Consider the following 57,671-nt stretch of genomic DNA (forward strand, 5'->3'; position numbering starts at 1 on the left):
GATACTTGTCTGCGAAACAAATACAGGCAATGGACACTCGAAGATTTAATAGATGCCTGTTCGGATGCCTTGTATGAATATGAAGGTATAGCCAAAGGTATCAGTAAACGTACTATTCAAATGGATATCCAAATGATGCGCAGCGAGAAATTGGGTTACAATGCTCCTATTGTTGTTTATGACAATAAATACTACAAATACGATGATGAAGACTATAGCATAACCAACACTCCACTTTCAGAACAGGACTTAAAAACAATGTCGGAAGCGGTAGAGGTGCTTCGCCAGTTCAAAGGCTTTTCTTATTTTTCAGGAATGGGAGATATTGTCAGTCGTCTTGAAGACCATGTAACATCTGCAAAACAGAAAACCATACCCGTTATTGATTTTGAGAAAAATGAAAGCTTGAAAGGATTGGCCTATCTTGATATTATCTATCATGCAATTGTGAATAAGCAGGTACTGAGTATGAAATACCGATCCTTCAAAGCCCGTTCTGCCAACACATTCATGTTTCACCCATACTTGTTAAAGGAATACCGTAACCGATGGTTTGTTTTCGGTCAAAGAAAAGGAAATCTTATCAACTTAGCATTGGATAGAATCCACCATATCGAAATAGCCGAAAAAGAAAGATTCATTACAAATGATTTATTCGATCCTCAGACATTCTTTGACGATTTAGTGGGAGTTACGAAGAACGTAGGCATGAAAGCTGAAACTGTCCGCTTTTGGGTAAATAAAGAAAATGCACCCTATGTTCAGACTAAACCTTTTCATAAAAGCCAACAGTTGATAGAGACACAGGAAGACGGTTCTATGGTGTTTGAGATAAAGGTTGTTATCAATCAGGAGTTACAGAGAGAGTTCTTCGGATATGTAGATACCATAAAAGTTTTATCTCCGCAATCATTGGTCGATTTTATGGCATGGAAATTCAGGACGGCACAAGAGAGATATTTCTGATTTAATAATTGCATAATCATATTTCTTTCAAAGATCGAAACAAAGGACTCTAAATTAAGGAATGTGGCATATATCTGAGTTGTTTTCAGGTCGGAACAGGGAAAATATATTCCGTCTTATTCCTGTACTTCTCAAATAATCCAATTCCCCGACACCATATCACACAAAAAGCGACAAACCAAAGAAATCTTCAATTTGTCGCTTTTTTATTTATTGTTTCCTAATGGCCGAAAATCAATCTGTCTTCTTGATAACGTTTCTTGCCACTTCTATCTTATATTTCTTACCCTTCATCTTCTCATCTCTGATATTACCCAAAAGAGTTTTTACGGCAGATGTTCGCACTGCCACAAAAGAGATAAAATCCTTAACGTCAATCAATCCCAAGTCTGATTTATCCAACTTTCCTTTTTGCAAGAAGAAGCCGACAATATCGCTTTTATTTAGTTTATTCTTCTTACCTCCACTAATATATACAGTCTGATAATCAGGACGGTTTGGTAATTTCTTCCCCGGCGCAACTTTCAGAATATCCAAAGTATCAGAAATATAATCCGGCATTTTTTCGTCTTTAAATTGTATGACATACGAGGTTCCTGAAGCATGCATACGAGCTGTACGCCCGTTACGATGAACAAATTCGCTCTCTTTAGCCGGAAGGTGATAATGTATCACATGTTTCATTTCGGGAATATCCAATCCTCTGGCTGCCAGATCGGTTGTAATCAAATAATTCAGACTCCCATTTCTAAATTGGATTAAGATTCTTTCCCTGTCATCCTGATCCATACCCCCATGATAATACCCTGTTTGTACCCCTTTCTTGTTCAATAAATCACTAATACGCTCCGTAACTTCTCTATGATTGCAGAAAATAAGTGCAGGCTCAGAATTAAATGAACATATTAAGTGGAATAAAGATTCTATCTTGTCTTTTTCGGGAGATAAAACGAGTTTAATTGAAAGGTTATCGCTTTTTTCTTCTTGTATATAATCAAGAACCACCGGCTTTTGCATTCCTACAAATTCAGGAATTTCCACATCGGAAGTAGCCGAGAGGAGAACCCTTTTTTGCAGGTTGGGCAGTTGGCTAATGATCGTATCCATTTCCTCCTGAAAACCTAATTGTAACGATTTATCAAATTCATCGAGAACCAGAATACGAATAGAATCTGTATCAAAAGATTTGCGTTCCAGATGGTCGGTCAACCTGCCCGGAGTGCCGATAAGTAAAGCGGGAGGATTGCTTAGGTTGTTCAACTCGGTATCAATAGAGTGCCCGCCATAACAAACATTTACCTTGAATTGTGTACCCATCTTTTTCCAAACCTGCTCTATCTGAAGAGCCAGCTCCCTTGATGGAACAATTACAAGGCATTGTACTTTCTTTACATCTTCTTTCAGCAATCGGAAGATAGGCAGTAAGAAAGCGAGTGTTTTGCCCGAACCTGTAGGAGATAATAGCAATGTATTTTGACTATCGATTATCGCCTTTTGAGCTGCAAACTGCATTTTATTCAGATTGTCAATTCCCAGATTGGATAATATGGCTATATGTTGATTTTCTGTATTCATCCCACAAAGGTAATATATTATCTTATAGCGCTCTATTTCGTTTCTTAATAGTAACGTTTATATATCATACAAAGTATATAAGGTTTAAAAATGGAGTGTAAATAGTTATGGAAGATATTTTATAAAAAAAACGTGCCAAAAGACACGTTTTAGCATAATACAATTGATAGATTAGCCATTGAGAATTATATCGTCAAAAATGCTATCTAAGCCAAAAGCTTTTTCAGATACGATTTGATATAATTCATTAAAAGATTCATATGATTCTCTTGTTTTTATTTCTTTTGTAGAATAGTATGTAAAATCGGAAAAACTATCCCAATCTGTTATCTCTCTTATTTCTTCAAGACTTTTTGTTGTTGTATAAATATAAATCCAATAAGCATCCTCTTCTTTATTATAACTGACTGACCATTTATATTTTGCATCATACAAAAAGAAATATTCGTTTTTATGTGGTAAAACATCTGTAATTTTATCCTTATTGGATATCATTGTATTAACTACTTGTACAATCTTCGACATAATATATATTTATTAATCTTGATTAATGATATTTTTATAATTTAAAATATCAATATTTCTAATACTTTCTCTCAATTCACTAACTAAACTTCGTTTTTTAGGCTCTGTAAGAACTTTTGGTATTTCAATAAAGGTACAAATTTTTTCATATGGCAGTAATAAAGATGCTTTTATCTTCTTATTAGCGATAATTTGACCTTCAATTTCACTCAAAATATTAATAATTTCTATTTTTTGGATTTCATCGTTAACTGTAAACTCATTTAATCGCTCTATTTTCAACTTCAAATCAGTAAGAGTCAATTGAGCTGAAAAGTTAGTTAATAAATTAAAAGCAGTGGAGATTTTGTCTCTATTACGAAAATAGACAACAATTGCAATTGTTGCGGCAATACCTGTCAAGATGGTAACAAGTAGATTAATCCAAAAGCTACATTCTCTTATAAACTCCATGTATATGAAATGTTAATATACAAATATAACACTTTTTCTATTTTAGCTCTATTATCCACTCTTTCAATTCATAAATTAAATTTAAATCTTTAAGAAATTGGTTCAATATAATCCTCACCCCCTCCTACAAAAACACCCACCATATCCATAAAAAAATACCCCTTAAAAGATCAAAGGGTACTCCAACATTGTATTTTTGTTAATACTTAAATATCCTGATATCTTATCATTTTACGCTAAAAATTCAACCTCTAACAATTTATCTCTTAATAAATCTTTTTTTTAACAACCAAATGGTGAGGCTCATTGTTTAGATATGAGTTATAAACATAATTAAAATCAGACTAGCTATGAAGTATTCTTTTTCCTTGCTGGTATTAGCTGCGAGCATCATTTTTACTAGTTGTGTTAGTAAAAAGCAGTTTACGAATTTAGAAACGGACTATAATCGCCTGCAAACAGAACAGAAAGATTTACAAAGAAATTATCAGGAAAGCCAACTGCAATTAGCCGAAAGCCGTACCCGGGTAGCAAGCCTTGAAGAACGATTGGCAGAAGCCCGAAAAAACAATGAAGATTTGCGTGCTGCCTATGCAGAAATGCAAGGTTTATTGAACAAGAGCCTTTTGCAAAACACGCAAGGCAATGTAAACATCACGAAGCTGGTAGATGAGATCAATTCGTCTAACCGCTTTATCCAGCATCTGGTACAGGCCAAAAACCGATCCGACTCTTTGAATATCGTAATGATAAATAACCTCACACGTTCGCTTACACGCGACGAAATGCAGGATTTGGATATCAAGGTATTGAAAGGTGTTGTATATATTTCTTTGGATGACAGAATGCTGTACCGTTCGGGTGGTTACGAGATAAGCACCAAGGCGGGTGAAATTCTAAGCAAGATTGCCAAAATCATTATGGATTATAAAGATTATAGCGTGTTGGTGGAAGGAAACACCGATACAGATCCTATTTCGCGTCCTAATATCCGAAACAACTGGGACTTGAGTGCTTTGCGTGCGTCTTCTGTGGTTCAGGCACTTCAAAACAATTATGGTGTTGATCCTAAACGTTTGACAGCAGCAGGACGTGGAGAATATAATCCGATAGCAACAAACAGCACTGCCGAGGGAAAAGCTCTCAACCGTAGAACTCAGATAATTATCACTCCGGAACTGAATCAGTTTATGGAACTTATCGATCAGGCACCAAAAGGCCCTTCGAATATAGATTGATAATTCCTACAACAAATAGCTTATATAGTAAAGGTTGCTTCTATCGATAGAGGCAACCTTTTTCAATAAAATATACTCGCTTATTAATATTTGTCAATAATTCTATAACTTTCGGTTCTGAAAATACTAATTCAATTTACGACAGTGATACTATGAAGAAAAGAATTGTATATCCATATACTCTGGAGAAAAAAGATAAAATGATTAAATTAGAGATATCCGGAGGAAAGTTTTATATATTCTTGCATATATTAGTTTTCTTTTTGGCTATAGTTTCTGTGATTGGTCTCACTTTCTCTTTTTTCATAAATGATAGTTATACTATAAAAGATTATTTTTTCGTATGCTGTCTTTTGGTATTCATGTTCCTAGTACTTCTTTTTACTTTCTACACCTTGAAATGGAAAAGAAAAGGTAAAGAGATATTTATTATGCATCCTGATAAACTTGAATATATAATAGAAAACAAACCTTTTCGTAATCAAAGGAAGATTTATTATTTTACAACCATGATGATTGCATATAATATTGAAATTGAGTTTGATAGTAATAATAATGACTACGAGATAAAGGTAGATACAGATTTACAAAATATAGAGGGAAACTTCTCTATCATCTTTTACATGGACGAAGGAGAAAACATTATCTATTCTGAAAGGGAAGTTCCTATTGAAGTAATGAGAAAAATAAGAGAAGAGTATCTAATAAACATCAATGAAGATAAGGAAAATACAGATACTCTTTCTCATACAGAAGTGTGAGAAACCTTTATTTGTTCTCCTCAGGCAAAGCAGATTGAATAGTTGAATACACTTTATCCATCAATTCTGCAATATCATCCGCTTTAAGATCCTTAGTTTCTATAGGGTCATGAAATGTCAATTTTATCTTTGCCGGACTCATTTTCCACGAGTGTATTGGCAAAACTTTATATGCCCCATCAATCGTAAGAGGGACAATCGGTAATTTCAAGCTCACTGCCGTCTGAAAAGCCCCTTTCTTAAATTCTGCCATCCGTCCGTCCGGTGAGCGATGCCCTTCGGGAAAAACTACGGTAGACATTCCGTCTTTCAGTGTATTTTTGGTATTTCTCATTGTATCTACAATCCCCTTTCTTGTAGTAGAATCTACAAAAACATGTCCGGCTTTTGCTGACGCAAAGCCTACTAAAGGCATTTTTTTGAGACCTTGTTTCATCAACCACTTAAAGTTGTGATCGAGATAACCATATATAAGAAATATATCGAACGCTCCCTGATGATTGGCTACAAACACATACGATTGGTTTTTATCCAATTTTGAATTCCTATTCACTTTGATCTTCAACAGAGCAGCCATACAAACAAAACGCCCCCATATCACTCCTGGATAGTAGCCCCAAAACTTATTGTTTCCTAGGGTCGATCCGATAATAATAGTAAGGGTACACCAAATGGTTGCTAATATTAATAGCGGAACAAATATGATCCATTGGTATAAGAGGTAGAGAATCTTTATCATTCGTTTAAATTTGAATAATTTTATTTGAAACTATATTTTGTGTAAAAAGGAGCTATCTGAACATAGCTCCTCTCCTACTTAATATCATTTGTTTAGATTTGCAATACTTTCCTTAATCGTCTTTATCTTGCTTTCAGCATCAGCTTGCTTTTTACGCTCGTTTTCTACGATTTCGGGCTTAGCGTTAGCAACAAACTTCTCGTTGCTTAATTTCGCTGCAACTGATTTTAGGAAGCCTTCAAGATATTTAAGCTCGTCATTCAGTCTTTTCAATTCGGCTTCTATATCTATATTATTTCCAAGTGGAACAGAAAACTCTGTAGTGCCAACAAGGAAAGAAACCGAAGTAGGATCTTTTTCGGCAACAGTATTTATCGAAGTAAGGTTACCCATCTTAGAAATCACAGTATCGAAATCTGTATTATATTGTCCTATTACTTCTAACGATAATTCCTCTTTATTCGGAATGTTCTTTTGCAAACGAATAGTACGCACACCTGCAATCACCTCTTTCACTTTCTCGAAAGTATCAATCAGATCATTGCTGAAAGAAACCTCTTTCGGCATTTCAGATACCATGATACTCTCTCCTGCTTTGCGTTCAGCAAGAGCCTGCCATAGTTCCTCTGTAATAAATGGCATAAATGGGTGAAGCAAACGAAGCAGAGAATCAAAGAAGCCCAACGTTGCTTCATAAGTCTTCTTATCGATAGGCTGTTGATAAGCGGGTTTTGCCATCTCAAGGTACCAAGAAGAGAACTCGTCCCAGAAAAGCTTATAGAGAGACATTAAAGCTTCTGAAAGGCGATATTTTCCAAACAAATCATCAAGCTCCGAAGCTGTCTTAGCCAGCACATTTTGGAACCATTCTATTGCTATTCTCGACGACTCAGGCTGTTCGATAGAGTCGCTTACCTCCCACCCTTTCACCAAGCGGAAAGCATTCCATATTTTATTATTGAAATTACGTCCCTGTTCGCAAAGGCTTTCGTCAAATGGCAAGTCGTTACCCGCAGGTGAAGTTAGCAACATACCCATACGAACACCATCGGCTCCGTACTTTTCCATCAGTTCGATAGGATCAGGTGAGTTACCCAAAGATTTAGACATTTTACGTCCTTGCTTATCACGAACAATACCTGTGAAATAAACATTTCGGAAACATGGCTGATCTTTGTATTCATATCCGGCCATGATCATACGCGCCACCCAGAAGAAAATAATCTCAGGCGCTGTGACAAGATCATTCGTTGGATAATAGTATTTGATATCCTTATTGTCCGGATTATTTATACCATCGAATACCGAAATAGGCCACAACCATGATGAGAACCATGTGTCGAGACAATCCTCATCCTGGCGGAGGTCTTCCATCTTGAGGTTTGGATTTTGCTTTTGAGCCTCTGCCAAAGCTTTCTCAGGGGTCTCTCCTACTACAAATCCACCTTCGGGCAGATAGTAAGCCGGAATCTGATGTCCCCACCACAACTGGCGGCTGATATTCCAGTCCTTTATATTTTCCATCCAGTGACGGTAAGTATTCTTAAACTTCGCAGGGTGGAATTTGATTGTGTCATTTTCCACAGCTTCCAATGCCGGTTTTGCCAGATCTTCCATCTTGAGGAACCATTGCATAGAAAGCTTCGGCTCAATAGGTACATTCGTACGTTCAGAGTAACCCACACTATTTGTATAAGCCTCTGTTTTTTCCATCAAGCCCAATTCTTCAAGATCTTTTTCGATTTTCTTACGTACATCGAAACGATCCATCCCTTCGTATTGAAGTCCATGAGAATTTAACGTTCCATTATCGTTGAAGATATCAATAACCTCAAGATTATATTTTTCGCCCAGCATATAGTCATTTACATCATGGGCAGGTGTTACTTTCAAGAATCCTGTACCGAATTCCATATCCACATATTCGTCTTCGATAATAGGAACTACACGATTGGCAATCGGCACGATCACTTTCTTGCCTTTCATGTGTGCAGTCTTCGGATCATTCGGATTGATACATACCGCAATATCTCCAAAAATGGTTTCGGGACGAGTGGTAGCTATTACAGTATAGCCATCTTCACCTTCTATTTTATATCTTAAATAATATAATTTACCATTTACTTCGTGATGTATAACTTCCTCATCCGAAACAGCGGTTTTAGCCGACGGATCCCAGTTTACCATACGTATTCCACGATAGATAAGACCCTTATTATATAAATCTACAAAAACTTTCAGTACACTTTCGGAGCGTTTCTCATCCATCGTGAAGCATGTACGATCCCAATCGCAAGACGCTCCTAGTTTTTTCAACTGTTCGAGGATAATACCCCCGTGCTTGTGAGTCCACTCCCAGGCATGTTCAAGGAATGCTTCACGACTCAGGTCGTTTTTGCTTATTCCTTCGGCAGCAAGTTTACCCACTACCTTTGCTTCTGTAGCGATAGATGCATGGTCTGTTCCCGGTACCCAGCAGGCATTCTTACCCATCATACGGGCACGGCGTACAAGTATATCCTGTATCGTATTATTCAGCATATGCCCCATATGAAGGACACCTGTGACGTTTGGTGGAGGGATGACGATTGTATAAGGTTCGCGACTATCAGGTTCTGAATGAAAGAACTTATTCTCTAACCAGTATTTATACCATTTATCCTCTACTTCGGCAGGATTATACTTACTTGCAATTTCCATATTATGTGGTTAATATATATTTTGAGATACAAAAATACAAAATAGTTGCTTATATATTTGTATTTTCCTTTTTATAAAAAGCCTCAGATACTCGAAGATGAATACCTGAGGCGAACTGTAAATGTAGAAAAGTTATAATTAATATGGTCTAATCTGTGATTTTACATATTCGTAAGTTGTTTTACTGCCCCATATGCCAACCAGTTCAGAATTGGGACGATATACAGACTCTTTAGCATAGCCTTCGGAGTTGTATCTATATATATTTTCTGCGAAAGGTGTTTCTTTGCCACCATGCACAACATATATTTCTCTTATATTATGAATACGTCCTTCGTTTCCGAAAAGAGCAATAAACAACCATTGAGGGATATTCATATGCTTATATACTCCATTAAAGCTATCATATAAATATTTTTCTTCACTGGCATACCTATCATCCAATAGTGAGATATAGTTGTACTGCGAAACATCGCCTTTACTATTATACTTATATTCCTCTGTATAATTAATCGTATTTTCTTCAGGAGGGTTAGAAAACCTCACTTTATTATATTTTACGGCTAAGCCCTTGGATAACTCGATAGTTTCTTTGAATTTTCCGTTCAGGGTAATTTCAATAAGATTATTTTTTTCGCTTTTTAGATCATATACTCGAGTTTCGGTATGTGTAGAATAGTCATTATCCTTAATCCAGCTTTTTATCACATCTGTTTGCGTAATACCTACTAGATCTGTTGAGCTAAGAGACTTCTCCGATGTAGAATATACAGAATATTCCAATTTTCGGGAGATGCTGTATACTAATACATTTTTATCTGCTTTTTCGTTATTCAATCTACGATAAGTTTCCTTTAGTATATTTACCGGACGGTCAGAATTATCATATTCAAAAGTTGTAATATGCGTATAATCATACTGAGGATCGGCATCATAAGACTGCTCCGTTTTTATTGTTTTTGGCAATAAACTATTATCACTTTCTATAGGCTCAGAAGTATCACATCCTGCAAAAAATATCAGGAAAAAAGAAGAAAGAAAAAATATCTTTTTCATAATATTGTAATTAAAGTTAATCATCTAATAAGATAGATGAATAACATGCATGATTTGTTGCGTCCTACAAAAATTATGAGCTTATTTCTCTCCTATCGAATCCCAGCCTTGCGCTTTTATTTCTATTTCTGCCCCATCACGGGTTTCAAGAATAAAGCCATTCCCCTCTTTGGTGATATGACCGATCACATGTACTCCCTTTATCTTCGATACTTTGTCGTGCATAAACAGAGGAACAGTAAACAACAATTCATAGTCCTCTCCCCCATTCATTGCCACAGTAGTTACATTCATATTGAACTGTTCGGCCATCATGGCTGTCTGATAATCGATAGGTAGTCTTTCTTCATAGATATGACATCCTACATTACTTTGTTTGCAGATATGTTTCAGCTCGGAAGATAATCCGTCTGAAATATCGATCATCGAAGTTGGCACAATTCCTTCTTCAGCAAGAAATTTCACAATATCTTTCCGTGCCTCGGGTTTCAATTGGCGTTCCAAAAGATACTCTTTTCCTGTAAAATCAGGTTGAAAATCGCTTTTCCCGTCGTATATGGCCTTTTCGCGTTCTAATAATTGAAGCCCCATAAATGCAGCACCCAAATCTCCTGAAACACAAACCAGATCTGTTTCTTTTGCTCCGTTACGATATACAATTTTTCCTTCTTCTCCTTCGCCAAGGCAAGTAATACTGATAGCCAAGCCGGTAAGCGAAGCCGAAGTATCGCCACCAACAAGATCTACGCCATATTCCTGACAGGCAAGGGCAAGACCATCATAAAATAATTCTAAATCTTCAACAGAAAATCGCTTTGAAATACCCAACGATACGGTCACCTGCTTTGGTTGCCCGTTCATTGCATAGATGTCTGAAAAATTGACTATCGCCGATTTATATCCCAAGTGTTTTAGAGGAACATACATCAGATCGAAGTGAATACCTTCAAGCAGCAGATCGGTTGTTACGAGTGTCTTCTTATTTCCATACGACAAAACAGCAGCGTCGTCCCCTACCCCTTTTTCTGAACTTGAATTTTTTAGTTCTATATTTTTTGTCAGATGATCTATTAGACCAAATTCTCCTAGACTGGCAATTTCTGTTCTTTTCATTTATCTAAAAATTAATTGAATACAAAAATAGTCATTCTATCCTACAATGGCAGTAAAACAAACCGCCCTTTTTTATATATCAATATTTAAGTCTACATTTGCAGACTTTTACTCCATTTTGATGAAAAAAACAACGCAAACAGGAACAGCTTTTGCTATACTTTCGATGTTGGCAGCATGCCATATGTTGAATGATATGCTGCAATCGATCATTTCGGCGGTATATCCCTTACTTAAAGATTCGTTATTGCTCAACTTTACTCAAATAGGGCTTATCACACTCGTCTTTCAGTTATCGTCCTCCATATTCCAGCCTGTAGTGGGGCTTATCACAGATAAACGACCTCAACCCTATTCTTTGCCGATAGGAATGGCATTTTCGATGATCGGAATCCTTTCGCTTTCTTTTGCAGGAAGTTTTATTCATGTGTTGATCGCCGTATTTCTTACAGGACTTGGATCATCTATCTTCCATCCTGAAGCATCCCGCTTGGCCTATATGGCTTCGGGAGGAAAGACAGGATTAGCACAATCTATCTTTCAGGTAGGAGGAAATTTCGGATCATCCGTAGGCCCATTATTAGCCTTATGGATAATTACACCATATGGTCAACAGAATATCAAGTGGCTGTCGCTTATAGCTCTTGTATGTATTGGTATTATGCTTGTTATAAGTAAATGGTATAAGAGCAATCTTTATAGACTTAAACCCGCCAAAAAAAATGATAGCTCTGTAGAAAAACAGTCTGTATATTCTTCGGGCAAAGTAGCCTTTGCCATCACGATTCTACTCATACTCATATTTTCAAAATATGTATATATGGCGAGCCTGAACAGTTATTATATGTTTTATTTGATCGATAAGTTTGGTGTTTCGGTAAAAGATGCACAGCTATTTTTGTTTGCATTCTTATTTGCTGTGGCACTCGGTACAATTATAGGAGGTCCTATAGGAGACCGTATCGGACGAAAATATGTAATTTGGGCATCGATATTGGGTACAGCTCCTTTCGCTCTCATTATGCCTCACGTAGGACTTGTATGGACATGCGTACTGAGCATCTTTATAGGATTTATACTTTCTTCCGCCTTTTCAGCGATTCTGGTATATGCACAAGAACTTGTTCCCGGAAAAGTAGGGTTAATTGGTGGTTTATTTTTCGGACTGGCATTTGGCATAGCCGGTATAGCATCTGCCATACTGGGAAAGATAGCCGACGAAACCAGCATACAGCATGTATATGATATTTGTGCTTATTTGCCACTAATCGGATTGGTAGCAGCATTTTTACCCAATACGAAGAAGGAAAAAGCTTAGTTCAAATATTCTACATCAATATCCCAATTCCATTGGTTGAAATAAATATTTCCTCCCCGCCATTCTAGTTCACCTCGCTGAAAATCGACAGTTTCGCTTCGAGGATATATTTTTTCAGGGAAAAGAGGCTGTGAATAATCATCATTTACAATCCAACGATATGCATCGATACCATTGGCATAGAAATATTTGATATCGTTACTCATTTCTAAGTCTCGTCTACCAAAAGACTGGTCGACAGGCACCCAGCCTATACCCTCAAAATAAACCTCTGCCCAGTCATGTAAATTGAGCTCATTGGGATGCATCATAAATCCGCTTTGCCATTTTGCCGGAATACCATTATAACGAGCAAGCGTAATGAAAAGTAAGGATACTTGCCCACAGTCTCCATGATGGTTTTCAATCACATACTCAGGTATATTGGGTATCGTAGAATATTCACGAGCACCTGCCCAAGGATAGTTCTCACTGATGAAGTCGAATATCTTCCTGACCTTCAGGTATGGATTCTTTTCATTCCCTATGATCCGATCAGACAATCGTTTTATCTGATCAGTAAAAATTATATGAGCCTCCCTCTCCGCAGTATATTCTTTATACAAATCTGAATTCGTATCATAATCCTTTATACTTTCAGGTTTTATATTGAACCACTCGGCAGCCGAAGCATAAGAAAATTCGAATGAAAAGGTTAACTGCTTATCTTTTTCTGCTATTTTTTGCATATACAATGTCCGCTGAGCATAATCAGATGGGGATATAATATAGTTATTATCATTTACAGAGAGTAACTTTACGTCTGTCTGCCGACGACTATCTTCGCGCGGATAAGGCAGCCAACACCGCACCATTTCTCCGGCTGGAACAACATTCTGCTTAAGGGTTACACTATATTTTACTTTCATTTTCACAGGAGGCATTTGAGTGTTTCCTGTATTTTTCAAACCATCTACAATAGATGGTAAATGTGTTTTCAGTACATTCTGTAATTCATCTTTTTGGTTTCCGTCTACTTCCAATTTGCGTTTTATCGCTTGTTTATTTATTCTGAATAGATTTGGAGCAGCTCTGCTCATATACTTTTTTTCTCCATTGATAATCATCGATTCGAGAGATTTCTCATTTTCCCACTTGGAGAGCATCTTATCATTTACATCAGGATAATATTTTTTAATGAACTCAACAACATCAGATTTGTTTTTCGAAAAATCTATCGCTATCCTATCGAGCACATCTTTCTTAAAATTCAGATTATAAATTTCCTCTGACGATAAACTGTTTTGAGCAATGTACAGGTCTATCATTTTTTTCGATTTGTCGAAGTTTCCCTTCGATATCTCAACATTTATCTGATTTATTGTTACTTGGTGCTGCGCATAAGATACAGTGGAAACACAAAAATATAGGATGATAATAGATAGAATGTATGCTTTCATAAGAAATGGATTTGAATAAAACCTATCTATAAAGATAAATAAAAAAGGATACAGAAAATCTGCATCCTTTATATTTCTAACATTTTCAATTTGTTAATTCAGTCTCTTTATCACCTCCTGCATAATATAGGCCATCTTGGGCTGTGCTATTTTAGCAGCTTCCTGCACATCTTCGTGCGTCACCTCTACAATCTTTCCAATGATACCTATATCAGTGATTATAGAAAATGCCATTACTTTCATTTTTGCGTGATTGGCAACAATTACTTCAGGTACTGTAGACATACCAACGGCATCGCCACCGATAATCTTAAACCAATTATATTCGGCAGGAGTTTCGAATGTAGGACCTTGTGTACCTATATAAACACCGTGCTGCAACTTAATATTATTTTCTTTAGCAATATTCATAGCCATCAGCCGGAGTTCTTTGTTATACGCTTCGCTCATATCCGGAAAGCGAGTACCAAGCTCTTTGTAATTCTTACCTCTTAATGGATGTTCGGGAAATAAATTTATATGATCATCGATAAGCATGATATCGCCTATATCGAAGCTTCCATTCATTCCTCCCGCTGCATTTGATACAAACAAGTACTGAATACCCAATGCCTGAAAAACACGAATAGGGAATGTTACCTCCTGCATAGTATAGCCTTCGTAGTAGTGAAATCTTCCTTGCATAGCCAATACGGGCTTTCCGCCAAGCTTTCCAAAAATAAGTTTTCCGCTATGTCCTTCTACTGTAGAAAGTGGAAAATTAGGAATTTTTTCGTATGGTATTTCTTTCTTATCGCTTATTTCGTGTACTAATTCTCCCAAACCTGTGCCCAAAATAATAGCTATATTGGGTACAGTACCCACAACATTTTTTATAAACGATGCTGTTTCGTATATTTTTTCTAGCATATATTCTATTTGTTATTCCTAAAACAGTTTAGTTAAGTTTAAATCTACTGTCTTCTACGTGCTTTAATATTTTATCTTCAAAATCGTCTCCTTTGTCCATAAATGCAACTTCGATAGGAAGATAATACAGATATTTTCTTATTTCTTCATCTATATCTTTCAAAACTAATCGGCTTGCATCTTTTTCTGTAACCAGAATTATTTTTTTCTCTGAACTTATATTTCTAAACTTATCGGAAATATACTTTATGTCCTTTGTCTTAAAATTATAATGATCAGGATATGTTATTGTTTCTATTTTACGAGTATACTCCGATAGTTTTTTTATTATCACTTTTGGCGAAGCTATACCTGTAGCCAATAAAACAGTCTTGTTTCGTAAGAATTCTAACGACCTGCTTTCTCCGCTATTGGGAAATACAGGTTTTAATTCTAAATAATCGAAAGTAGTAAAATAGAGACTTTGATATGGGAAAGGATTCACATCATGCAAAATAATGCGATAATCGATAGGCTGCAAGTCCCGAGGACATTTAGTTACGATTATCATATTTGCATCATCTATCTTTGAAAAAGGTTCTCGCAAACGTCCTGCAGGAAGCAAAGTATCTGCATATATAGGACGATTGAAATCTGACAGGATAATTGTAAAAGATGGTTTTACATAACGGTGCTGAAAGGCATCATCCAATAAGATTATTTGAGGTGGGTTCTTTAGCGATAAAAGCTTTTTTATACCTCTACGCCTGTCTCCATCCACAGCAACGATAACATCCGGAAATTTGTTTTTTATTTGGAACGATTCGTCACCAATGTCTTTACTGGTCGTGTTGTCGTCTGCAAGAACAAAACCTTTGGTTCTGCGCTTATATCCTCTGCTTAGTACCCCTACCCTATATTTATCCTTCAATAAACGAATAACGTACTCAGTATGCGGAGTTTTTCCCGTACCTCCTACAGTGATATTTCCTATGCAGATAACAGGGATATCAAACTCTTCCTGTTTGAGTATTCCCCAATCGAAAAACTTATTTCTAAAAAATACAATCAGCCCGTACAACCATGAAAATGGTAGCAGCCATTTGTTGATATGCACGGGCTGTTGTTTTATCATTATATAGTTAGAATATTTATCTTATGCTTATGTCATAAGGCATGCGAGCTTGAACAAAATCTTGTTCCTTTATCTCTTTTATAGTCTTGAATAATTCATAATCCTTACCAAGGTATTCTTTCATTGCCTTTGTTGCAAATTCTTCTTTCTGGTTGGATAATAAACTTTCTAAAAAGTCAACTTTTTTAGGATAATCCTGCAAAGAATAATCATCAAGTTTGGCAAGTTTTGCTGCTTCTTGTATCGCAGTATCTATATTTCCAAGAGCATCTACCAATCCTATCTTCAAGGCTTGATTACCTGTCCATACCCTACCCTGAGCAATATGATCTAACGAATCTTTCGGTATATTACGTCCTTCTGAACAACGAGTTAAAAACAGGTCATAGCCATGTTCAATATATTGCTGCAATATTACTTTTTCCTCAGGTCTCATCGGGCGGGTAGCATCTCCAAAATCAGCAAATTTATTTGTTTTCACATTATCAAACGATAATCCTACTTTTTTAGTCAATCCCTCGAAATTTGGGAACATACCAAAAATACCAATTGATCCTGTCAATGTATTTGGTTGAGCAATAATTTTAGAGGCATTACATGCAATATAATAGCCTCCCGATGCAGCATAGTCTCCCATAGATACTACCACCGGTTTCTTTGCTTTCAGGTCGGTAATGGCTTTCCATATTTGTTCCGAAGCATAAGCACTTCCTCCGGGCGAATTGACACGGAAAACTACAGCTTTTACTTTATCGTTATCTTTAAGTTTCTCGATTTCCTTCACATATCTCTTATCAGTTATACCATCTTTACCGGATCCATTGTTGATAGATCCTTCGGCATAAAGTATAGCAATAACATCTTTAGAATTACTCTCTTTTACAAAGGATACGGAAGTCATATCCTTGATAGATGCCATTCTCACATCTTTCGCTTTTTCTACTTTGAGCAAATCTTTCAGATATTCTTTTACTTCTGTCTCATACATCAACGTATCTACAAGCCCATCATTAACTGAAGCATTGGCTAATTTGAATGTTTGTAAAGAATCTGTCAGTTGGTTTATTTTATCTACCGATATTTTTCTGGAGTCTGATATTTCGGATGTAATAGTAGACCATATATCGTTTATATATGCTGTAACCTGCTCTCTATTTGCATCACTCATTTTATCAAGCATAAAAGGCTCAACGGCAGATTTGAATGTACCTACTTTAAATATCTGCATCTCGATACCTACTTTATCAAGCAACCCTTTGTAGAAAGTAGGTGAAGATGAAAGTCCATGCAAATCGAGATTACCCTGAGGATTCATTATTACTTTATCTGCTACTGACGATAAGTAATAGCATCCTTGTGAATAAACATCGGCATAAGCAATAATAAATTTTCCACTTTCTTTAAAGTCTGCTAACTGATCGCGTATTTCTTTCAACGAAGCATTAGAAGCAGCAAATGCACCGGCATTAATATAAATTCCCTTTATATTATCATTCTCCTTTGCTTTCTTTATAGATGAAAGAATATCATCCAATCCTATTTCTAAATCCGTATTTTGACCTATCAAGTCTAAAAACGAATTTGGTTCTACTCTTTCAGACAGAGTACCTTCAAGTTTCAATGTCAATACAGTATTATCTTTCAAATTATATTTATCAGATGAGCCGAAAGACATAGCGGCTATTATAAGAATAAATATAAAAATAAAAATACCTATAACGATGGAACAGCCTACTATAGAGGCTAATAAACTCTTAAGAAAACCTTTCATCTTTTACATTATTATATTAATGAATAACAAAATTATATATTTATCTGTGAATATGCTACTTAAATTAGTATTTCTTATCAATTGTTTCTTATTCTTCATTTACACATTTCGATTATCAAAAAAGATTGTTGATAAACTGTTGATAACTGTTAATAGATTTTTAAAACAAAATCAATTGTTTTATGAAACTAAACAACATATATGAAATAAGTCGCAGATAACAATTAAAAATCACAGGCTTTTATCATTCTGCTATGAAAGGTTTATCAACAATTATTAATAGATTAAAAAATGAAAAATTATCAACAATCATAGTTATTAACATTGTTTTAATAAAGTTCATAATACGCTTTATATAAATAATTTGTATAATTTTACTCTGTTTAATAACTCACTTTTATAAGTGAATGAACTTTTAATATCGATATTTACAAGTATTCTTCAAAAAAAGAATAAACACAATTAACAGTCTATTACAAACACAATGATTTTTTGTTAAGTTTAAATTAAAAATTAATAATATATATAATGTTTAATAAACTCCTTTTAGTTTTTAAATATATCCTTTTTATAATAGCATGTTGTTTTGTTACCACCTCCAATTGGTGCAATCGGGTAAATAATCAGATCACTTATAATTGAGATGAAAAAGAAATTTATTTATACCATTTTTGTTATATCTGTATTACTTAATTTGATATTGATACCATACATAGGATATAGGTTATACAAAGACAGATTGAATAACGATATCTTTAAGCTAAATGCTTATGCATGGGCTAACAGTCAACTGAAAATACCTGAAGTTAATGAAAATAGGGTCGTGTTTATAGGGAATTCTATCACTGAAAATTGGGTACATCTACGATATAAATTCTTTGTTGATAATAATTACGTATGCAGGGGAAAGGGTGGACAAACAAGTACATTGATGCTTTTACGTTTTAGGCAAGATGTTATAGAATTGCATCCTAAAGTTGTTGTTATAAGTGCAGGTATAAATGATATAGCCGAGAAAACAGGTGAGTACGATCCTGTGTTTACGATGGATAATATAAAATCGATGGCCGAATTAGCTGATATGAATGACATAAAAGTAATATTAGTTTCTCTTCTGCCATGCAAAGGTCATGGATGGGAACCGATTAAGGATGTACCAGTGAAAATAGATGAACTGAATGAACGTATAAAAATTTATGCTACAGAGAAAGGGTATTACTATTTAGATTTGAATACTCCTATGCGCGATAGTGAAAACGGTATGATAAATACTTATTCTCTTGATGGATTGCATCCTAACGAAGAAGGGTATAAAAAAATAATGGAACCTTTGGTACAAGAGGCTATTGATAATATTTTGAATAAAAATGATAAAAACGAATGATATGAAAAAATTAATTTTGATTCTGTCTTTAATATTAAGTACCGGTCTTGCTTATTCGCAATATGGAGGAAGTTATAAGGCTGGTTCCGGCTTTGATCCTTCTAAACTTACTTTCGGAGGTAATATGAATTTACAATTCGGGAATTATACAGCTGTGGGTATTTCTCCTCAGGTTGGTTATAATTTTTCTAAATATTTTACTGCCGGGGTAGGATTAGGATATAACTATTTCAGAGAGAAAAATTATGATGTTAAATGGAGCAGGCATTATGTAAGTTTTAATTTTTTTGGACGTTTTTATCCTGTTGATTTTCTTGTCATAAGCCTTCAGCCCGAAGCCAGCCGTGTATGGGAGACTATAGAAAATAGTGGAAATAAATATAAAACTAATAAATTTGTACCGTCTGTTCTTATAGGAGGAGGTTTGCGGTACATGAATATGATAGCCATGATACAATACGATGTAGTACAGGACGAGTATTCACCTTATGGTAATAACCTTTTCTATAGCATAGGATATTCATTCAATTTTTGAAATATAAATACTTATTTATCATGAAAAAAGTAATTTTAATTATGTCCTTTTTTTCCTTTTTTGGATTATTCTCTCAAGCACAGGAATTTAATAAACTTATAAATCTCGATAGGTATGCCGAAGCGAATGCTGCATTGCCTGCACCTGCCAAAGGTGAAAAGAGAGTTGTATTTATAGGGAATTCTATTACTGATGGATGGCCTAATGCACACCCTGATTTTTTTAAATCAAACAATTATGTAGGTCGTGGAATAAGTGGACAAACCAGCCCGCAATTGTTGTCCCGTTTTCGTCAGGATGTAATTAATCTTAAACCGGTTGCAGTATTGATAAATATAGGTACAAATGATGTTGCTCAAAATACAGGCCCATATAATGAAGAATTTACTTTAGGAAATATCATGTCGATGGCCGAACTGGCTGATGCTAACGGCATAAAAGTGATATTATCATCTGTAACACCTGCGGGCGAATATCCTTGGAGAAAAGAGATAAAAGATGTACCTCAAAAAATAATGTCTCTGAATGCGAAAATAAAAGCTTATGCCAAGGAAAAAGGATTTTCATATATAGATTATTTTTCGGTGATGTGTGACGAAAATAATGCTTTAAAAAGTAATCTAGGTACTGATGGAGTACATCCTAATGAAGAAGGTTATAAGATAATGGAAGCTACAGCTAAAAAGGTAATAGATAAAGTAATAAAATAAGATATTTTTATTCTTAATTATTTGGAGAGTGTCCTTCGTTTAGGATGCTCTTTTTTCTTTGTATAGAAGTATTTATCGATTATATATGCCTATATGTAGATATTGTTTTAATGATCAGTACAATTGTTATAAACTTGGTTTTTAAAAATAAATGAAAACCAAAAATGATTAACTTTTTTGATACTTTATATACATTTATACATATAAAACATAATCCTTTATCCAGATATTTCTTATATCCGTTTCTACGTGTTCCGACCCTTTATTTAGTTAATTTGTTTGTTCCAATCTATTTTAGGATAACAGCAAATAAGGATGAATATAAATTGAAAAAATCGGATAAAGCAAGTAATCGTATTATAGTTTCATTGACTTCTTTTCCTCCACGTATAAATAAAGTATGGCTTGTGATAGAATCTATTATGAGACAGGAATTAAAACCTGATAAAATTTTATTATGGTTATCTAAAGAGCAGTTTTCCTCGTTATCAGAATTGCCAAAAAACTTACTTCGGTTACAGGATAGAGGACTTGAAATAAGGTTTTGTGATGAAAACCTGAAGGCACATACAAAATATTATTATACTATGCAGGAGTTTCCTGATGATATTATTATAACTGTTGATGATGATATTTTATATAATTCATATATAACACAACATCTTATCGAATTATCTGAAAAATATCCTCAAACTATTTGCTGTTGTCGCGGATGGGAAGTAAAGATTAATGATAGAAATCTGGCAAAGTATAATGAATGGAAAATGATAAATGATGCGAAGTCACCTTCTATTGATATATTCCCTACAGGTGTAGGAGGAGTACTTTATCCTCCTCATTCTTTGCATAAGGATGTCTTTAATATTGATTTATTAAGAGAATTATGTTTTTATGCAGATGATGTTTGGTTGAATGTTATGGCACATCTGAAAGGAACCAAATATGCTAAAACTGAATATTCGTCACACTATCTACCTATTAAATTTAAAAATAGAACCCGACTTAGGGATATAAATGTAACTGAATCTGCCAATGATACCCAGATAAATAATCTCAGGAATTATTATAAGAAGATATTGGATAAAGATCCTTATCATATGTTATTTAGATAATTATTTACGGAGATCTTTACTTCGTAAAATCAAAAAACTGTATGTCATTGATTTTTCACTACCTTTGTACCCTGAAAAAATAATTTATATAAAATAATGGCATTACAATGTGGTATTGTAGGACTTCCTAATGTGGGTAAGTCTACTCTTTTCAACTGTTTATCGAACGCAAAAGCACAATCGGCAAATTTTCCTTTTTGTACAATAGAACCAAATGTAGGAGTAATAACCGTTCCGGACGAAAGATTAAATAAATTAGCGGAATTGGTTAAACCCAATCGTATTTTGCCTACAACAGTAGAAATAGTAGATATAGCCGGGCTCGTTAAAGGAGCTAGCAAAGGGGAGGGGCTTGGTAATAAATTCCTTGCCAATATACGTGAAACAGATGCAATTATTCATGTACTTCGTTGTTTCGATGATGATAATATCACTCATGTGGATGGAAGTATAAATCCTGTGAGAGATAAAGAAATTATAGATATAGAGCTCCAACTGAAAGATTTGGAAACAGTACAATCCCGTATTCAGAAAGTAGAAAAACAAGCGAAAACAGGAGGGGATAAAGAAGCGAAACGTGCTTATGATATCTTGGTTCAGTTTAAGGAAGCGCTTGAGCAAGGTAAGTCGGCTCGTACTGTGAAATTTGATAACAAGGAGGATGAAAAAATAGCGAAAGAGCTTTATCTTCTTACATACAAACCTGTGCTTTATGTATGCAATGTAGATGAAGCCAGTGCTGTTTCGGGAAACAACTATGTAGAGCAAATACGTGAATCTGTAAAGGATGAAGATGCTGAAATTCTTATTGTAGCTGCGAAAATAGAGTCTGAAATAGCTGAATTTGAATCTTACGAAGAGCGTCAAATGTTTCTTGAAGAAATTGGACTTAAAGAATCGGGAGTAGCAAGGCTGATTAAATCGGCTTACAAGCTTCTCGGATTGCAAACATATTTTACAGCCGGAGTTCAGGAAGTACGTGCTTGGACATTCACTTCAGGATGGAAAGCTCCTCAGTGTGCAGGCGTTATACATACCGACTTTGAAAAGGGATTTATTCGTGCGGAGGTTATAAAATACAATGATTTTATAACATTGGGTTCGGAAGCTGCCGTGAAGGAAGCCGGTAAAATGAACGTAGAAGGAAAAGAATACATCGTTCAGGATGGTGATATAATGCATTTCAGGTTTAATGTATAAATCTTAGGCATTTAGGATATTTTTATTATTGTTGCTAATATTCATGCTATTATACTACTATATGTGATATAGTGTCATGATTGATATTAGCAACAATTTTATTTTATAATCGCCTCCATATTTCTTTAATTTATAACTTTACAAATTCTCACTAATATTCTTATGATTATTAACTACGATTCTCCGGGTCAGTTGTGTAACAGAATATGGTCTCTTATTCCATCTATAGCTTATGGATTGAAGTACGAAGAGAAAGTATTGGTTATAAATTTCGATGAATATTTACCTATTTTTTCCAATCTGAACAGAAATAAACTTATACGTTTTAAGTCTAAAAAACTTCTGCAAAGAATATTCCTTTCACTTAAGGCAAGAGGATATATACAAAACGGAAGATCTAATGTATTCAGAAAATTATTCAATCTTAATTTAATAGAGGGCTGGTCTAATCGTCTCGGAAATAGAGAAATGGTAATAGAGCAGTCAGATAATATACGTGCTTTATTTGATTTCAGAAAAGATGTAGTGACTGCTGTAAACGACTTTCTATCTTCTCAAGAAAAAGTTGTTATAGTTGGTGTACATATACGTAGAGGAGATTATAAAGAGTGGCTCGATGGTATATACTATTTCTCTGATGAAGCTTATTATCGAGCAATGAAATATTTAGAAAAACACCTTTTAGAGAGAGGAGAGAAGGTTAAATTTTTGATTTGTTCTAATGAAAGAATAGACCTCCGTAATTTTTCAGAATTAGATTGTTTTATCATACCCCAATCATCCTCAGAAAAAGATTTATACGCTTTATCTAAAAGCGATTATATAATAGGCCCTCCGAGTTCATTCTCGCAATGGGCTTCATTTTATGGAAAAGTACCGGTGTGTTATATGATGTGTGAAAACCAAGAATTAAAACTTTCCGATTTTTCTAGAATCATATCTTTTAATACCTTTGAAAACGGAAATATTCTTGATATAGACTAAAGTTTAACCTAAATAATTTTACACTATGATTAGTTCTGCTGAGAAAAAAGATTACCCTGTATTAATAGATATTTGGGAGAGTGCGGTAAAGGCTACTCATGATTTTTTATCAGACGAAGATTTTGAATTTTATAAAACTCACATTCCTATCTATTTTCAACATGTTTCTCTATATGTTTATAGAAATCAGGAGGGTATCATAAAAGGATTTCTAGGTATAAGTGATGATAGCATAGAAATGCTTTTTGTAGAGAATGAAAGTAGGGGAGAGGGTATAGGTAAAATCTTGATGGACTATGCTGTAAACACACTGAATGCTCGAAAAGTGGATGTAAACGAACAAAATACACAAGCCTTGGATTTTTATTATCATTTAGGTTTTAAAGAAGTGGGCAGAGACGAGTATGATGGAGAGGGAAAAGGCTATCCCATATTACATTTAGAGAAAAGCTAATATTTTAAAATACGAATCATTAACATTTATTTTTATGAAAAAACTACTAATTGCCTTAACACTAATTTTGATATGTTCTCACACTGCAAATGCGCAGCTGGGAGGACTAAAAATTAATAAAAAGCATCTTGACGCAGCTACTAAAACAGCAAAGGCATTAACACTTACCGACGAACAAATAGCTACCTATTGTCAGGAATATATTGACTGGATGGATGCTCATAACCCGGTTTGTAAAACAACCGACTCTGATCCCGGAATGAAAGCCGTAGCAGATCGTCTCGAAAAAATAAAAGCAACAATGCCTTCAGATGTAAAACTTGATATTCAGGCTTATTATGTTGTAGATCAGAATGCTTTTGCTTGTGCAAACGGAAGTATCCGTGTATTTGCGGGCTTAATGGAATTGATGACAGATGACGGAATATTGGGAATAATAGGTCATATCGTTAATAAGGATTCTAAGGAAGCATTCAAAAAAGCTTTGCTTACTTCTGCTCTTAAAGATGCAGTAGGTTCTACGGGAGATGTAGCAGCCACACTGACCGACTCTCAGCTGGGTGAACTTGGCGAAGCACTAGCCGGTGCTCAATTTTCACAGAAGGCAGAGTATGCCGCTGACGATTATGGTTATGAATTTTTAAAAAAGAGTGGTAAAGATCCGATGGGAATGGTAACAGCTTTACGCATTATTCAAAAATTGTCTGACGATGCAGGTGTAGATAAAAGCAAGGCTAAACAATTGTTTTCTACTCATCCCGAAAGTGGCAAAAGAGCAGACAAACTTGAAGCCAAATATAAGAAGGAATATAAATAAGAAATTATAGGCTACGATATCTTAAAAACGGGGACATCATCATGTTTCCGTTTTTATTTTATGATGATATATAGCAGGATTCCCAATAAAATTATCTTACTTTGTTCAGTTTTTATTATTAGCTAATAGTATTAATAAAATAAAATGGCAAAAAGTAAAATAACAACCGTACTGTTTGGTTTAGATGGTGTTGTCGTAGACACAGAGCGCGCTTATGATGAGTTTTGGAGTAAGATAGCACAAGAGAATGAGTTGAAAATTAATAACTTTTCGGACGTAATAAAGGGAATGACATTGAGTTCTATCATTGAACTTTATTTTACGATTTCAACTCTCGAAGAAAAACAAGCTATAAGAGATGCATGTTCGAAGATGGAACAAGCCATCGATTATAAAAAAACGGTTATTCCTGGCGTTCTTGATTTTATCAAATACCTTAAAGATGAAGGTTATAAAATAGGGCTTGTTACCAGTTCTCCTTCTAGCAAAGTAAAGGTTGTATTAGACCAGTTATCTTTAGGCGATACTTTCGATACAATAATTACATCTGATAGTATAAAGAAAGGAAAGCCTGACCCGATGGGATATGTATTGGCTAAGACAAATCTTGGAGTACAATCGGGAGAGTGCATCGTATTCGAAGATGCATTTACCGGTATCAAAGCTGCTACTTATGCATTTATGCGTGTAATAGGTGTATCTACAACTTTATCTGTCGATTTCCTGAAAGACTATACATACGGTGTGATAGCTGATTTTACTGATACAGAAAAGCTAAAAAGTTTAATGGCTTAAATAGTCTATAAAAATATAATAAAGAAGAGAGAGCATCTGAATGATGCTCTCTTTTTGTTAGTTTTCAATAAATAGCAAGTTTGGAAAAGTAACTATATTCCACTATATATAATTTTGTAACAGAAAGTTATAAGTATGAAGCAGAAAATATCAACCAGGGAAGATTATGCGAAACGTATTAATATCATTATCGAATACATAAGCAATCATTTGAATGATGAAATGGATTTGAAAGAATTAGCAGAGATATCAAATTTTTCGGAATTTCATTTTCATCGTATTTTTAAAGCTATAATTGGAGAATCTGTAGGAGCATTTGTTGTAAGAATGCGCATCGAGACTGCAGCTCGTTTATTAAGATATTCCAATCTTTCGGTACAAGATATTGCATATAATATAGGATATAATACTCCTTCTTCTCTTACAAAAGTTTTTCGCCAGTACTATAATATTTCACCATCAGATTATAGAAATAACAAAAGTTATAAAATTATGAAACCATTGCAAGTATCTTCTGATATACAACTGAAAAATCCAAAAATAGTAGAGCTCGACTCCAAAAAAGCTATATACGTGCGTCTTCAGGGTGATTATCGTACTCTTGATTACGGAAGTGCATATAGTAAACTATGGTCTTTTGTAAAAGAAAATAAACTGTTTACCGCAGGTATCGAACATCTTACTATGTCTCATGACGACCCTCATGTAACGGATTCGGATAAGCTTATAACGGACGTTTGTCTGGTGATCCATAAGGAAGTGTCACCAAAAGGAGAAATAGGCGTAAAAAACGTTTTAGGGGGTAAATTTTTAGTGTTTACTTATATTGGACCTTATAATAATTTGTCCTCTGTGTTTGACACTATTTTTAGATGGGTTCCTGATAATGGATATGAACTACGGATCGATCAGGGGTTTGAGAAATATTTAAATAATCCGGATCGTACAACTCCGGATAAATTGAAAACAGAGATTTATATTCCTATTCAATAAGTAAAAGAGCAACTTTAAGGAAGTTGCTCTTTTATTAATATACTCTTTTTATAATATAATCTACTGTGGCTTCGAGTGCTTCACGCACATCTGAATCAGGAATAGTTTCTATAATTTTTTCGGCTTGTTCCTTAAATTCTTCTATTTTCCTGTATGCATAATCTATTCCTCCATGCTCTTTGGCATAGTTGATCAGATGCTGAATATTTTCGTCTGTATAGTTATAAGAATATACGATAGATAGTATTTCCTTTTTTTCTTCTTCCGAAGCATTTTTAATAGCATACAGAAGAGGTAAAGTTATTTTCCCTTCACGTATGTCATTTCCTGTCGGCTTGCCAATAGCATCAGTAAAATAATCGAAAATATCATCGCGTAATTGAAAACACAATCCAAATAATTCTCCCAAGCGGGTAAATTTTTCTATTTCTTCTTCCGAAGCACTTACAGATATTGCCCCTATACGCATACATACCGACATGAGAGAGGCGGTTTTTTTCTTTATTACCTGAAAATACTCATCTTCGTCAATAATCAATTCTTTTACCAGCGAAAGCTGATTCAGTTCTCCTTCGGCCAAGTCGCGCCCTAAGTCAGATATATTGGATATGATTTCTATATTTCCTGTCAACACGCTCTTAATAAGAGCAGTAGATAAAAAGTAATCACCTGCCAGAACTGCCATTTTATTATCATAAATAGCGTTCAACGAAGCTTTTCCCCTTCTTATTTTTGATTCGTCTACAACATCATCGTGTATAAGCGAAGCTGTATGCAAAAGTTCTACAGTGATAGCAGCGTTGTAAGTAATATTATTGATCTCGCCACAGGCTTTAGCAGCCAGAAGTAGTAAAATGGGACGGATTCTTTTACCATCCGATTTCATAATGTGATCTATAATTTCCTGAATCCTTACATTATTGCAAAAAACAGAATCTTTGTAATAAGTATTGAATATTTTTAATTCTTCCGCTACAGGTTTAGCTATTAAAAGCTTTTTATCCATATCTTGTTTTGTTGAGTTGCAAATTTAAGAATATTTCGGCTTTAAGCATTATATATGGGTAACTTTACATACATATAAGGAATTTTTTAAAGAATAATTGCATTTTAATGTTTTTGAATTCTTTTTTAATACTTAGTATCCTCAAATAGTCCTTGATATTTGGTTCTATTACTCTGTTTTTTTACTTTTTTGTAAAGAGGAATATTAATAAGTAAAGCTGTTTATTTTTTTCTTTCCCCTCGGTTACGGATAGAGGGTCTTACGGTGAAGATTGATTATCTATTTTAATTTGTCTCTTTTGTAGTTCATCAGTTTTTCCTTAACTTTCCACTGTTTTATAATATAAATATATTCCCCAATGAAATTATTCCTATTAGACGCATATGCGCTCATATACCGTTCTTACTATGCATTTATAAAGAATCCGAGGGTTAACTCTAAGGGTCAGAACACATCTGCTGTGTTTGGTTTTGTAAATACATTAGAGGAACTTCTTCGCAAAGAAAACCCCACACATATTGCCGTCGCATTCGATCCTCCGGGAGGAACGTTCCGTCATGATGCTTATGAGAAATACAAAGCGCAGCGTCAGGAGACTCCTGAAGATATAAGGGCGGCTGTTCCTATTATCAAGGAGATTATTGCAGCTTATAATATCAAAGAGTTGGAAGTTCCTTATTATGAGGCTGACGATGTAATTGGTACTATTGCGAAGAAAGCAGAAAAGGAGAATATAGATGTTTATATGATGACTCCCGACAAGGATTATGGTCAGCTTACATCCGATCATATATTCATGTACAAACCAAAGTTTGCAGGATCAGGATTTGATGTATTAGATGCTAAAGCCATCATGGAGAAATATGAGCTATCTTCTCCCGACCAGATGATCGATTTACTGGGTCTTATGGGTGATGCTTCCGATAATATACCCGGATGTCCCGGTGTAGGTCCTAAAACTGCTCAGAAACTGTTAGAAGAATACGGAACTATCGAAAACCTCCTTGAACATACATCGGAGATTAAAGGAGCATTAAAACAACGACTGGAAGAGAATAAAGAGCAAATTATATTCTCAAAATTTCTGGCTACTATCAAGACCGATGTTCCTGTCGATTTCAACAAAGATGAATTTGCTCGTAGAGAAATAAACGCTGAAAAAATAAGTGCTCTTTTTGAAGAGCTAGAATTCAGAACGCTTATCAGCAGGGTTCTCAAGACTGATGGTATCCCATCAAACCCTGTGAGAAATACTACAACGCATGAAGCTATACAGGGCGATTTATTTGCCGAATTATTGCCGCCTGTAGACTCTTCTTCAGATAATACAACCGTTAACTATTCCGCGTTACAGGAGCTGAAAGATATACCTCACTCTTATCATCTTGTGGAGGAAGAGAAAGAGATTTTGGAACTGATAAGTACTCTTTCTAATCAGGAATCTTGCTGTTTCGATACCGAGACTACAGGTCTCGACCCTATAGTGAGCGAACTGGTAGGGATGTCCTTTGCTTTCAAAGAGGGAGAAGCTTATTACGTTCCCGTTTCTGCCGACTTTGACGAAGCGAAGAAACTGATAGATAAATTCCGTCCGTTTTTTGAGAATGAAAAGATACTAAAAATAGGACAGAATATAAAATACGATATTATTGTTCTCAAAAAATATGATATTCATGTGCGAGGCAAATTGTTTGATACAATGATTGCTCATTACCTTATCAATCCTGAGTTGAGACACAATATGGATTATATGGCAGAAACATATCTGAAATACAGAACAATACATATTGATGAGCTGATAGGGGCTAAGGGTAAAAATCAGTTGAATATGCGTTCTTTGCGTCCTGATCAGATTAGTGATTATGCATGTGAGGATGCGGATGTTACATTGAAGCTGAAAAGCATACTTGAAAAGGCGATTGAGAAACAGGATTTAAGTAAATTATTTTACGAAATAGAGTTACCTCTTATCTATGTTCTTGCAGACATGGAATTTATCGGTGTAAGACTGGATACGGTTGCTTTAGGAGAGTATTCTAAGACTCTTACCATAGAATTGCAGAATATCGAATCGGAGATATATAAGCTTGGAGAAACAGAATTTAATATAAATTCGGCAAAGCAGGTAGGAGAGGTACTTTTTGACAAATTAAAGATTGTAGATAAGCCCAAAAAGACTAAAACAGGACAGTATGTAACCAGTGAAGAGACATTGGAAAGCATTAAAGACACGCATCCGATTGTAAATAAAATATTAGAATACAGAGGTCTTAAAAAACTTCTGAGTACTTATATTGATGCACTTCCGCTGCTTGTTGACCCCAAAGACGGGAAGATACACACATCATTTAATCAGACAGTAACAGCTACCGGAAGATTAAGTTCTACGAATCCCAATCTTCAGAATATTCCTATACGCGATGCACAGGGAAGAGAGATTCGGAAATCATTTATTGCCGATGATGGATGCTCGTTTTTCTCTGCCGACTACTCTCAGATCGAGCTCCGTATTATGGCACATCTTAGCCAAGACCCATCGATGGTAGAAGCCTTCAATAGCGGGGAAGACATACACGCTGCTACAGCCGCTAAGATTTATAAATTAAAGATAGATGAAGTAACAAGTGATATGCGTCGAAAGGCAAAAACAGCCAATTTTGGTATTATATACGGGATTTCTGTTTTTGGATTGGCCGAACGACTTACCATTCCAAGGGGAGAAGCCAAAGAGCTTATTGACGGTTATTTCGAGACTTATCCGAAGGTGAAAGAATATATGGATAAATGCATAACTGATGCACGCGAGAAGACCTATGTAGAAACTGTTTTTGGACGAAAAAGATACCTGCCAGATATCAACTCACGCAACGCAACTGTACGTGGTTATGCCGAGCGAAATGCCATAAATGCACCCATACAAGGGAGCGCGGCTGACATTATAAAAGTGGCGATGAATAATATTTTTAAACGCTTCGAAAAAGAGAATATCAAATCGAAGATGATTCTTCAGGTACATGACGAGTTGAATTTTAATGTTCTTGAAAATGAACTTGATAAAGTTCAGAAGATAGTAATTGAAGAAATGGAAAATGCATATAAACTGGCTGTTCCACTAAGAGCCGATTGCGGAAAAGGAAAGAACTGGCTGGAAGCGCATTAAAGTATTATATAGTTTTAATAATAAAGAGGTTCTTGGTTTTTACTCACAATGACAATTTAGATTTATAAAATAGTGAAATAAATCTTTCTGATTATCTTTACCCAAATTTACTTGGTTTATGAATAATCTTTTAGACAAAATAATGCAAAGCAAAAGGTACCAGTTTTTGGTATTTTTTGCTTTGTTGGTTTTTCTGTCTTTGTTGATGATGTATTTTTATCAGCCCTTATGTCCGGGGCAGGATTTCTTTTTTCACTACAGGAGGCTACAGGCATTGATGGATGGCATGAAAGATAGTCCGTGGCTTATTTATCTCGACTATAGTGCCATCGATGGTTATGGCTATCTTACAAAGGCTTTCTATCCCGACTTTATACTTATACTTTTTGCTTTGGTGGGTAATCTTACCGATGCTGCGTTTGCATATCAGTTTATGATATTCACCATGACTATTTTGTGTGGTGTATTCACTTACATAACAGTCAATACCATTTATAAAAGTTCGTACGCTGCTGCAATAGCAGCACTGTTATACTCGTTTGCTGCTTATCGTTTGCTTGATATATATCACAGGGCTGCAATAGGAGAGGCCTTGTCTTTTACTTTTGTGCCTATTGTCTTTTTGGGATTGTACCATATTATCAAGGGTGATTATAAGAAATGGTACGTTTTGGCTATAGGCTTTAGCCTGATGATATTTACGCACCTTATATCATCGGTTCTGATGTTTGTAACTATACTTATCTTTTTAGGGATTTACTATAAATCATTGCTAAGAGAGCCTAAACGTATAAAATATCTTGTTTTGGCTGGCGTTGCAACTTTGATTGTAACCGCTTACTATATTTTCCCGATGATGGAGCAAATGCTTTCCAATACGTTTTATTATGAGAGCAGGGGATTGATGTCTAAAGCTCAGGATTCTGCGCTCGGACTGCATTGGATTATCTGGGGAATGTTTGTAGGAATAATTATTCCGGAGCAAGCTCTTATTCCCGGTGTAGGCCTCTTGCTTACATTTGGTATCATTTTGCGGTTGTTTGTATATGAAAAATCGAAAGAATTAAGTAGTCTTGATATCGCCGTTATTGTAGGTTTTATCTATATTATCGCTTGTCTGCCGATATTTCCCTGGTCGGTATTTCCGTTCAGCTTGTTGAACTTTATTCAGCTGCCATGGCGTTTGCTTGAATTTTCGTGTTTCTTTTTTGCAGTGGCAGGAGGATATTACTTGTCGCGAATTTTAAAGACGAATAAGCGATTTTTGGCTGGGGGGATAATGATTGTTGCCGGAATAGCTTTGGTGCTTGTAAACGATGCGCAATCATACAAAAACTACCGTTGTGGGCGACCTGTTACTCAAAGTGCAGATATTTCGAATGATTATCATTTAGGAGGACTGGAATATATTCCCGATAGAGTACCTTCTGTAGAATATCTTCATCAGAGAGGGGACAGTGTGAAGTCAAATTATGGAGGGATGCAGATATCTGACTTTAAACGGTCAGGAAGAGTAACGGCTTTTAACCTGAATGCAACCAATGGTGAAGCTCTGGAATTGCCATTGATTTACTATAAAGGTTATACCGCCCGTCTTGATGGGAAAGCTATTCCTGTTTCGGAAAGTGATAATGGATTAGTTCAATTATCCGGTAATCAATCGGGTAGGATAGAGGTATATTATGGGGGAACTATTATACAGAGAATAAGCCTGTGTATAACAGTTTTGAGCATATTGAGCTTGTGTATTTTTATATTTTTACAGAAAAGAAGAGAAAATGAAGCTAGATAGTCTTATAGCAGATAAGAAATATCACTTTTGGATTTTCTTCTCTGTTTTATTATTTCTTTCTGTTTTGTGTTCTTTTGCATACGGAACTCAGTTTTTGGGTGGCGATGACTATTACTTTCACAATGCTCGCTTCGAAGCCTTAATGCAAGGGTTGAAAGATGGAACATTTCCTTCATATATAGACTATCAGGGGCTTTATGGCTATGGCTACCTTGTAAAAACATTTTATTCCGATTTTATTCTTATTCCATACGCTCTATTAGCTAATTTGACGAGTAAAGATTTTGCCTATTGGTTCCTTTATTTTTCTATGACAATGATGTGTGGAACTTTTATGTACATTTTTGTTCGTAAAGTTTATAAGAGTGCGTATGTGGCATCTGTGAGCTCGATACTGTATACTTTTTGTTTATACCGTTTACTCGATTTATATTATAGAGGAGCATGGGGCGAAGCCTTTTCATTTACTTTTCTGCCGATTGTTTTTCTAGGACTTTTTTACATCATTAAGGGTGATTATCGGAAGTGGTATGTTATTGCCATTGGATTTTCTTTGATGATTTTTACGCATGTCCTTTCCACTTTGCTGTTGTTTATTACAGCAAGTATCATACTGCTTGTTTATTATAGAGACATGATAAAAGAGCCCAAACGTATATACTATTTGATTTTGGCAGGCGTGGTTACAATCGTTTTGACGAGCTATTATTTGTTTCCGTTTTTTGAACAGCTCTTATCCGATACGTTTTACTTTCAGAAGTTTAAATACTCGCCTTACACTACTGCTCAGAGCAGGCTCGATTGGTTGACGATCTTGAAAGGTTCACTTGAAGGTTTTACACTCGGTCAGAAATCTACAGGGATAGGGTTGTTGCTCCTTGTTCCGTTATGCTTGCGCTTTTTTGTGAGAGGAAATAAGGAACAAAAGAAATATATAAGAAGTATCGATATAGGGGTTCTTATCGGTTTGTTTTATATTGTTCTCACATCCACTTTAGCACCTTGGACACGCTTCCCTTTGTCTTATCTGAGTCTGATACAGTTCCCGTGGAGGCTATACGAGTTTGTTGTTTTCTTCTTTTCTGTGGCAGGAGCTTATTACATATACTTGCTGTGTAAAAAAAAGAATATTCAGCTTGTGGCGTTTTCATTATTGGTCGTTTTAACTTCGGTTGTTATTGTAATTGATGCTTCAACGTATAAAGAAATAAAGGTAGAGGCTCGTTTATCCGATAAAGATTATTTGAACGAAACCACTCATTATACAATGGCGGGAATGGAATATTATCCTTCAAGAATGCCATACCTTGATCCATTTATCCTACAACGTGGAGATAGCGTGGCGTCTCAGCTAAAGGAAATAGAAGTATATAACTTTGAACGGTTTGACTATATTACCCGGTTTGATATAAAAACCAATGTAAAAGACAGTATCGAATTGCCTCTCATTTATTATAAAGGATATGCTGCGTCTCTCGACGGAATAAGTATTCCTGTTACAGAAAGTAGCCAAGGTCTTGTGCAGATCCCTATCGATCGGTCGGGTAGAGTAGAGGCTTATTATAAAGGAACTTTGCTACAAAAACTAAGTTTTTATATTACTATTCTAAGTATATTTGTGCTGTGTTCATATATTTTTCTTCAAAGAAGAAAAGACAAACATCTTAAATAATAACGAGTATGCGTAATTTTATTTATCTAGATCTCTTATATCCTGTCTTTATGTTTATTTTCGGTATTATAATGATATCGAGCCCTCGCTCTTTGATGCGTAAAGCAAAATACGATGAAGAAAGCCTCAAAACCGAGTCGTGGGTAAAGAAACTCGGGATAGGACTGTGTGTATTTGCTGTTGGTTTTGGAATATACATATTCTATAAGTTGAAATATGCTTGACGGATTTGTAGAGTATGGCTACATAGGTCTGTTTTTGGCATCTTTTCTTGCGGCTACTATATTACCTTTCGGTTCCGAAGTCGTTTTTGTTGGTCTTATTGCAGCTGGTCTTAACGGTTGGTCGTGCGTTCTTATCGCCTCTGTGGGAAACTGGTTAGGAGGAATGACTAATTACTATTTAGGACATCTCGGAAAGGTAGAATGGATAGAGAAATACCTGAAAGTAAAGAAAGATAAAATAGATAAAATGCAGCGATGGTTGGAAGGGAAAGGTGCGGCGATGGCATTTTTTAGTTTTCTGCCCGTTGTAGGTGATATTATAGCCCTTGCCTTAGGCTTTATGCGTGCCAATGTTTATATTGTAAATGCAACCATGTTTGCCGGTAAGTTTGTGCGCTATGTACTGATAATGTATGGCGTAAATTGGATTATCTAATTCTATAGATTCCTATTTTTTCATGTTGAATAAAATGCCCCGTTAAGTAAAACAGAATTCCTCTCTATTTCTGTTTATTCTCAAAAATTATCTATTTATATCTATTCTCTTATCATGCTGAGGAAGGAAAGATCAATTATTATAAATTATATGAAGGAGAATATAAAGTGACAGAATAAAGTAGCCAAATAAGTGTCACTTTTGTCACTTTTTTTGTATTTAATACCCATTAAATCAGTTTTTTATGTATATTTCTATTTGTCACCTTTTTATGTAAAATATTGTTGTGCTTCGTTTCATGTGGAACAAAAAATGGAATTTGTTAATTTTTAGGTCTTTATTCTCGCTGTATATCTTATTTCTGTTAAAACTCCAAGATTGTAGAACTGAAAAATCAATATGTTTATATTGCAGAGAGTGATAAAGCAGTAACTTTGTATATTATTAAAAATTAGAGCTTAGAAATAAAATAATATGTCTACAATATTGTTTCATGAAATAGTGTTTGGTCCTATACACAGTCGTCGTTTAGGGTCATCTTTGGGTATGAATTTGCTTCCGTACGATGGCAAGTTGTGCTCGTTCGATTGTATCTATTGTGAATGTGGGTATAATGAAAATTTCAGGACAAAGACTAAATTGCCTAGTCGTGAAAATGTTAAAGCTGCTCTGGAAGACAAGCTGATGCATTTGCAAAAAGAAGGAACAGCATTGGACGTAATCACTTTTGCCGGAAATGGAGAACCGACGATACATCCTCAATTTGCTGAAATTATTGATGATACAATCGAACTTCGGGATAAGTATTACCCTCAAACTAAAATCAGTGTGCTTTCGAATGCTATGCATGCCGGAAAGGAGAAGGTGTTTAATGCACTCAAGAAGGTAGATAATAATATACTTAAGCTTGACTCGGCCTGTATTGATACTGTGCGGTTGATAGATCGTCCTAATTCGCCTGAGTATAGTATAGAAAAGCAGATAGAACTTTTTAAACGCTTCGAAGGCAATTTTATTATGCAAACAATGTTTGTAAGAGGTAGTCATAAGGGTAGGGTAGTGGATAATACAACAGAGGGTGAAGTTTCGGCTTGGTTAGAGGCTGTTAGAGCGACAAAACCCCGCGAGGTTATGATTTACACTATCGACAGAGAAACCCCTGAAAAAAACCTTGAAAAAGTGCCTGTGGAAGATTTAAGAAAGATCGGAGAACGTGTGGAGGGGCTTGGTCTTGGTATTGAAGTTTTGGTTACAGCATAAGTTTGAATTATATAAATAAAAAGATATGGTAACAATCGTTTTTGCTCATCCTTGGCATGGTAGTTTTAATAAAGCAATATTGGATGCAATTATTGACGAATATGATAATAATAATGTGGCTTATGAGGTATTAGATCTCCATAAAGATAACTTTAATCCGGTGTTTACAGAAGATGAATTGTCTGTATATAACAAAGGAAAAGTACTTGATCCATTAATTCTTAGATATCAGCAAGTGATAAAAAAATCTGACAAAATGATATTTATTTTCCCTAATTGGTGGAATACTATGCCTGCTATTTTGAAAGGTTTTTTTGACAAAGTGCTGTTGAAAGATTTTGCTTTTAATTACGAAGGAGGCTTCAATGCTCTTTTGGACATAGAGCAATCCCTTATTATTACTACGTCTGAGCATCCGAGCCCTAACTTTAAAAATACGATCGAAAATGGCCTTATTGGAGATATGCTCAAGCCGGTTGGTATCCGTAACAGTCTTTGGTTGAGCTGTGAAGGAACATCAAAAGGAACTGACGAGATGCGAAAATCCTTTATTGATCGTGTAAGACAGGCGATTAGGTAATGCTTTGTTGGACTTTTATAGGCTACTATTTTTACTTTTGATAGTGGATTCTGACATTTTGATCTAATTATATGTTAAATTAAGTTTTTTTCAGATTTTTTGATTGATACAGTATCTATTTTTATTTTGTAAACAGTGCATTTGTATACCTTTTAAACGAAGAAAATATTCTTTAGTAATACTTACACAAAGTGGCTTTTTTTTTAACGCGGTTTAACCTGTGTTAATTCAAAAACCAGCATACATTTGTTGCGTATTTAAACAGTATAGTTTAACACTTTTAATTAAGTATTATTTATGAAAAAGATTATTCTTTCAGGTATCATGGCTATCGCATTAATCGCCTCTACCAGTGTAATGGCTCAAGATGTAAAAACAGCTAATCAAGCAAAAAAAGCCCCTAAAACAGAAGTTAAGGAAGCCAAACAAGCAGCTAAAACAGAAGTGAAAGAAGCTAAAGAAACTGCAAAAACAGAAAAGAAAGCAGCTAAGACAGAAGTGAAAGCAAAAAAGGAAGAAGCTAAAGGTAACGTGAAAGCAGCAAAAGCTGAACTGAAAAAGTAAATAGCTCACTGTGAACCTTTTCACAGTTATCAGAATCTTATTCTGAAAATAAAAGATCGGTACGATTTTCGTGCCGATCTTTTTTATGTGTTTGGTTATAGGTATGCTCTACTTAATACTTTCCAATAGGTTGTTAGCTAATCTGCTTGCTCCTATACGGAAATATTCTTTATTCAGATATTCATCGCCCAGTACTTCTTTTACTATCGTATAGTACTTTACGGCATCTTCTGTTGTGGAAATACCTCCTGAAGCTTTAAATCCGGCTTTATTCCCTGTTTTCTGGTTATATTCTTTAATTGCAGTACACATAACGTATGCTGCCTCGAGAGTAGCACCTTCATATACTTTTCCTGTTGAAGTTTTTATAAAATCAGCACCTGAGTATAATGCGAGGATAGAGGCTTTCATTATATTCTTAGCGCTTTTTAGTGCCCCTGTTTCAAGTATTACCTTTAGCTTTGCTTCACGGCATGCGTTCTTTATTTCGTCTATTTCTTCACAAACGTCTTCGTAGTTTTCTTCTAGGAAGTATCCTAGATTGAGTACAATATCTATTTCATCGGCTCCAGTTGCAACAGCAAGTCCTGTTTCTGCTATTTTAACTTCGGTAAATGTTTGAGATGAGGGGAATCCACCTGCTACTGAGGCTATATTTACATTTGCCGTTAAAGCTTCTTTTACTGTTTCTACAAAGTTGGGGAAAACGCATATTGCTGCTACATTGTCTACATCGCTTGATCCTTCGAAGTCGTTTACTGTTTCTGTAAAATTCCAGATTTCTTCGCGCGTATCTGTTGCATTCAATGATGTGAGATCTATGCAGGAATATATCCTCTTATATACCTCTTTGGTATTATTCTGATCGAATTTCTTACTGATTATCTCATTCACTTTCTGAGTGATATCAGCATCCTTAATGTCTGTTTTATATTTTTTTAGAGTATCTCTGTATTTATCTACTTCTGCCATTCTATTTCAATTTTTCGTTGTTTATATGCCTGTCTTTATCTCTGTTAGTCTTTTTTTCAATATTCTTTTTTAGGGCGTCTGTGAGATCTATCCCTGTTTGATTTGCGAGGCAGATAAGTACCCACAGTACATCGGCCATTTCGTCACCAAGATCTTTGTTCAGATCAGACTTCTTGAAAGATTGATCGCCGTATGTACGTGCCATGATGCGTGCCAATTCGCCTACTTCTTCGGTGAGGATAGCCATGTTGGTTAGTTCGCTGAAATAGCGTACGCCCACGGTTTTTATCCATTGGTCTACTTCCTGTTGTGCTTCTTTTATTGTCATGTTATTCTTTTACTTTCGAGTCGATCCATATAGTTACAGGACCGTCATTTATGAGTTCTACCTTCATATCTGCTCCAAATTCGCCTGTTTGTACCGGTTTACCTAGCTTGTTCCCTAAAACGGCACAAAATTCTTCATACAAAGGTACTGCTATTTCGGGTTTGGCTGCATATATATAGGACGGACGATTTCCTTTTTTAGTGGAAGCATGTAAGGTAAATTGCGATACTACAAGTATTTCGCCATTGATATCTTTTATTGATAAATTCATTACACCTTCCTTATCGTCAAATATCCTGAGGTTTACAGCCTTGTTGCAGAGCCACTCTATGTCGTCTTTACTATCTGAATTTTTTATGCCTACAAGGATAAGAAGCCCTTGATTTATTGTTGATTTTATACTGTCGTTGATTGTAACTGATGCTTTACTTACTCTTTGTATTAATATCCTCATGTTTGATAAAATAGAGTCGCATAATTAGATATGGACTTTAAAATTAGAGATTAATTTGCAAATATACCTAAGTTGCTTCATTTATTACTAACACAAGTTGAGGTTAATAATTATTTGTATAATCCACTATATTACTATTGATATACTTTAGCAGCTTCCCACCCGATCATAGATGTCTTGCGGATATGTCCCCAATGATAGTCTCCCAGAGCCCCTGTAGACTGTATTATTCGATGGCAAGGTATGAGGTATGCTACGGGGTTTTGCCCCACAGCATTTCCCACTGCCCGACTAGCTTTAGGGCTCTTTATGAGATTAGCAATATTCTGGTATGACGATAATTGCCCCATCGGGATATTTAGTAAGGCTTGCCACACTTTAAGCTGAAAATCAGAACCTTTGATATGTAATTTTATTTTATCAAGGCTCTCCCAATCCAAATTAAATATCCGTATTGCATTCTTTTGGATTTCGTCTGCTGAATTCTGATAATTTGCTTTAGGAAAAATACTTGTGAGGTTCTTAATTGCTTCTTTATGGTCTTCTGCAAATGACATGTGGCAAATTCCTTTTGGGGTTGAAGCCACAATTATTTTTCCAAATGGACTGAGAGCAAAGCTATAGTTTATAGTAAGATAGCTTCCCTCATTTTTGTATTCGGCAGGGGTCATTCCTTCTATATTTATGAATAGATCATGCAATCTGCTCGTGCCTGATAAGCCAACTTCGAATGCGGTATCGAATAGTGTTGCTTGTGTTTCTCTTAAGATCTGTTTTGCATGTTGTATGCTTATATACTGTAGGAAGCGTTTAGGGCTAACACCTGCCCATTCTTTGAATAATCGCTGAAAATGGAAGGGACTAAGATGGATATGTTCTGAAATCTTATCCAAACTAGGCTGATATTTGTAGTTTTCACTAATATATTCTATTGCCTTTTTGATGCGATTGAAATCTAATGATTCTTGATTAAGCATAGTTTTGGTTTTTTATTCTACAAAGCTACATCGTAGTTTATAATTATAGAATCCATTTCTTGCTGAATTTGTTCGCTTTTAGTCTAATTACTTTTCCTCTATAATAGCAAGAAATGGATTTTAGGCGACTGTATGACAGAATATATTTGTACTGTTTAATTAAATAGAACAAATATGAAAAAGCTAGAAGGAAAGGTAGCCCTTATAACAGGAGCTACAAGCGGTATAGGTAAGGCGACAGCTATCGATTTTATTGAGAACGGAGCAAAAGTAATTTTTACAGGACGCTATCAAGATACAGTAGATAAAACAATGGCTGAATTAGGAAATCAGGCTATAGGTTTCGTTTCGGATAGTGGGAATATGTCTGACTTATTGGCTATTAATGAAAAGATCAAGTCGATTTCACCTCGGATAGATATCCTGTATGTAAATGCAGGTTTTGGGAAATATGCGCCTATTGAGGCAGTCACAGAAGAACATTTCGATGACATGTTTAATGTGTTGGTTAAAGGAACTTTGTTTACGGTACAACAAGTATTGCCATTGATGGGAGAGGGGAGTTCCATAATATTGAATTCTTCGAACGTGACAAAGATGGGAATGCAGAATTCTTCTGTTTATTCTGCTGCCAAATCGGCGATTTTATCCTTTGTGAAGACATTTGCGGCAGAATTATCTTCGAGGAATATTCGTGTAAATGCAGTAAGTCCCGGGCCGGTAAGTACAAATTATTTCGATCGATCTAATCTTTCTAAAAATCAGATAGATAGTATTGTAGAATATGTGTTACCTCAAGTTGCACTAAAGAGGTTTGCGCAGCCTTCTGAAATTGCTAAAGTGGTAACATTCCTTGCCTCTGATGATGCTTCTTTCATACAGGGAGCAGAAATATCTGTCGATGGTGGTTTTCCGGAGGTTAGGATATAATCTATATATGATTAGAGGTGTCTTAAAAGTAGACACCTCTCAATCTTTTGTTCCAAAAAATTAAATGCTATCCCATTCTACTTACTCGTTATGTGTTTCTTTTTCAATATTTTCCATTTCCTTGTGAAGAGATTTTAATCTCATCCCAAGGTATATTCTGAAGAAACCATAAGAGATGAACGAAATACTAATGAGCGCTACTATAAATCCTGATGTTAGAACAGGACTCATTATGAAAATAAATGACAAAATCACACCCAAAACAGCTAATGTTAGCAACCATCCCCAGCCTTTAGCTCCATTTCTTTGTAATTCTACGGCTCCTCCTATTCCCCAGATAGACTGGAACATTACCCAGAACCCAACGAAATATGAGAGTACGATTGCGATTACTGCAGGAGACATTGATATAAGAATGATACCGAATAATAAGTCTATAATACCACTTACTAAAGTCCACCCCCAGCCCTTGAGTGTATTTCTATTTGACACAGCAAATATTATTTCGAAAACACCACTAACAAAGAAAGTTACAGAAAATACAATTGATAATGCTGTAATTGTAGTCCACGGAGATGTTAAGCACCAAATTCCCAGCATTATAGCTAGTAGTCCGATTAACAATGAAACCCACCAGTATTTGACGGCTTGTTTTACAGAATAAAATAAATCATTTCTCATGTGTACGTTATTTTTAATTAGTTTATGTGTTATAATATTATAACGTCTACGGACTTATTTAGTTTCGAGAAAGTTAAATGTGATGAATGATTATACGCTATTTTAGAGCGAATCTTTTTAGGTATAATTTATTTTATTCTTTCTTACAAGTGTAAAGTTTTATTGTACAGCTACTTAGGCTTATGACTCTTTTTCTTCGGTAAAATATTTCTCAATTAATGTAGCTTTGTGTTTACCGACTACTTTTTCGATTTCCTCGTTAGACGCTGATTTTATTCTTTTTACACTTTTGAATTCTTTCAGTAGAAGCCGTTTAGTCTCTTCACCAATGCCTTTGATATTATCTAATTCAGATTTCACCTGTCCCTTACTTCTTTGGTTTCGGTGAAATGTAATTCCAAATCTATGTGCTTCATCTCTAAGGTGTTGTATAATCTTTAAAGATTCACTGTTTTTGTCCAGATAGAGTGGGATAGAGTCTTCCGGATAGTAGATTTCTTCAAGCCTTTTCGCTATCCCGACAATGGCTACTTTGCCATAAATACCAAGTTCTTTTAACGATTCACAAGCTGCACTTAGCTGACCTTTGCCTCCGTCGATAACAATAAGCTGGGGTAGGGGGCTTCCTTCTTCTATAAGTCTGTGGTATCTCCGATATACAACTTCTCGCATTGTTGAAAAATCGTCAGGCCCAACTACTGTTTTAACATTGAAGTGGCGATAGTCTTTTTTTGAAGGTTTTCCCATTTTGAAGACTACGCATGCCGACACGGGGTTGGTTCCCTGTATGTTAGAGTTGTCGAAACATTCAATGTGTGATGGCAAGTCTTTGAGGTTCAGATCTTTTTGCATTTCTTTGAGAATGCGAGTACCCCTTTGTTCGGGATTTAGACTTTCTGCTCTTTTTAATTTGTCTAGTTTGTATTGCCTTACGTTCTGAGTTGAAAGAAGCAATAGTTTTTTCTTATCGCCTCGTTGAGGAATATTAATTTCTACGCCATCTAATTTCAGGTCGGGGAGAAATGGCACAACAATTTCTTTCGCTGTAGAGCCAAATCTTTTTCTTACTTCAACAATCCCCAAAGCAAGCAATTCTTCTTTTTCTTCTTCTATCCGTTTTCTATATTCGAATGTATATGCCTGTATAACAGCACCATTATATACATTCAAATAATTTATATATCCTGCATCTGCATCTTCATCATAGCTGAATACATCAATGTTATATTTGATTGAACTTACTACGGTTGATTTATTTTTGAAATTCTCAATTAATATAAATTTTTCTTTCAGTTTATTTGCCTCTTCAAATTCTTGCTTCTCGGCTAGCGCCTGCATTTCTGAATAGATAGATTCGCTTACAAGATTGGTATTCCCTTTTAAGATTTCCTGAATAGCATTTACATTTTTAATATATTCTTCAGAATCCTGTAAACCAACGCAAGGACCTTTACATCTTTTTATATGATACTCTAGACAGACTTTATATTTTCCTTCTGCAATTTTCTCCGGCGTAAGATTTAATGAGCATGTACGAATAGGATACAATTTGTGGATCAACTCCAGGAGAGTCTTTACACTCAGCACATTAGAGTATGGACCAAAATATTTAGAGCCATCTTTTAATATTTTTCTCGTTATTTCTATCCTAGGAAAATATTCATTCCTAATAACAATAGACGGATATGATTTGTCATCTTTCAGCATTACGTTGTATCGCGGCTGAAATTCTTTGATCAGGCTATTCTCCAGTAGGAGAGTGTCTTCTTCTGATTCAACAATGATATATTTGATATCTTTTATCTTGCTGACCAGTATTCTCGTCTTTGGACTGTCCTCATGGTTTTTTGTAAAATATGAAGAAACCCGTTTTTTTAGATTTTTTGCTTTCCCTACATATATAATTACTCCCTTGTCGTCATAATATTGATAACAACCGGGCTTCTGGGGAATATTTCTAATGATATTTTTTAAATAATCATTAATCATCGTTCTATTTTCTTTACTTATTGTATTTTACGTGAAATTATTAATTTGTTTTCTATACTACAAATGAATATCTATTTATAATCAAAAAGAAAGGGAAGAATTCTTTTTCTCCCCTCCTCCTAAATTTTTTGTAGAATTTAAATCTCGTAATGAATCAAAGAATTAATATCAATCTCTGCAGGGAATAGCTTTCTACCTTCTAGTGCATCCAGCTCAATGATAAAGTTGACATATATTTTTTTCACTCCCATGTCCTTTACTAACTTGTATGCAGCATACATTGTGCCTCCTGTAGCTAATAGGTCATCATGGATCAACACCACATCGTCTTTTGATAGAGAGTCTTTGTGTATTTGAATTTTATCTACTCCATATTCTTTTTCATATTCCTGTTCGAATACTTCTGCAGGTAATTTTCCGGGTTTTCGAATTGGGACGAAACCGGCTCCAAGTTCTAAGGCCATAATTGGCCCCATGATAAAACCTCTCGATTCTATACCAACAACTTTTGTTATTCCTTTATTCTTGTATTCGTCTAAAAGAACTTCTGTAAGATTTGATAGAGATTCTTTTGTTTTAAATAATGGAGTGACGTCCTTGAATTGAATTCCGGGTATCGGGAAGTCGGGTATGTTTCTTACCGTTTCTCGGAGAGTTAAAAGCTTTTCTTCCTTTTCTTTTTTGTCCATTTTTTTGTTTAGTATTAGTCGTGTTTCACGTGGAACAATTTTTATTTTAGTATACGTTCCACGTGAAACATCTTCATTTATCTGCCTAGTAGCACAAGAAGAATAGATATGTCGTTGGGTGAAACGCCGGGGATTCTGCTTGCTTGAGCAATTGTTTCTGGGTTTATTTTTGATAATTTTTGTCGTGCTTCTGTTGATAGGGAAGAGATGTTTTCGTAATCAAACTTGTCTTTGATTCGAATGTTTTCCAGTCGTGTTATCTTTTCTGCTATCGTTTGTTCACGTTTTATATAGCCGTCATATTTGATTATGATCTCCGCTGCTTCGATTATTTCTTCCTTTCTGTTCGGGATTTTATCAAGTTCTGCTTTGAAGGCAGGGATGTATTCTGCGATGCTTTTTATTGTGATTTGTGGACGTGTGATTACATCTTTTAGCTTCATGCCTTGCTTAAGAGGGTTGGTTCCGAGGTTGGATAACCCTTCGTTAATGTATTCCGGCTTGAGGGAATAATTAGCCACGAAGTTTATTATCTTTTGAACCTCTTCTTTTTTCTCATTTAATAGAGCAATTCTTTCTTGTTTTGCCAGACCTATGTTGTATCCTTTTTCTGTTAGACGTACATCAGCATCGTCTTGACGAAGAAGAATTCTATACTCTGCTCTTGATGTAAACATCCTATAAGGTTCGTCTACGCCTTTTGTTACAAGGTCATCTATCAATACACCTATATAAGCTTCATCTCTTTTTAATACAAATTCGTTGCCTCCATGGGTATTGATATGCGCATTTATTCCTGCTATTAATCCTTGTCCTCCCGCTTCTTCGTAACCTGTAGTTCCATTGATTTGACCGGCAAAAAACAAGTTCTTAACGAGCTTCGTTTCCAACGTATGTTTTAGTTGAGTAGGGTCGAAGAAATCGTATTCTATTGCATATCCGGGTCTATATATATGTATATTTCTGAATGCCGGTATTTTCTGTAAAGCCTCAATTTGGGTATGGAGTGGGAGAGAAGATGAGAACCCATTTAAGTAGTATTCTTGTGTGCTTTCTCCTTCCGGCTCGAGAAATAGTTGGTGAGATGTTTTCTCTTCGAAAGTAACTATCTTTGTTTCTATACTTGGGCAGTAGCGTGGCCCGATACTTTTTATCTGCCCGTTGTATAGTGGAGAATCATCCAATCCATCGCGTAATGTCGAATGGGTATCATCGTTTGTATACGTTATCCAGCAGCTAAGTTGTTTCAGTGTGCGTGGCGCATAGTCAAGGTATGAGAACTTATGGAAGTCATCATCTCCTTTTTGCTCTTCCATCAGGCTAAAGTCAACGCTTCTTCCGTCTATACGGGCAGGGGTTCCTGTTTTCATCCTGTCGGTGGTGAACCCAAAATCCCTCAATTGTTCGGTGATTCCGAATGAAGCGGGTTCAGAAACACGTCCTCCGCCGAGTTGTGTTTTACCAATATGCATCAATCCATTCAAGAAAGTTCCGTTGGTAAGAACTACCGCTTTGGCCGAGAATTCCACACCCATCGCCGTTTTTACTCCTGTTATTGTTTTGTCTTGAATGATGAGTGAAGTGACAGTGTCTTGCCAAATAAAAAGATTATCGGTGTTTTCAATAATCTCTCTCCACTTCATAATAAATCTGGCTCTGTCACTCTGAGCTCTCGGGCTCCACATTGCCGGCCCTTTCGATTTATTAAGCATGCGAAACTGTATTGCTGTCTTGTCTGTAACGATACCCATTTGCCCTCCAAGCGCATCGATCTCTCGAACGATTTGTCCTTTTGCTATTCCCCCTACTGCGGGGTTACAGCTCATTTGGGCAATCTTATTCATGTCCATTGTTATGAGCAAAGTCTTCGAGCCCATATTGGCTGCCGCTGCGGCTGCTTCGCAGCCTGCATGACCTGCCCCAACGACAATTATATCATATTTGAAATTCATCTTATTTAAAAGGGGATAATAATTATTTGCACTGCAAAGTTAGTACTTTTTGTTTTCTTTTTTATGTGCTAGTTTACAGTACAATATAAATTAACAATATTCTTTATGCTTTGTTGGCATTTTCTATTGCTAATTTTATTTTTTCAGCGTCTGATAGCAATATCGAATACTCTTCGTTGAAGTTGTCGAAGATGGGGGATTGGTATTGCATTTCTCCTGTATATCGACTCCTGAAAGAACCGTGGAACTCTTTCAATCCTGTAGCCTTTGCAAGATCTGCAATGTTATTTTCTGTAATCCCTCCACCCGGCATAATGATGATGCGGTTGTTTGCTTTTTCTATTAATTGCTTTAAAATATCTTTTCCTTCAGGGGCTGTTTTCATTCCGCCGGAGGTAAGTATTCTATCGCATCCCAGTTCGATAATATCTTCGAGAGATTTATTCAAATCGGAGCATCTGTCGAATGCTCGATGGAAAGTAGTACTCATGCTATATTGGTGAGCAATCTCAACCAGTTCTTTATTTCTTACTTTGTCTATTGTTCCATCAGTATTCAAGATCCCAAAAACTACTCCGTCACATTTAGCTTGTCCGCAATGATGGATGTCTCTTTTCATCATTTCAAACTCGAGATCATTATATAAAAAATCACCTCCGCGCGGACGTATAATTACATTCACCTGTATATTCAAATTCTTGCGTGTGAATTCTATTTGCGAAAGGGCAGGGGTTGTGCCTCCCTCTTCGAGATTATCACATAATTCTACCCGAACAGCTCCTCCTTTTTGAGCTTCGATTGCTGATTGTGCTGAATTTGCACAAACTTCGGCTACTATATTCATTGTAACTTTCTTATTATTAATTGATTATTCTATTTTTGATTTTTGAAGTTCCAAATATAAAGAATAATTTATTATTTAAACAAATATTCAGATGCTTTGGTTATATGATGCTTAATGTCTTAATTATTATAATTTTTTTGAATTTGTATTCGCAATTATCTTATAACTAGCTAAATAAGTGTATTTATGATGGAGTGTTATATAAAATATAATAACAATGAAAATGAAATATTAACTTTGCTGACTTTCGCACTGAAAATATAATGAGTAAATCAAAAGGAATTGCATTAGCGTTGATATCATCCGGAACCTTCGGGCTGATAGCATTTTTCTCTATTCCCTTATTGAAATCAGGGATGCATATTCCTTCTATATTGTTTTATCGTAGTTTGTTGGCGGCAGCTTTTCTGGGTATTGTATGTCTTATTCGGAAAAGAAACTTTAGAATCTCTCCTAAATTGGGTACTCAGCTGTTATTCTTGGGGTTGCTTTATACGATGACATCGATGGGTTTAATTTACTCTTATAATTTTATCTCCAGCGGAGTTGCTACTACTATCCATTTCCTTTATCCTGTGGTAGTTGCGTGCATGATGATCATATTTTATAAAGAGAAATTATCTCGTAACTTGTTGTTTGCAGCCGTCTTGGCTTTAGTTGGAGTTGCTTTGTTGTGTTGGAGCGATACAGGATTTATTAATACCAGAGGGCTTTTGTCTGTATTAATGACTGTTTTTACATATTCAGTTTATATTGTTAGCTTAAACAGAAATAGTATAAAAAGCCTTGATCCGGAGGTGTTTACTTTTTATGTAATGCTTTTTGGAGCATTTATTTTCTCTGTGTTTTCATATTCTACCACAGGTATAGAAATAGTTCCGAATGCCATGTCGTGGTTTAATCTGATAGGATTGGCCTTATTTGCGACCGTTCTTTCGGGATTGGCTTTGGTTTCGGCTGTTAAGTATGCCGGATCTACCATTACCTCCATACTCGGGTCGATGGAGCCTGTAGTGGCTACTTTAGTTGGCATATTACATTTTGGAGAACCATTCGGGTGGAATAGTTTCTTCGGGCTCGCTCTTGTAATAGGTGCTGTTACATTGGTAATAGTTACAAGCAAGGAAAAATCCTTAGAAGATTGATAATAAAAGGGTATCTATTGCTTTTACTATCTCACTGCGTGATCCCGTAAATTTATTCACCATAATTGTAAATGCATACTTTTCGTCTCCGTTTATGTAATAACCCGCAAAGCATTGCACTCCTCCGATACTCCCGCTTTTCATCGATATTTTCCCTTCCAGTTGTGTACCTTTCAATCGATTTCTTACTGTACCGTCTTTTCCTGCTTTTGGCAGAGATTCTAAGAAGGTATCGGCGTATTTACTTTTTGTCTGCATATAAACGAGAAGGTCACACATGAAGTTGGGGCTTACAGCATTAGCCGGAGATAATCCGCTTCCATCGTACATTATTAGTGCTTCTGTATCTAATCCTTTGCTTTTCCACAGATCGTTTACTCCTTCTATCCCTGCATCGAGAGCCGAATAATAAATATCTTTGTTTTTATCTCGTCCTATTGTGCGTATCAGGTGTTCGGCATAATGGTTGTTACTTCTTACATTGGTATCCTTTATAATGTCTTTCATAGGGAATGAAAGGTGTGTATAGAATACCTTTTCATCGAAATATTTCTTTTCTTTCTGATACTTCTGACTAAAATATTTTTCATAGGTATTATTCACCGTACCGACTTCATATTTGTTTTCCTGCAATAGTTTACTTATTGTCTGGCCTAAATAAAGCCCCGGATTCGGAATATCTCCCTTTATGCTGAATGATGCCTTTCCTGCGGGGATATCTCCTGTTAGAAGCCTTTTATTTGACATGGGAGACCCATGTATGTATCCGTTATCTGCATCATTATTATTCAGCTTGAGTCTATTTTGGAAATCGATGTTTATTTCCGGTTCAGTTTTTACAATCAGGGGACAAGTATCCGCATTTAGCGTATTGAAGTAAAGCTTATAGGTATTGTCGAAGATACTTATTCCGTATGATCCTGAAGCATAGTAATTTCCGATATCCTGATATGTCCATTGCTCCGAAATACCGTCATATCCAAAATAATCATCTATAATGGTGATATCAATTTTGTCGTTGGAATGAAAGTTTTCTTTTATTTTGTCTATCCACTGAGAAAGAAATATGGAAGGAGTATTATCCAAAAATTCTGTTCCTAAGGTGGGATCTCCATATCCATGAATGAGCAAACCATTTTTATTGTTTTTATCCTTTGCCAATGTTGTTTTATATCTATAGTCAGGTCCGAATACTTCGAGTGCGCTCGCTGTAGTTACCACTTTGAGTATCGATGCCGGAGTATAAGCTTTATCCGGATCGTTTGATATTATTTCTTTTCCCGAAAAATCTTTTACGCAAATTCCAACAGAGGCGTGTTTTAAACCTTTGTTATTTAAAAATTGTTGTAGGCTTTGTTCTCTTGTTTGGGCTGACAAAGTGTAATGTACTAGAACAAAGAATATTAATAAATACGGGATTTTCAAATTCTTCATGAGCAAAATGCTGAAATTAAATTAGAAAAATAAATATCTTTGTAAAGATATATAAATAAAATAATTAAGAAGCTAAACAGATTATGAACCAGCCTTTTGAAAAACCTTTTACATTCGACAGGACCATCCGTATGCTCATTAGTGTTATTGCAATAGGAGGAGCTTTATATTTTCTGTATATTTTGAAGGATGTTTTGCTACCCTTTCTTATTGCGTGGCTATTGGCGTATATGCTAAATCCTTTGGTTCGATTCTATCAAAAAAGATTGAGGTTGGCTCACTCTTTGGCTGTTGTTCTAACGCTTCTCTCTGTGGCCGGTTTTATTACTCTATTGGGTTTTATATTAGTTCCGCTTATAGAGAATGAAATATGGCAAATAAATGGTCTTATCGCTACTTATGATTTGTCTTCTATCAGTCACGATGGCATTCCTATGAGTATTGCAGATATATTTTCACGTTATGTAGATTTTAAAGAAATACAAGATAGTTTATCCAGAGACAATCTGATAGAAATTGTTCAATATCTGAGTCCTGCTGTTGAAGCGATATTCTCCAATACGATTTCTTTCTTAGTTGGTCTTACTGTCGTTTTTATCGTCCTTTTGTATTTAATATTTATTCTTCTCGATTATGATAAAATAAACGAATTGTGGAGATACCTTATTCCTCCAAAATATCGTCCTGTCGTAAATCGCATTACTTTGGATGTGGAGACCAGCATGAATAAATACTTCAGACATCAGGCCTTTATCTGTGTGATTCTTGCTATTCTGTATGCTACGGGATTTCAGCTTATCGGATTACCGTTGGCTATTATGTTCGGTATTATTGTAGGGCTTGTGCACATGATTCCATATTTGCAGGTTATCACCTTCCCTCCTGCAATATTGCTTTGCTGGTTGCGAGCTTCACAGACAAACGATAGCTTTTGGATGATGCTCGGACTAGTCGCACTTATATATATTATTGTTCAGTGTATCATGGATTTATTTCTTGTGCCTCGCATAATGGGTAAGGCGATGGGATTGAATCCTGCGATCATTCTCCTTTCACTTTCGGTGTGGGGATCATTACTCGGTATCGTGGGAATGATTATCGCAATACCTCTTACAACTTTACTTTTGTCATACTATAAAGAATTTATAGCTTCCGCAGAAAGGATACAGGCAGAAGAGAATGCAAAGCACAATATCCCTACCAATGAAACTTGATAGGTGTAGATTTTTTTGTACTTTTATGCTCCAATTTGAAAAATATAAAAGAAACTAACTATAATGCAATTAACAGCGAAATTGATTCAAGTGATGCCTGTACAAACGGGTATGGGTAAGAACGGAGAGTGGAGAAAACAGAGTATAATACTGGAAACAGACGGAATGTACCCTAAAAAAGTATGTGTTACATTGTGGGGTGATAAAATTAACGAGTCTGTTTTACAGGTTGGCAATATTCTCGATGTATCGTTCGATATAGAAAGCCGTGAGTATAACGGCAACTGGTATACAGACCTTCGTGCATGGAAGGTTGATCCGGCAGGAGCAGGTGCTCCTGAAAGCCCTCAGGGAGGATACGGTGCTGCACCCCAACAATCGGCTCCTTCTACACCTGTAGATTTTAGTAGCGGTGGCGATGGTGACGACCTGCCATTCTAAGTAGAAATATAGAATATATATAATTTAAGTGTGTAAAAGCTTGTTATCCATTTTGGATAAGGCTTTTACACATTTTTTTGTGTATGAAAGTCATATTTTATTCTTATCTTATTTTTTTTAATGGTCTTTAAATTAATAGAATAGCAAAATAGAACTGTGCTAAAAAGTCATATGACGAGATTTAACTATCTTTTACATATTTATTCTTTATATCTTCGTTAGTATAAAACGTTAAAGAACTTGCTTATGAAACACAAACAAACTTCTCTACGATGGATAACCCTGTATCTCCTATTGTTTATAATTATGTCTGCCTGTAGCTCCGATCATGAAGTGTACGGTGATGAGCCGAAAACTGTAGAACCCCTGACTGTAGTTGAAGCAAAAGGCTTGTATGAGCAATATATTGGAAATACGGCTCGGCTTAAAAGTCAAAGAGAGAATGGAGAAGAAATAATACTATCTCCGGAGTGGGATTCAGGGTTATTATTCAGTGACAGTACATGGTCGGTGGTTGAATTTTCTTTTGATGGTAAGGGGCGTAAAACAATCTACTTTATGACAGAGGAAACAATGGAATCTGTAATAGACAAAGATGATATAAGTGCTGTCAGGAATGTATTACGGCTAGTAGTTATGCGTAATCATGTAACAGGAGAAAACTATATATTTAATATGGTCGTTATTCCTGAATTGAATTATATGAAAAAGAGAGGGGATTTTGATGAATGTAGATATTTGCAGGGTTTATATGACCTCGATGGAACGGTATTATATTTTAATGCTGATGGGGATTTTGTAAATGGATGGATATACCGTAATGGAAGAATAGTAGAAAGTATATTACAAGGACGTGATTTTTCTGGACAGAAAACAAAATCTTCTACATGCTATACATATGTAAGAGCGACTTCGGATGGTGGTTATGAAGTGGAGATTGTTTGTGGCAGAAAACCCATAGACAATGAGACAGTTGAAGATGATATGGGAGGTGGAGGTCTTGGGCCTGTAGACATTGGAAACCCCAGTGTAGGTCCTATAAATACAGGTGGAGGAGGCTCTTCGGGAACAGGCACGAGCACTAGTGGTAAAAACCCCGAAAAACGTACAGACTGTACCGATAAAGCTTCTCAAAACTCACAAAAAGCACAGGGTGCCTTAGGTAATATAGCGGTTAAATCGCAAATAGAATCGTTGCGTATAAACGCCAAGACTAACAGTGCGACCGAATATGGGGTAGGTATCAGTTACGACCCCGGATTTGGGACTTACAGTATTACCGGAGGAAAGGTATGGCAGGGTACGCCGGGAACGAATAATACCGGTATAGGGGCTTCTCGGTATACCGTGTTTACAGCTCATACCCATTATACAGGCCTGAATGCCGCGCCATCCTGCGGGGATGTCATTGCCACTGTCGGATTTTATAAGAGTGCGAGAGAGCAGGGAGGCAGCTATAAGGGAACAGTGACCTTTGCTGCTGATGGTAAGGAATATATGATTTATGTAAACGACCCTTCCGCACTAGAGAGGTTTTATAATGGATTTACAAACAATGACTTCTATGAGCGAGGGGGTAAAAATGGAGATGAGTTTAAAAATGAGTCAGAATGGGCAAAAGCGTATAAAGTGGCAAAAGAGTATATGGAAGATAAAGGTTATTCCCAAAATGACGCGCAATCATACGCTTTGTCCCATATTCTTGACCAATACAATACAGGACTGAAAATATCATCCCGCCAAGGTGCCATAGGTGAATTTAAGGAACAGAAAACCGATACGCAAGGTACCGGAAAGAATACAAAGTACACTCCTAAAATATGTCCATAATTATGAAAAAGATTTTATTATTTATACTGTTATTAACGGCTACATTGTATGCAGACGCGCAGTGTACCCAGCCTTATAAGGCGTTTAATCAGTTTGCCAACGATACTACGGCATTTCTGCGTTATAATTTTAAGACGCGAGCCGATTGTTATAAAGGAAAAAAGGTGGCAGATGTACTGAAAGATTTGCAGCTAACGCCAAAGATGTTTATATCTGAGCCTTCCACACGAGTAAATAAATATGCAGGTATTTGTATATATGTTAGTAATACCACTATGTTAGATATTCTTCAGTATCCAGGGCGTAAAACCCAGAGCATATATATATATTGGCCTGATTTAATGGATGATACTGAAAAAACAAAATTGCGCAGAACCTATGATAATGGAGGAGCATGGATTCAGCAATACTATGATTTCTTTAAGAACATGATTGTGGGTGAGGTGAAATATTAATAGATAAGTGCGGCAGGGCTTCGGCTCTGTCTATATCTCCATAATTATGAAAAAGCAAATAATATTTCTAATCACTTTCATAATTTCTTTCTCCAGTTTCAGCCAGAAAGTTTCTAGATTAAGTAATGATTTTAAAATATTGGAAGGTACATGGGTCGCTACATCCGGTAATAAATCGTATGAAATAGCATTTGTAAAAGGGACAATTTATGAAAAGGATATGAAAATAACTTTGGAATCAATTTTTGGTTCAATAAAGTATCTTGAAAATAATAAGGTAATAAAAACCACAGATATAAATGATTTGAAGTCTATTGCTTTAGCCGTATTCTCTAGGGATGATGATCGAAAATTTGAAATTAGTTATAGTGAAAAAGACAATAATGCAGTAATTTATGGAAAAGTGTATTTTGATATAAGCGCTGATGGGAAAACGGCACATTGGTATATGTTAAGAAAGAATCCAATATTGGAGTCCACTAAGGATAATTTTGATATCCCTAAAGAGTTGGTTTTTACAAAGAAGCCAGTAACCAAAAGCCAGAGTAATGATCAGGTTATCCCGCATTTCGAATTTCCTGAAAAATAATAATTTTCTTTATAAAGAAATAAGAGTAGAGGTAAATTCTATTCTTAATTTACAGATAGATTATGAAAAAGCTGACTATTTTAATTTTATTAGTTACAGCAAGTATTGCAAGCAAATCACAAAGCGACCTACCTTATAAAGCATTATCTGCATTTAGTAACGATACCACGGCATTTCTGCGTTATAATTTTAAGACGCGAGCCGATTGCTATAAAGGAAAGACCGTGGCGGATGTACTGAAGGATTTGCAATTAACGCCAAAAATGTTTATATCTAAGTCTTCCACACGAGTAAATAAATATGCAGGTATTCGTATATACGTTAGTAATACTACTCTGCTGGATATTCTTCAAAATCCGGGGCGTAAAACCCAGGATATATATATATATTGGCCTGATTTAATGGATAGTACTGAAGTAACTAGATTAATCAGAAAGTATAAAGATACTGATGTCTGGGTTCAGGAATATTATGATTTCTTTAAGAACATGATTGTGGGTGAGGTGAAATATTAATAGATAAGTGCGGCAGGGCTTCGGCTCTGTCTATATCTCCATAATTATGAAAAAGCAAATAATATTTCTAATCACTTTCATAATTTCTTTCTCCAGTTTCAGCCAGAAAGTTTCTAGATTAAGTAATGATTTTAAAATATTGGAAGGTACATGGGTCGCTACATCCGGTAATAAATCGTATGAAATAGCATTTGTAAAAGGGACAATTTATGAAAAGGATATGAAAATAACTTTGGAATCAATTTTTGGTTCAATAAAGTATCTTGAAAATAATAAGGTAATAAAAACCACAGATATAAATAGCTTGGAATCTATCCAATTACAAGTATTTCATAAAGACGAGGGTCTGAAATTTGAAGTTCGTTATAACGAAACCGATGATAATAAAGTAATTCATGGGAAGACCTATTTTGATGTAAGCACTGATGGGAAAACGGCACATTGGTATATGTTAAGGAAGATTTCAGGATTGAACTCCACGAAGGATAATTTTGACATACCTAAAGAATTGATCTTTATCAGGAAGCCACTAACCAAAAGCCAAATTGGAGAACAGGCTATGCCACATTTTGAATTTCCTGAAAAATAAGAGTTTGATTTATAAAGAAATAAGAGAACGACCTATTCGCAATTTCAAACCTTTTACATTGCATGATACCATTAATATCTAAAATAATACCTTGATTTATAAGCGGGCTATAAACTATAATCCTCAAACAGACTACGGTATGGATGTTGATATACCTTATATATATTTTTCCGTATGGAAACAGAGTATGGGATAAGGCTTATTTAGAATAATATAGTATTTTTAGTCTTAAAAAAGGTTTGCTAATTCTTTGTCTGTCAAAAAATAAATCATATCTTTGCACCTCGTTTATAAACAATTAAATAATTACTATGTATTTAGATTCAGCTAAAAAGCAAGAACTCTTCGCAAAGTACGGAAAGTCTAACACTGATACTGGCTCACCAGAGGCTCAGATAGCATTGTTTTCATACCGTATTTCGCATTTGACTGAACACTTGAAGTCAAATAAGAAGGACTATAACACAGAAAGATCACTTAAACGCCTTGTAGGTAAACGTCGTCGTTTACTTGATTATCTTACTGCAAATGATATTGAAAGATATCGTGCGATAATCAAAGAACTAGGTATCAGAAAGTAATTCTTTCCAGCGAAATTTTAAAGAGATTGTTTCATCCGATTCAATCTCTTTTTATTTTTGTGTGCTCTGGACGAATTTTCTCTATTATTTTGATGAAAAAATATCTAATATTGTAATACGTTCTGTAATCGGTATAAAAAGTAACACCTAAAATAAGGGACAAAAAGTGTCACTTTTGCCACCTTTTGGGGAATAAAGTTCGAACAGCATAAATTATTTAATTGAAATGGATAAGCTTACGATTATAAAAGTTGGAGGTAAGATTGTAGAAGAAGAACAATCTTTACGTCAGTTATTGAAAGATTTTTCTCTGATAGAAGGTTACAAAGTACTTGTGCATGGGGGAGGGCGTTCTGCTACCAAACTAGCAGAGAAACTAGGTATAGAGAGCCGCATGGTAAATGGAAGGCGTGTAACTGATCGAGATACATTAGAGATTGTAACAATGGTATACGGAGGCCTTGTAAATAAAAATATTGTTGCCGGGCTGCAAGCTCTAGGAGTAAATGCCTTAGGCCTTACCGGTGCTGATATGAACATCATACGATCGGAAAAACGACCGGTGAAAGAGGTTGATTATGGCTTTGTCGGTGATGTGAAAGAGGTAAATGCTGAAACATTGTCTTCGCTTATCCAACAAGGAATAGTGCCTATTCTTGCCCCGCTGACTCACGATAAAGAAGGAAATATACTAAATACCAATGCTGATACTATAGCCGGAGAAACAGCGAAGGCTTTAGCTCTTAAGTTTGATGTAACCCTTATTTATTGCTTCGAAAAGAAGGGTGTACTCATGAATGAAAATGATGATGAGAGTGTGATTCGTGACATAAATAAAGCTACGTTTGAGCAATTGGTTAAAGATGGAATTGTACAAGGAGGAATGATCCCCAAATTAGAAAATGCCTTTCAGGCGATAGAAAAAGGAGTGAAAGAAGTGATTATTACAAGTGCATCCGAATTTGGAGAAAATACGGGTACACGAATTTGCTAATGCATCAGCTGTATTCATTCTAAAACCAAAACTAAAGGGACTTTTATTTGATTACTCTAGTAGAATATAGTAAAAAAAAGTATATTTGTTTTGATCTTATTCAATTTACAAACTTAATTAATTAACTTATGAAAATGATCGTTAGAACGACCTTGATTGTGGCTGCAATTTTGCTTACTATCGGAGTAAATGCTCAAGACAAACCTTTGACTTTTGGAGTAAAGGCCGGAATGAATATTTCTAACTTTAGCGGAGACTTTCAAGATACAAAAGCAAAGATTGGATTTAATGCCGGGGTAACATTGGACTTCGCTTTAACTAACGATCTTTATTTACTTACCGGCTTGGAGTTTACATCAAAAGGTGCAAAAGTAAATGAGGATACTAATCTAAAAATGAACTTGTCTTATCTACAATTGCCTGTTCATGCGGGATATAGACTAACTGTAGCAAACGGCACGCGTATTGTTTTTCATGCAGGACCATATATAGCTTATGCTGCAGATGGTAAATGGAAAGTGAAAGGAGTAGAAGATGGTGTAGGGGTTTTTGGTGATGAAGCAGAAGCGGCAGGTCTAAAGATGAAAAGATTTGATTTCGGATTAGGTTTTGGCGTTGGTGCTGAGTTTGGTAAGTTTAATGCGGGAGTTAATTGTGATTTCGGCTTAGTAAATATTGCTGATTTTGGAATGATTGATCTTGAAGATTTGGGT

Annotated in this window: 56 protein-coding genes (2 of these 56 cut by a window edge); 34 read left to right on the plus strand and 22 right to left on the minus strand. The window is 35.5% G+C overall.

Going from position 1 to position 57,671, the window contains the following annotated elements; all coding sequences use genetic code 11:
• On the plus strand, nt 1-966 hold the 3' portion of the coding sequence (locus PKC55_RS08275; protein WP_324372616.1) for a helix-turn-helix transcriptional regulator. 42 nt of this gene lie to the left of the window's left edge; 966 of the gene's 1,008 nt are visible here — the last part of the coding sequence; the start codon falls outside the window, past its left edge; it ends in the stop codon at nt 964-966.
• A gap of 234 nt (nt 967-1,200) precedes the next feature.
• Here the strand turns inward: PKC55_RS08275 and PKC55_RS08280 are convergent, their stop codons facing one another.
• The 3 genes from PKC55_RS08280 to PKC55_RS08290 all read right to left on the minus strand — a co-directional run bounded on the left by PKC55_RS08280 (nt 1,201) and on the right by PKC55_RS08290 (nt 3,519).
• Nucleotides 1,201-2,541, minus strand: a complete 1,341-nt coding sequence (locus PKC55_RS08280; RefSeq protein WP_291127947.1) for a DEAD/DEAH box helicase — start codon at nt 2,539-2,541, stop codon at nt 1,201-1,203.
• A gap of 171 nt (nt 2,542-2,712) precedes the next feature.
• The gene (locus tag PKC55_RS08285; RefSeq protein WP_324372619.1) at nt 2,713-3,066 is read right to left on the minus strand and encodes a hypothetical protein; all 354 of its coding nucleotides are present in this window, start codon (nt 3,064-3,066) and stop codon (nt 2,713-2,715) included.
• 12 nt (nt 3,067-3,078) lie between these two features.
• Nucleotides 3,079-3,519, minus strand: a complete 441-nt coding sequence (locus PKC55_RS08290) for a hypothetical protein (RefSeq protein WP_291127942.1) — start codon at nt 3,517-3,519, stop codon at nt 3,079-3,081.
• A gap of 350 nt (nt 3,520-3,869) precedes the next feature.
• Between PKC55_RS08290 and PKC55_RS08295 the strand changes: the two genes are divergently transcribed.
• Both PKC55_RS08295 and PKC55_RS08300 read left to right on the plus strand, forming a co-directional pair.
• A complete protein-coding gene (locus PKC55_RS08295) occupies nt 3,870-4,757 on the plus strand; it encodes an OmpA family protein (RefSeq protein WP_291127272.1) in 888 nt (295 codons plus the stop codon).
• A 152-nt stretch (nt 4,758-4,909) separates the two neighbouring features.
• Nucleotides 4,910-5,518 (plus strand): hypothetical protein, encoded by a 609-nt coding sequence (locus PKC55_RS08300; protein WP_291127274.1) that lies wholly within the window; start codon nt 4,910-4,912, stop codon nt 5,516-5,518.
• Nucleotides 5,519-5,525: 7 nt separating this feature from the next.
• Here the strand turns inward: PKC55_RS08300 and PKC55_RS08305 are convergent, their stop codons facing one another.
• The 4 genes from PKC55_RS08305 to thiL form a co-directional block, all read right to left on the minus strand.
• Nucleotides 5,526-6,257, minus strand: a complete 732-nt coding sequence (locus PKC55_RS08305) for a lysophospholipid acyltransferase family protein (protein WP_135105322.1) — start codon at nt 6,255-6,257, stop codon at nt 5,526-5,528.
• An 84-nt stretch (nt 6,258-6,341) separates the two neighbouring features.
• On the minus strand, nt 6,342-8,957 hold the full coding sequence (locus PKC55_RS08310; RefSeq protein ID WP_324372622.1) for a valine--tRNA ligase: 2,616 nt from the start codon (nt 8,955-8,957) through the stop codon (nt 6,342-6,344).
• Nucleotides 8,958-9,095: 138 nt separating this feature from the next.
• A complete protein-coding gene (locus PKC55_RS08315) occupies nt 9,096-10,013 on the minus strand; it encodes a hypothetical protein (protein WP_291129077.1) in 918 nt (305 codons plus the stop codon).
• A gap of 81 nt (nt 10,014-10,094) precedes the next feature.
• A complete protein-coding gene (gene thiL / locus PKC55_RS08320; RefSeq protein WP_283685588.1) occupies nt 10,095-11,126 on the minus strand; it encodes a thiamine-phosphate kinase in 1,032 nt (343 codons plus the stop codon).
• 121 nt (nt 11,127-11,247) lie between these two features.
• Here thiL and PKC55_RS08325 point away from each other — a divergent pair, with 121 nt between their 5' ends.
• Nucleotides 11,248-12,444 carry an MFS transporter gene (locus tag PKC55_RS08325; RefSeq protein ID WP_291129080.1) on the plus strand — a complete coding sequence of 399 codons (1,197 nt, stop codon included), beginning with the start codon at nt 11,248-11,250 and terminating at the stop codon, nt 12,442-12,444.
• Here PKC55_RS08325 and PKC55_RS08330 read toward each other — a convergent pair.
• The 4 genes from PKC55_RS08330 to sppA form a co-directional block, all read right to left on the minus strand.
• Complete coding sequence (locus tag PKC55_RS08330) at nt 12,441-13,883, minus strand: transglutaminase-like domain-containing protein (RefSeq protein WP_324372626.1); 1,443 nt, start codon at nt 13,881-13,883, stop codon at nt 12,441-12,443. The genes PKC55_RS08325 and PKC55_RS08330 overlap by 4 nt on opposite strands.
• A 93-nt stretch (nt 13,884-13,976) precedes the next feature.
• Nucleotides 13,977-14,792, minus strand: coding sequence for a purine-nucleoside phosphorylase (locus PKC55_RS08335; protein WP_291129085.1), 816 nt, complete (start codon nt 14,790-14,792; stop codon nt 13,977-13,979).
• Nucleotides 14,793-14,820: 28 nt separating this feature from the next.
• On the minus strand, nt 14,821-15,906 hold the full coding sequence (lpxK, locus tag PKC55_RS08340) for a tetraacyldisaccharide 4'-kinase (RefSeq protein WP_135105329.1): 1,086 nt from the start codon (nt 15,904-15,906) through the stop codon (nt 14,821-14,823).
• A gap of 16 nt (nt 15,907-15,922) precedes the next feature.
• Nucleotides 15,923-17,677 (minus strand): signal peptide peptidase SppA, encoded by a 1,755-nt coding sequence (gene sppA / locus PKC55_RS08345; protein WP_291129089.1) that lies wholly within the window; start codon nt 17,675-17,677, stop codon nt 15,923-15,925.
• A 643-nt stretch (nt 17,678-18,320) separates the two neighbouring features.
• Here sppA and PKC55_RS08350 point away from each other — a divergent pair.
• From PKC55_RS08350 to PKC55_RS08395, 10 genes are all read left to right on the plus strand, one after another.
• Complete coding sequence (locus PKC55_RS08350; protein WP_291129092.1) at nt 18,321-19,061, plus strand: GDSL-type esterase/lipase family protein; 741 nt, start codon at nt 18,321-18,323, stop codon at nt 19,059-19,061.
• Nucleotide 19,062: 1 nt separating this feature from the next.
• Nucleotides 19,063-19,596 (plus strand): hypothetical protein, encoded by a 534-nt coding sequence (locus PKC55_RS08355; RefSeq protein WP_291129093.1) that lies wholly within the window; start codon nt 19,063-19,065, stop codon nt 19,594-19,596.
• A gap of 20 nt (nt 19,597-19,616) precedes the next feature.
• Entirely contained in the window at nt 19,617-20,306 is a 690-nt protein-coding gene (locus PKC55_RS08360) for an SGNH/GDSL hydrolase family protein (protein WP_006841594.1), read from the plus strand.
• A 326-nt stretch (nt 20,307-20,632) separates the two neighbouring features.
• Entirely contained in the window at nt 20,633-21,418 is a 786-nt protein-coding gene (locus PKC55_RS08365; protein ID WP_324372631.1) for a hypothetical protein, read from the plus strand.
• A 96-nt stretch (nt 21,419-21,514) separates the two neighbouring features.
• Nucleotides 21,515-22,618: a redox-regulated ATPase YchF gene (gene ychF / locus PKC55_RS08370; protein ID WP_135105335.1), complete on the plus strand. Its 1,104-nt coding sequence runs from the start codon at nt 21,515-21,517 to the stop codon at nt 22,616-22,618.
• 162 nt (nt 22,619-22,780) lie between these two features.
• On the plus strand, nt 22,781-23,602 hold the full coding sequence (locus PKC55_RS08375; RefSeq protein WP_291126181.1) for an alpha-1,2-fucosyltransferase: 822 nt from the start codon (nt 22,781-22,783) through the stop codon (nt 23,600-23,602).
• A gap of 25 nt (nt 23,603-23,627) precedes the next feature.
• The gene (locus PKC55_RS08380; RefSeq protein ID WP_135105337.1) at nt 23,628-24,056 is read left to right on the plus strand and encodes a GNAT family N-acetyltransferase; all 429 of its coding nucleotides are present in this window, start codon (nt 23,628-23,630) and stop codon (nt 24,054-24,056) included.
• A 34-nt stretch (nt 24,057-24,090) separates the two neighbouring features.
• The gene (locus PKC55_RS08385; protein WP_324372635.1) at nt 24,091-24,873 is read left to right on the plus strand and encodes a M48 family metalloprotease; all 783 of its coding nucleotides are present in this window, start codon (nt 24,091-24,093) and stop codon (nt 24,871-24,873) included.
• Nucleotides 24,874-25,017: 144 nt separating this feature from the next.
• A complete protein-coding gene (locus PKC55_RS08390) occupies nt 25,018-25,668 on the plus strand; it encodes an HAD family hydrolase (RefSeq protein ID WP_135105339.1) in 651 nt (216 codons plus the stop codon).
• Nucleotides 25,669-25,803: 135 nt separating this feature from the next.
• Nucleotides 25,804-26,661: an AraC family transcriptional regulator gene (locus tag PKC55_RS08395; RefSeq protein WP_291126177.1), complete on the plus strand. Its 858-nt coding sequence runs from the start codon at nt 25,804-25,806 to the stop codon at nt 26,659-26,661.
• 34 nt (nt 26,662-26,695) lie between these two features.
• On the opposite strand, the gene PKC55_RS08400 is transcribed toward PKC55_RS08395, so the two are convergent.
• A complete protein-coding gene (locus tag PKC55_RS08400; protein WP_135105341.1) occupies nt 26,696-27,667 on the minus strand; it encodes a polyprenyl synthetase family protein in 972 nt (323 codons plus the stop codon).
• A 358-nt stretch (nt 27,668-28,025) separates the two neighbouring features.
• On the opposite strand from PKC55_RS08400, the gene polA reads away from it, so the two are divergent.
• The 8 genes from polA (at nt 28,026) to PKC55_RS08440 (ending at nt 37,355) form a co-directional block, all read left to right on the plus strand.
• On the plus strand, nt 28,026-30,827 hold the full coding sequence (gene polA, locus PKC55_RS08405) for a DNA polymerase I (RefSeq protein WP_291126175.1): 2,802 nt from the start codon (nt 28,026-28,028) through the stop codon (nt 30,825-30,827).
• 118 nt (nt 30,828-30,945) lie between these two features.
• Complete coding sequence (locus PKC55_RS08410; RefSeq protein WP_291126172.1) at nt 30,946-32,619, plus strand: putative glycosyltransferase family protein; 1,674 nt, start codon at nt 30,946-30,948, stop codon at nt 32,617-32,619.
• A complete protein-coding gene (locus tag PKC55_RS08415; RefSeq protein ID WP_324372639.1) occupies nt 32,606-34,291 on the plus strand; it encodes a putative glycosyltransferase family protein in 1,686 nt (561 codons plus the stop codon). The genes PKC55_RS08410 and PKC55_RS08415 overlap by 14 nt, the downstream gene beginning before the upstream one ends.
• Before the next feature lie 8 nt (nt 34,292-34,299).
• Nucleotides 34,300-34,515 carry a hypothetical protein gene (locus PKC55_RS08420; RefSeq protein WP_135105345.1) on the plus strand — a complete coding sequence of 72 codons (216 nt, stop codon included), beginning with the start codon at nt 34,300-34,302 and terminating at the stop codon, nt 34,513-34,515.
• Nucleotides 34,508-34,951: a YqaA family protein gene (locus PKC55_RS08425; RefSeq protein WP_135105346.1), complete on the plus strand. Its 444-nt coding sequence runs from the start codon at nt 34,508-34,510 to the stop codon at nt 34,949-34,951. Before PKC55_RS08420 ends, PKC55_RS08425 begins: the two co-directional genes overlap by 8 nt.
• A 474-nt stretch (nt 34,952-35,425) precedes the next feature.
• Nucleotides 35,426-36,211 carry a radical SAM protein gene (locus tag PKC55_RS08430; protein ID WP_291124356.1) on the plus strand — a complete coding sequence of 262 codons (786 nt, stop codon included), beginning with the start codon at nt 35,426-35,428 and terminating at the stop codon, nt 36,209-36,211.
• Between the two features lie 25 nt (nt 36,212-36,236).
• Nucleotides 36,237-36,791, plus strand: a complete 555-nt coding sequence (locus PKC55_RS08435) for an NAD(P)H-dependent oxidoreductase (RefSeq protein WP_283685570.1) — start codon at nt 36,237-36,239, stop codon at nt 36,789-36,791.
• A 297-nt stretch (nt 36,792-37,088) separates the two neighbouring features.
• The gene (locus tag PKC55_RS08440; protein ID WP_006841609.1) at nt 37,089-37,355 is read left to right on the plus strand and encodes a hypothetical protein; all 267 of its coding nucleotides are present in this window, start codon (nt 37,089-37,091) and stop codon (nt 37,353-37,355) included.
• 108 nt (nt 37,356-37,463) lie between these two features.
• On the opposite strand, the gene deoC is transcribed toward PKC55_RS08440, so the two are convergent.
• The 4 genes from deoC to PKC55_RS08460 all read right to left on the minus strand — a co-directional run bounded on the left by deoC (nt 37,464) and on the right by PKC55_RS08460 (nt 40,086).
• Nucleotides 37,464-38,327 (minus strand): deoxyribose-phosphate aldolase, encoded by an 864-nt coding sequence (gene deoC, locus PKC55_RS08445; protein ID WP_135105349.1) that lies wholly within the window; start codon nt 38,325-38,327, stop codon nt 37,464-37,466.
• A 1-nt stretch (nt 38,328) separates the two neighbouring features.
• Complete coding sequence (locus PKC55_RS08450; protein ID WP_006841611.1) at nt 38,329-38,655, minus strand: nucleotide pyrophosphohydrolase; 327 nt, start codon at nt 38,653-38,655, stop codon at nt 38,329-38,331.
• A 1-nt stretch (nt 38,656) separates the two neighbouring features.
• The gene (dtd, locus tag PKC55_RS08455; protein WP_291124352.1) at nt 38,657-39,109 is read right to left on the minus strand and encodes a D-aminoacyl-tRNA deacylase; all 453 of its coding nucleotides are present in this window, start codon (nt 39,107-39,109) and stop codon (nt 38,657-38,659) included.
• A gap of 134 nt (nt 39,110-39,243) precedes the next feature.
• Complete coding sequence (locus tag PKC55_RS08460; protein ID WP_291124350.1) at nt 39,244-40,086, minus strand: methylated-DNA--[protein]-cysteine S-methyltransferase; 843 nt, start codon at nt 40,084-40,086, stop codon at nt 39,244-39,246.
• A gap of 174 nt (nt 40,087-40,260) precedes the next feature.
• Here PKC55_RS08460 and PKC55_RS08465 point away from each other — a divergent pair, with 174 nt between their 5' ends.
• A complete protein-coding gene (locus tag PKC55_RS08465; protein ID WP_291124348.1) occupies nt 40,261-41,016 on the plus strand; it encodes an SDR family oxidoreductase in 756 nt (251 codons plus the stop codon).
• A gap of 81 nt (nt 41,017-41,097) precedes the next feature.
• Here PKC55_RS08465 and PKC55_RS08470 read toward each other — a convergent pair whose 3' ends face one another.
• From PKC55_RS08470 to PKC55_RS08490, 5 genes are all read right to left on the minus strand, one after another.
• Complete coding sequence (locus PKC55_RS08470) at nt 41,098-41,697, minus strand: HdeD family acid-resistance protein (protein ID WP_135105353.1); 600 nt, start codon at nt 41,695-41,697, stop codon at nt 41,098-41,100.
• Between the two features lie 180 nt (nt 41,698-41,877).
• Nucleotides 41,878-43,686, minus strand: a complete 1,809-nt coding sequence (uvrC, locus tag PKC55_RS08475) for an excinuclease ABC subunit UvrC (RefSeq protein ID WP_291026730.1) — start codon at nt 43,684-43,686, stop codon at nt 41,878-41,880.
• 137 nt (nt 43,687-43,823) lie between these two features.
• On the minus strand, nt 43,824-44,375 hold the full coding sequence (locus PKC55_RS08480; protein WP_135105355.1) for an adenine phosphoribosyltransferase: 552 nt from the start codon (nt 44,373-44,375) through the stop codon (nt 43,824-43,826).
• A gap of 77 nt (nt 44,376-44,452) precedes the next feature.
• On the minus strand, nt 44,453-46,327 hold the full coding sequence (gene mnmG, locus PKC55_RS08485; RefSeq protein WP_283685563.1) for a tRNA uridine-5-carboxymethylaminomethyl(34) synthesis enzyme MnmG: 1,875 nt from the start codon (nt 46,325-46,327) through the stop codon (nt 44,453-44,455).
• Between the two features lie 103 nt (nt 46,328-46,430).
• Nucleotides 46,431-47,171: a copper homeostasis protein CutC gene (locus tag PKC55_RS08490; protein ID WP_291124914.1), complete on the minus strand. Its 741-nt coding sequence runs from the start codon at nt 47,169-47,171 to the stop codon at nt 46,431-46,433.
• A gap of 263 nt (nt 47,172-47,434) precedes the next feature.
• On the opposite strand from PKC55_RS08490, the gene PKC55_RS08495 reads away from it, so the two are divergent.
• On the plus strand, nt 47,435-48,316 hold the full coding sequence (locus PKC55_RS08495; RefSeq protein WP_291124916.1) for a DMT family transporter: 882 nt from the start codon (nt 47,435-47,437) through the stop codon (nt 48,314-48,316).
• On the opposite strand, the gene dacB is transcribed toward PKC55_RS08495, so the two are convergent.
• On the minus strand, nt 48,305-49,750 hold the full coding sequence (dacB, locus tag PKC55_RS08500; protein ID WP_291124919.1) for a D-alanyl-D-alanine carboxypeptidase/D-alanyl-D-alanine endopeptidase: 1,446 nt from the start codon (nt 49,748-49,750) through the stop codon (nt 48,305-48,307). The genes PKC55_RS08495 and dacB overlap by 12 nt on opposite strands.
• An 83-nt stretch (nt 49,751-49,833) precedes the next feature.
• Here dacB and PKC55_RS08505 point away from each other — a divergent pair, with 83 nt between their 5' ends.
• The 10 genes from PKC55_RS08505 to PKC55_RS08550 all read left to right on the plus strand — a co-directional run.
• Nucleotides 49,834-50,964, plus strand: coding sequence for an AI-2E family transporter (locus tag PKC55_RS08505; RefSeq protein WP_135105360.1), 1,131 nt, complete (start codon nt 49,834-49,836; stop codon nt 50,962-50,964).
• Between the two features lie 63 nt (nt 50,965-51,027).
• Complete coding sequence (locus tag PKC55_RS08510) at nt 51,028-51,405, plus strand: DUF3127 domain-containing protein (protein ID WP_324372650.1); 378 nt, start codon at nt 51,028-51,030, stop codon at nt 51,403-51,405.
• A 246-nt stretch (nt 51,406-51,651) separates the two neighbouring features.
• The gene (locus tag PKC55_RS08515; RefSeq protein ID WP_283685558.1) at nt 51,652-53,235 is read left to right on the plus strand and encodes a hypothetical protein; all 1,584 of its coding nucleotides are present in this window, start codon (nt 51,652-51,654) and stop codon (nt 53,233-53,235) included.
• A 2-nt stretch (nt 53,236-53,237) separates the two neighbouring features.
• On the plus strand, nt 53,238-53,690 hold the full coding sequence (locus tag PKC55_RS08520; RefSeq protein ID WP_283685557.1) for a hypothetical protein: 453 nt from the start codon (nt 53,238-53,240) through the stop codon (nt 53,688-53,690).
• Nucleotides 53,691-53,736: 46 nt separating this feature from the next.
• Entirely contained in the window at nt 53,737-54,279 is a 543-nt protein-coding gene (locus PKC55_RS08525; RefSeq protein ID WP_324372653.1) for a DUF6705 family protein, read from the plus strand.
• Nucleotides 54,280-54,341: 62 nt separating this feature from the next.
• Nucleotides 54,342-54,794, plus strand: a complete 453-nt coding sequence (locus PKC55_RS08530) for a hypothetical protein (RefSeq protein ID WP_324372655.1) — start codon at nt 54,342-54,344, stop codon at nt 54,792-54,794.
• A gap of 46 nt (nt 54,795-54,840) precedes the next feature.
• On the plus strand, nt 54,841-55,383 hold the full coding sequence (locus PKC55_RS08535) for a DUF6705 family protein (RefSeq protein ID WP_283685556.1): 543 nt from the start codon (nt 54,841-54,843) through the stop codon (nt 55,381-55,383).
• Between the two features lie 311 nt (nt 55,384-55,694).
• Nucleotides 55,695-55,964, plus strand: a complete 270-nt coding sequence (gene rpsO / locus PKC55_RS08540; protein WP_006841625.1) for a 30S ribosomal protein S15 — start codon at nt 55,695-55,697, stop codon at nt 55,962-55,964.
• A gap of 226 nt (nt 55,965-56,190) precedes the next feature.
• The gene (argB, locus tag PKC55_RS08545; RefSeq protein WP_283685555.1) at nt 56,191-56,958 is read left to right on the plus strand and encodes an acetylglutamate kinase; all 768 of its coding nucleotides are present in this window, start codon (nt 56,191-56,193) and stop codon (nt 56,956-56,958) included.
• Between the two features lie 128 nt (nt 56,959-57,086).
• A protein-coding gene (locus PKC55_RS08550; protein WP_283685554.1) for a porin family protein crosses the window boundary here: on the plus strand, nt 57,087-57,671 show its 5' portion. It continues 69 nt past the right edge of the window; the window shows 585 of its 654 coding nt (coding positions 1-585); it begins with the start codon at nt 57,087-57,089; its stop codon lies off the right edge, out of view.

This window comes from Dysgonomonas sp. (assembly GCF_035323175.1).
Taxonomy (GTDB): Bacteria; Bacteroidota; Bacteroidia; order Bacteroidales; family Dysgonomonadaceae; genus Dysgonomonas.

Coding starts and splice junctions, on each gene's coding strand:
- PKC55_RS08280 (WP_291127947.1), bottom strand. CDS start 2,541: ATGAATACAGAAAATCAACATATAGCCATATTATCCAATCTGGGAATT.
- PKC55_RS08285 (WP_324372619.1), bottom strand. CDS start 3,066: ATGTCGAAGATTGTACAAGTAGTTAATACAATGATATCCAATAAGGAT.
- PKC55_RS08290 (WP_291127942.1), bottom strand. CDS start 3,519: ATGGAGTTTATAAGAGAATGTAGCTTTTGGATTAATCTACTTGTTACC.
- PKC55_RS08295 (WP_291127272.1), top strand. CDS start 3,870: ATGAAGTATTCTTTTTCCTTGCTGGTATTAGCTGCGAGCATCATTTTT.
- PKC55_RS08300 (WP_291127274.1), top strand. CDS start 4,910: ATGAAGAAAAGAATTGTATATCCATATACTCTGGAGAAAAAAGATAAA.
- PKC55_RS08305 (WP_135105322.1), bottom strand. CDS start 6,257: ATGATAAAGATTCTCTACCTCTTATACCAATGGATCATATTTGTTCCG.
- PKC55_RS08310 (WP_324372622.1), bottom strand. CDS start 8,957: ATGGAAATTGCAAGTAAGTATAATCCTGCCGAAGTAGAGGATAAATGG.
- PKC55_RS08315 (WP_291129077.1), bottom strand. CDS start 10,013: ATGAAAAAGATATTTTTTCTTTCTTCTTTTTTCCTGATATTTTTTGCA.
- thiL (WP_283685588.1), bottom strand. CDS start 11,126: ATGAAAAGAACAGAAATTGCCAGTCTAGGAGAATTTGGTCTAATAGAT.
- PKC55_RS08325 (WP_291129080.1), top strand. CDS start 11,248: ATGAAAAAAACAACGCAAACAGGAACAGCTTTTGCTATACTTTCGATG.
- PKC55_RS08330 (WP_324372626.1), bottom strand. CDS start 13,883: ATGAAAGCATACATTCTATCTATTATCATCCTATATTTTTGTGTTTCC.
- PKC55_RS08335 (WP_291129085.1), bottom strand. CDS start 14,792: ATGCTAGAAAAAATATACGAAACAGCATCGTTTATAAAAAATGTTGTG.
- lpxK (WP_135105329.1), bottom strand. CDS start 15,906: ATGATAAAACAACAGCCCGTGCATATCAACAAATGGCTGCTACCATTT.
- sppA (WP_291129089.1), bottom strand. CDS start 17,677: ATGAAAGGTTTTCTTAAGAGTTTATTAGCCTCTATAGTAGGCTGTTCC.
- PKC55_RS08350 (WP_291129092.1), top strand. CDS start 18,321: ATGAAAAAGAAATTTATTTATACCATTTTTGTTATATCTGTATTACTT.
- PKC55_RS08355 (WP_291129093.1), top strand. CDS start 19,063: ATGAAAAAATTAATTTTGATTCTGTCTTTAATATTAAGTACCGGTCTT.
- PKC55_RS08360 (WP_006841594.1), top strand. CDS start 19,617: ATGAAAAAAGTAATTTTAATTATGTCCTTTTTTTCCTTTTTTGGATTA.
- ychF (WP_135105335.1), top strand. CDS start 21,515: ATGGCATTACAATGTGGTATTGTAGGACTTCCTAATGTGGGTAAGTCT.
- PKC55_RS08375 (WP_291126181.1), top strand. CDS start 22,781: ATGATTATTAACTACGATTCTCCGGGTCAGTTGTGTAACAGAATATGG.
- PKC55_RS08380 (WP_135105337.1), top strand. CDS start 23,628: ATGATTAGTTCTGCTGAGAAAAAAGATTACCCTGTATTAATAGATATT.
- PKC55_RS08385 (WP_324372635.1), top strand. CDS start 24,091: ATGAAAAAACTACTAATTGCCTTAACACTAATTTTGATATGTTCTCAC.
- PKC55_RS08390 (WP_135105339.1), top strand. CDS start 25,018: ATGGCAAAAAGTAAAATAACAACCGTACTGTTTGGTTTAGATGGTGTT.
- PKC55_RS08395 (WP_291126177.1), top strand. CDS start 25,804: ATGAAGCAGAAAATATCAACCAGGGAAGATTATGCGAAACGTATTAAT.
- PKC55_RS08400 (WP_135105341.1), bottom strand. CDS start 27,667: ATGGATAAAAAGCTTTTAATAGCTAAACCTGTAGCGGAAGAATTAAAA.
- polA (WP_291126175.1), top strand. CDS start 28,026: ATGAAATTATTCCTATTAGACGCATATGCGCTCATATACCGTTCTTAC.
- PKC55_RS08410 (WP_291126172.1), top strand. CDS start 30,946: ATGAATAATCTTTTAGACAAAATAATGCAAAGCAAAAGGTACCAGTTT.
- PKC55_RS08415 (WP_324372639.1), top strand. CDS start 32,606: ATGAAGCTAGATAGTCTTATAGCAGATAAGAAATATCACTTTTGGATT.
- PKC55_RS08420 (WP_135105345.1), top strand. CDS start 34,300: ATGCGTAATTTTATTTATCTAGATCTCTTATATCCTGTCTTTATGTTT.
- PKC55_RS08425 (WP_135105346.1), top strand. CDS start 34,508: ATGCTTGACGGATTTGTAGAGTATGGCTACATAGGTCTGTTTTTGGCA.
- PKC55_RS08430 (WP_291124356.1), top strand. CDS start 35,426: ATGTCTACAATATTGTTTCATGAAATAGTGTTTGGTCCTATACACAGT.
- PKC55_RS08435 (WP_283685570.1), top strand. CDS start 36,237: ATGGTAACAATCGTTTTTGCTCATCCTTGGCATGGTAGTTTTAATAAA.
- PKC55_RS08440 (WP_006841609.1), top strand. CDS start 37,089: ATGAAAAAGATTATTCTTTCAGGTATCATGGCTATCGCATTAATCGCC.
- deoC (WP_135105349.1), bottom strand. CDS start 38,327: ATGGCAGAAGTAGATAAATACAGAGATACTCTAAAAAAATATAAAACA.
- PKC55_RS08450 (WP_006841611.1), bottom strand. CDS start 38,655: ATGACAATAAAAGAAGCACAACAGGAAGTAGACCAATGGATAAAAACC.
- dtd (WP_291124352.1), bottom strand. CDS start 39,109: ATGAGGATATTAATACAAAGAGTAAGTAAAGCATCAGTTACAATCAAC.
- PKC55_RS08460 (WP_291124350.1), bottom strand. CDS start 40,086: ATGCTTAATCAAGAATCATTAGATTTCAATCGCATCAAAAAGGCAATA.
- PKC55_RS08465 (WP_291124348.1), top strand. CDS start 40,261: ATGAAAAAGCTAGAAGGAAAGGTAGCCCTTATAACAGGAGCTACAAGC.
- PKC55_RS08470 (WP_135105353.1), bottom strand. CDS start 41,697: ATGAGAAATGATTTATTTTATTCTGTAAAACAAGCCGTCAAATACTGG.
- uvrC (WP_291026730.1), bottom strand. CDS start 43,686: ATGATTAATGATTATTTAAAAAATATCATTAGAAATATTCCCCAGAAG.
- PKC55_RS08480 (WP_135105355.1), bottom strand. CDS start 44,375: ATGGACAAAAAAGAAAAGGAAGAAAAGCTTTTAACTCTCCGAGAAACG.
- mnmG (WP_283685563.1), bottom strand. CDS start 46,327: ATGAATTTCAAATATGATATAATTGTCGTTGGGGCAGGTCATGCAGGC.
- PKC55_RS08490 (WP_291124914.1), bottom strand. CDS start 47,171: ATGAATATAGTAGCCGAAGTTTGTGCAAATTCAGCACAATCAGCAATC.
- PKC55_RS08495 (WP_291124916.1), top strand. CDS start 47,435: ATGAGTAAATCAAAAGGAATTGCATTAGCGTTGATATCATCCGGAACC.
- dacB (WP_291124919.1), bottom strand. CDS start 49,750: ATGAAGAATTTGAAAATCCCGTATTTATTAATATTCTTTGTTCTAGTA.
- PKC55_RS08505 (WP_135105360.1), top strand. CDS start 49,834: ATGAACCAGCCTTTTGAAAAACCTTTTACATTCGACAGGACCATCCGT.
- PKC55_RS08510 (WP_324372650.1), top strand. CDS start 51,028: ATGCAATTAACAGCGAAATTGATTCAAGTGATGCCTGTACAAACGGGT.
- PKC55_RS08515 (WP_283685558.1), top strand. CDS start 51,652: ATGAAACACAAACAAACTTCTCTACGATGGATAACCCTGTATCTCCTA.
- PKC55_RS08520 (WP_283685557.1), top strand. CDS start 53,238: ATGAAAAAGATTTTATTATTTATACTGTTATTAACGGCTACATTGTAT.
- PKC55_RS08525 (WP_324372653.1), top strand. CDS start 53,737: ATGAAAAAGCAAATAATATTTCTAATCACTTTCATAATTTCTTTCTCC.
- PKC55_RS08530 (WP_324372655.1), top strand. CDS start 54,342: ATGAAAAAGCTGACTATTTTAATTTTATTAGTTACAGCAAGTATTGCA.
- PKC55_RS08535 (WP_283685556.1), top strand. CDS start 54,841: ATGAAAAAGCAAATAATATTTCTAATCACTTTCATAATTTCTTTCTCC.
- rpsO (WP_006841625.1), top strand. CDS start 55,695: ATGTATTTAGATTCAGCTAAAAAGCAAGAACTCTTCGCAAAGTACGGA.
- argB (WP_283685555.1), top strand. CDS start 56,191: ATGGATAAGCTTACGATTATAAAAGTTGGAGGTAAGATTGTAGAAGAA.